Origin of the sequence: Pseudomonas nicosulfuronedens, assembly GCF_005877905.1 — a bacterium.
GTDB classification, from domain to species: domain Bacteria; phylum Pseudomonadota; class Gammaproteobacteria; order Pseudomonadales; family Pseudomonadaceae; genus Pseudomonas; species Pseudomonas nicosulfuronedens.
The window spans coordinates 55,705-112,656 of record NZ_SWDV01000029.1 but is presented as its reverse complement, the minus strand read 5'-3'; the positions used below and the strand labels follow the sequence as shown (position 1 = coordinate 112,656).

Below are 56,952 nucleotides of genomic sequence, written 5' to 3'. Positions count from 1 at the left end.
GCTGGAGTCGAACTGCGGCGCCGGCTTGGCGACGGTCTCGGCCTTGGGCGTCTGCTGTTTGGTCTGCACCTTGTCCGGGCGCGGGGTGCGGGTGGCGACGGCGGCCTTGGGCGCTTCCGGGCTCTTGGCCTGGCGCGGGGTGGCCGGCGGCGAGACTTTCTTGACCTCGGTGTCCTGGAATGGCGCCTGCTCGGTGGTCTTGGGGATCGCCTTGTGTTCCAGGGTGCCGCTGCCCTGCTGGTTCATCTGGGCGAGGTAGTCGGCCTTTTCCGGCGCCTTGTCGCTCTTGAAGCTGGCCAGGGTAATTTCCAGGGTTTTGCTCAACTGGCTGGGGCTGGGCATGGTGAAGCCCACCCCCAGCAGCACGGCCACGTGCAGGATGGCCGCAACGAACAGGGTGAAACCCAGACGGTCCGCCGGACGTACGCCGGAGGACACGGGGAAGTCTTGGTGGGTTGCAGCGTTCATTGCGGGTCGCGTAGGCCAGGGTGGGGCGGAAGTCTGCCGACGAGGCTTATAAAAGTCTATGACGCACTGCGCGCCTTGAGCTTTTCGTCGATGACTGCCATCAGTCTCTCACCGATGCGCGTGTCGTAGGCTGCATCGATCTCGCGGATGCAGGTCGGGCTGGTGACGTTGATCTCGGTGAGGTTCTCGCCGATCACGTCCAGGCCGACGAACAGCAGGCCGCGCTTGCGCAGTTCCGGGCCGACCTGGGCGGCGATCCAGCGGTCGCGCTCGGTCAGCGGCTGGGCCACGCCACGACCGCCGGCGGCCAGGTTGCCGCGGGTCTCGCCCTGGGCGGGAATGCGCGCCAGGCAGTATTCCACCGGCTCACCGTCGATCATCAGGATGCGCTTGTCGCCGTCCTTGATGGCCGGCAGGTAGCGCTGCGCCATGACCTGTTCCTGGCCGTGGCGGGTCAGGGTCTCGAGGATCACCGAGAGGTTCGGGTCGCCTTCGCGGTGGCGGAAGATCATCGATCCGCCCATGCCATCCAGGGGTTTGAGAATGATGTCACGATGCTCCGCGGCGAATTCGCGGAGAATGTCGGACCGGCGGCTCACCACCGTCGGTGGCGCGCACTGCGGGAACAGCGTGGCGAAGTACTTCTCGTTGCAGTCACGCAGGCTCTGCGGCTTGTTGACGATGAGGGTGCCGGCGGTTTCAGCCTGTTCCAGCAGGTAGGTGGAGTAGACGAACTCGTTGTCGAAGGGCGGGTCCTTGCGCATCAGGATCACGTCCAGGTCCGACAGCGGTTGGTCGACTTCCTCTTCCAGTTCGAACCAGTGGGCCGGATCGTAGAACACCTTGAGCGGGCGCATGCGGCCACGGGCGACGTTCTCTTTCTGGTAAAGGTCCTGCTGTTCCATATAGAAGAGCTGCCAACCACGGGCCTGGGCGGCCAGCAACATGGCCAGCGAGCTGTCCTTCTTGAAACTGATCTGCGCGATGGGGTCCATCACGATCCCGAGGCGTACGCTCATGGGATGTCCTCCTAGGGGAAATTCGTCGGCTTGGGGCTGCGACTCGGGGTCGCGCCGCAAAGGCTGAAAATGGACGCTCAGGGTGGCGCTGGATGTGCGCTCGGTCAAGGAAAAAGCCTGCGCGTTCGGGGTCTTATGGCCTGAATTTGCTGGGCGTGGTAAAGATTCTGACGATTGTGGTAAAAGGTTCCCACGATTGGGTCGCAGCCCGACGGTGGCAGGGCGCTTGCGCACTGAAATAAAAAGCGGAAAAACGACTCACCGAGATGGTAAGGGCGAACATGGAACAGCATTCCGACGGTTTGAAAGTAATGGTGATCGACGATTCCAAGACGATTCGTCGCACGGCTGAAACCCTGCTGAAGAAAGTCGGCTGCGATGTCATTACAGCCATCGACGGCTTCGACGCGCTGGCCAAGATCGCCGATACCCATCCCAGCATCATCTTCGTTGACATCATGATGCCGCGCCTGGATGGCTATCAGACCTGCGCCCTGATCAAGAACAACAGTGCATTCAAATCCACGCCGGTGATCATGCTGTCCTCCAAGGACGGCCTGTTCGACAAGGCCAAGGGTCGCATCGTCGGTTCCGATCAGTACCTCACCAAGCCCTTCAGCAAGGAAGAACTGCTCGGCGCGATCAAGACCCATGTGCCCGACTTCACCCCGGTGGAGCACGCTTCCTGAAGTCCGGCGCGAGCGCCGGTGACGCCTATTCCGTATGGGGACCACAATGGCTCGAATTCTGATTGTTGATGACTCGCCGACCGAGATGTACAAGCTGACCGCGATGCTGGAAAAGCACTCGCACCAGGTACTCAAGGCCGAAAATGGCGCCGATGGCGTGGCCCTTGCTCGCCAGGAAAAGCCCGACGTCGTCCTGATGGACATCGTCATGCCCGGCCTGAACGGCTTCCAGGCGACCCGTCAGCTGTCCAAGGACCCGGAAACCAGCGCGATTCCGGTGATCATCGTCACCACCAAGGACCAGGAGACCGACAAGGTCTGGGGCAAGCGCCAGGGCGCTCGCGACTACCTGACCAAGCCGGTGGACGAAGAGACACTGCTCAAGACCATCAATTCGGTGCTGGCCGGCTGATACAGCCGTACCTGCACGACCAGAACATAATTATTAGAGAAGGCCAGGGCCGGCATGGCGGAAGTCCAGAGTCCTTTCGAGGTTCTCGTCCAGATCGATCAGCGCTGTCGTCAGCTGGCCGCGGGTCTGCCCGCGCAGCGCGAGGTGGTGCAGAGCTGGAACGGTATCGGCTTTCGCATGGCTGGGCGCCTGTTCGTGGCGCCCATGGGGGAGGTCGGCGAGGTTCTTCACGAACCGCGCTACACTTTGCTGCCCGGTGTCCGTGACTGGGTGAAGGGGGTCGCCAACGTGCGCGGCCGCCTGTTGCCGATCATGGACCTGTGCGGTTTCCTCGGCGCGGAGCTTTCGCCTCTGCGCAAACAGCGGCGCGTGCTCGTCGTGGAACACCAGGAAGTCTTCGCCGGCCTCATCGTCGATGAGGTGTTCGGCATGCAGCACTTCCCGGTGGACACCTTCTCCGAGCAGCTGCCGCCCCTCGAAGCGGTCCTGCAACCCTTTATTCATGGCGTCTTCCACCGGGAGCAACCCTGGCTCGTGTTCAGTCCGCATGCGCTGGCTCAACACCCGGGGTTCCTGGATGTCGCCAGCTAGCGTTTGACCGGTTGGGCCGGCGTTGCCGGCCCTTGTTGTGACATGGAATTCGTAATCGTGGTGGGTCCAGGCGGGGGCCGAATATGAAAAATATAAAGGCAGGCAGTCTTTTTTCGGGTGCGCGTAGCAGCTCGCTGATCCTCGGACTCTTCGTGGTCCTGATCGTGGCGATCGTCTTGCTGTTCGCCAACTTCGCTTACCTCAACACCCAGGCGAACCACGACAAGCAGTACATCGGCCATGCCGGCGAACTGCGCGTGCTGTCCCAGCGTATCGCCAAGAACGCCACGGAAGCCGCGGCGGGCAAGGCGGAGGCGTTCAAGCTGCTGAAAGAAGCGCGCAACGACTTCGAGAAGCGCTGGAACATCCTCTCCAAGGGTGACGAGAGCACCGGCCTGCCGCCGAGCCCGGATTCGGTACAACCGCAGATGGCGGATGTGCAGAAGGACTGGGACACCCTGCGCAAGAACGCCGACTCCATCCTCGCCAGCGAACAGACCGTACTGTCCCTGCACCAGGTAGCCGCGACCCTCGCCGAAACCATCCCGCAGCTGCAGGTGGAGTACGAAGAGGTCGTCGACATCCTGCTGGAAAACGGCGCCCCGGCCGACCAGGTCGCGGTAGCCCAGCGCCAGTCGCTGCTGGCCGAACGTATCCTCGGCTCGGTGAACAAGGTGCTGGCCGGTGACGAGAACTCGGTGCAGGCCGCCGACAGCTTCGGCCGTGACGCCAGCCTCTTCGGCCGCGTACTCAAGGGCATGAAGGAAGGCAACGCGGCGATGAGCATCTCCAAGGTGACCAACGCCGAAGCGGTGGATCGCCTCAACGAGATCGCCGAACTCTTCGAATTCGTGTCCGGCTCGGTGGATGAGATCCTCGAGACCTCCCCGGAACTGTTCCAGGTCCGTGAAGCCGCCAACACCATCTTCGGTGGCTCGCAGACTCTGCTGGACAAGGCTTCCAGCCTCGCCGCCGGCTTCGAGAACCTGGCCGAAGGCCGTGTGTTCAACCAGGTCGCCAGCGCCGCGCTGGGTATCATCGCCCTGGGCGCAATCATCCTCATCGGCCTGGTGATGGTGCGTGAGACCAACCGCCGACTGGCCGAGACCGCCGAGAAGAACGAGCGTAACCAGGCGGCGATTCTGCGACTGCTCGACGAAATCGCCGACCTCGCCGACGGTGACCTGACGGTGGCCGCGACGGTAACCGAGGACTTCACCGGTGCGATCGCGGACTCCATCAACTACTCCATCGACCAGCTCCGAGAGCTGGTGGAAACCATCAACCTGACCGCCGTGCAGGTGGCCGCCGCCGCCCAGGAAACCCAGGCCACCGCCATGCACCTGGCCGAGGCTTCCGAGCACCAGGCACAGGAAATCGCCGGCGCCTCCGCCGCGATCAACGAAATGGCCGTGTCCATTGACCAGGTATCGGCGAACGCCTCCGAGTCCTCGGCGGTAGCGGAACGTTCCGTAGCCATCGCCAACAAGGGCAACGAAGTGGTGCACAACACCATCACCGGCATGGACAACATCCGTGAGCAGATCCAGGACACCTCGAAGCGGATCAAGCGCCTCGGTGAATCGTCCCAGGAGATCGGTGACATCGTAAGCCTGATCAACGACATCGCCGACCAGACCAACATCCTCGCCCTGAACGCCGCGATCCAGGCGTCCATGGCGGGCGACGCGGGCCGCGGCTTCGCCGTGGTAGCGGACGAAGTACAGCGTCTGGCGGAACGTTCTTCCGCAGCGACCAAGCAGATCGAAGCGCTGGTTAAGACCATTCAGACCGACACCAACGAAGCGGTGATCTCGATGGAACAGACCACCTCCGAGGTGGTCCGCGGTGCCCGCCTGGCGCAGGACGCCGGTGTGTCCCTGGAAGAGATCGAGAAGGTATCCAAGACCCTGGCAGCGTTGATCCAGAACATTTCCAACGCCGCCCGTCAGCAGGCCTCCTCCGCCGGCCACATTTCCAACACCATGAACGTGATCCAGGAGATCACCTCGCAGACCTCTGCCGGTACCACCGCTACTGCGCGCAGCATTGGTAACCTGGCCAAGATGGCCGGCGAGATGCGCCACTCCGTATCCGGCTTCAAACTGCCGGACACCGCCGAACAGGCCTGAGCAGAGGAGGTGCGCTGCTCTTTGCCGGGTAGCGCACGACAATCTTGAGCGAGGGGCGCGACATGCAGGCAAGTGGCGTCTGGTCGTTGCAGCCGTTGGCCGACATGTCGGCCGCGGACTTCCGCGACTGGCAGGCACTGTTGGAAGACCGGACCGGCGTCGTGGTCAACGAGCAGCGCCGTGCCTTCCTGCAGACCAGCCTGGGCGCGCGGATGCGCGAACTGGGTATCGCCGACTATGGCACCTATTACCGCCAGGTCACTGACGGCCCACGCGGCGCCGTCGAGTGGTCGAACCTGCTGGACCGCCTCACCGTTCAGGAAACCCGTTTCTTTCGCCACAAGGCATCCTTCGACGTGCTGGAGAGCTTCCTGCTCCGGCGCCTCGCAGAGGTCGGCCCGAGCCGGCCACTGGCCTTGTGGAGCGTCGGCTGTTCCAGTGGCGAGGAGCCTTACTCCCTCGCCATGGTGGCCGCCAAGGTACTGGAAGATGCAGGTCTGGCGCCGCTGTTCGGCGTGACCGGCACCGACATCAGCCTCAATGCCCTGAACCGGGCGCGCGAGGCGAGCTACGCGGCACGCAAGCTGGAGGATATCGACCCGGAACTGGCCACGCGCTACTTCAGCGCGCAGGATGACGGTCGATACCGTGTGATACCCGATCTCGCCGGGCGCGTCTGTTGCGCGCGGCTGAATGTGCTGGAACTGGCCAAGGCGCCAATGTCCGGCATGGACGTGATTTTTTGCCAGAACCTGCTGATCTATTTCCGCCGCTGGCGGCGGCGGGAAATCCTCAATCGCCTGGCCGAGCGGCTGGCGCCTGGGGGGCTGCTGGTGATCGGAGTGGGCGAGGTCGCCGATTGGCACCACCCGCTGCTCGAACCGGTCGCCGATGAGCGCGTTCTGGCCTTTACCCGGAAGGGATGACACAGACACATGAGTGGAGTGGCTATGGGTGATCGGCACGATTATGTCGCCCTGGAATGGGTAAAAGGCGAGATTGCCGAAACGCTCAAGCAGGCGCGGCAAGCCCTCGAATCCTACGTCGAGAACCCTCAGGACCCGACGCGGATGGGCTTTTGCCTGGCCTATATCCACCAGGTGCGCGGCACGCTGCAGATGGTGGAGTTCTACGGCGCGGCCCTGCTCGCCGAGGAAATGGAGTACCTGACCCAGGCGCTGATCGACGGCAAGACGTCCAGCCAGAGCGAAGCGCTGGAAGTGCTGATGCAGGCCATTCTGCAGCTGCCTGCCTACCTGGAGCGCATCCAGAGCGCCCGCCGCGACCTGCCGCTGGTGGTGCTGCCGCTGCTCAACGACCTGCGCACCGCCCGCGGCGAGAAGCTGCTGTCGGAAACCAGCCTGTTCTCCCCCGACCTGTCCCGCGAATCCCCGGTGCTGCCGGTGGACGCCCTGGCGCGCCTGCGCACCGCTGAACTGCCGGCGCTGCTGCGCAAGCTGCGGCAGATGCTGCAGGTCGCCCTGGTCGGCGTCATCCGCAACCAGGACCTGCCGACCAACCTGGGCTACCTGGCGCGCGTCTTCGCCCGCCTCGAGTCCCTGTGCAAGGACGCCCCGCTGGGCCGCCTGTGGGTGATCGCTTCGGCGATGATCGAAGGCCTGGCCAACGGCAGCATCGCCAACGGCACCTCGGTGCGTAACCTGCTGCGCCAGGTCGACCGCGAGTTCAAGCGCCTGGTCGACCAGGGCGCCGACGCCATGAACCAGCCGGCGCCGGAAGAGCTGATCAAGAACCTGCTGTTCTATGTGGCCAAGGCCTCCGACCACTCGCCGCGCGTGCGGGCGGTGAAGGACGAGTACCGCCTGGACGACGCCCTGCCGGGTGCAGCCCTGGTGGACGAGGAACGTGCCCGTCTCGCCGGCCCCGACCGCGACGCCATGCGCTCGGTCGTTGGCGCGCTGTGCGAGGAGCTGGTGCGGGTCAAGGACAGCCTCGACCTCTTCGTGCGCAGCGATCGCAGCGGCGTGAACGAGCTGGGCAGCCTGCTGGCACCGCTCAAGCAGATTGCCGACACCCTCGCCGTGCTGGGCTTCGGCCAGCCGCGCAAGGTTATCCTCGACCAGATCGACGTGGTCAGCGCGCTCGCCCACGGCCAGCGCCAGCCCAACGACGCCACCCTGATGGATGTCGCCGGTGCGCTGCTCTATGTCGAGGCCACGCTGGCCGGCATGGTCGGCCCGAGCGAAGAGCCGGGCAGCGAAGAGAACGTCCTGCCGACCACCGACGTCGAGCAGATCCACCAGGTGGTGATCAAGGAAGCGCGCAACGGCCTGGAACTGGCCAAGGACGCGATCATCGAGTTCATCGCCTCGCAGTGGAACCACGAGCACCTGGCCCGCGTGCCGGAACTGCTCACGCAGGTTCGTGGTGGCCTGGCGATGATCTCCCAGGAACGTGCGGCGAAACTGCTGGAAAACTGCAATCGCTACATCCAGGAACAGCTGCTGGTGCGCCAGGCCGTGCCGGACTGGCACAGCCTGGACACCCTGGCCGACGCCATCACCAGTGTCGAGTACTACCTCGAGCGCCTGTCGGAAGACCACAACACCCAGGGCGACATGATCCTCGACGTGGCCGAGGAGAGCCTGGACAGCCTGGGCTACTCGCTCAAGCCGCGTCCGTCGATCCTCGATGCCGAGCCGAGCGCCTTCGCGCCCGCTCCGCTGGACAATCCGCTGGACGAGATCGACGTGCTGGCCGCCCAGCCGCTGGCCGAACCGACCGAAGCCGTGCCGGTGGAAGCGGTGCCGGAACTGGCCGCGCCGGTGGAAATCGCCGACAGCTTTGAACCGTCCAGCTTCGAGGCAGCTCCGCTTGAGGAGCCGTCGTACGAACAGCCAGCCCAGCTGGCTCCGCTCGAAGAGCTGGCTCCGGCCGAAGAACCGATCCTGGACCTGGCCGACATTGACGCGCCGCAACCCGCCGTCGAGAGCGCAGAGAGCTTCTCCTTCGCGCCGGTCGCCGAGCCTGCTGCCGTGGAAGAGCCTTCGCTGCTGGCCGATTTCGACCTCCCTGTGGAGCCCGAAGAGCAGCCTGCCGGCGAAGTCGAATCCAGCTTTACCTTCGAACCCCTGGAGCTGGACTCCGGCCTGCCTCCCGCCGAGCCCACCGCCGAACCGGGTGCCTGGACCCTCGACGACGTCGAGCCGCTGGCCGCTTCTGCCGTCCCGGACGAATCGAGCGCGCCGACCGCCACCCTGGAGCCGGAAAGCCTCAGCTGGGACATCGAGCTGGAGCCGGCTGCACCAATTACCGACACCACCCTGGCAGACCAAGGCTGGTCGCTGGACGACAGCCACAAGGCCGACAGCATCGAGTTCAGCCTCGAAACGCTGGAAGAAGCCCCTGCGCAACCGCAGACCGATGAGCTGAGCTGGAGCCTCGACGACGCCGTTCCACTGGCCGAGGCACCGCGCATCGACGAACCGGTACAGGCGGAGTCCCCGGTTACCGAACAGACCTGGGAAGCCCTGGATCTGTCCATGGCACCGAGCGAAACCCCGGCAGCCCCGGAACTGCTCGAAGACTTTGCCAGCCTGCCGTCGCTGGAGGCCACTCCGGCCCCGGTGGACGAGCTGAGCTGGGACATGGAGTCGCTCACCCCAACCGGCGAGAAGCCCGCCGAGGAAGACTGGTTCAGCATCGACCTGAGCCAGCCGGCTGCCGAATCGCCCGCGCCTTCCCTGGAGCTTGACGAAAGCTTCGCCAGCCTGGAAGCGCACGAACCCGCCCCGCTGGCGACCCTGGAGTCCCTGGACGACCTGAGCTTCGATGCCCAGCCCGTCACCGATGCGCCGTCCACAGCCGAAGCTTCGCTGGTCAGCGATGACAACTGGACGCTGGGCGAGCTGAGCGAACCGACCGCGCTGGACGCCGGCGTCGATCTCAGTCTCGACGCGCCGCTGCAACTGGAGCCGCTGGAGCCGCTGGCCGAAGCCGAAACGCCGTCGTTCCAGGCCCAAGCCTGGAGCGACGAGAACATCGCCGACCTGGACCTGCCGGAAGTCGAGCTGCCCAGCCCGCCGGCGGAGCTCGAGCCGGCCGCCGAGGCACCGGCCAAGCCGTTGTCCCTGGCCGAAGTCATGGCTGCTCCGGTGCAGGCGATCAACCCGCCTGCCCAGGATGTGCCCCCCAGCCTGCTGCCACCGCCCGCCGACGAAGAACCGATCGACGAAGAGCTGCGCGAAGTCTTCATCGAAGAGGCCGGTGAAGTGCTGGAGACCATCGGTGAACACCTGCCGACCTGGCTGGCCAATACCGATGACCGCGACTCGCTGACCGAAATCCGCCGTGCCTTCCATACCCTCAAGGGCAGTGGCCGGATGGTCCGTGCGCTGGTGATCGGCGAGCTGGCCTGGTCCATCGAAAACCTGCTCAACCGTGTGCTGGACCGTAGCATCGTCGCCTCGCCGGCTGTGTTGCAGGTCATCCAGGATGTGGTCGCGCTGCTGCCCGAACTGGTCGACGAGTATGCCGCCAGCGCCCAGCGTCAGCGCGACGATGTCGACCGCCTGGCCGCCACCGCCCACGCCCTGGCCAAAGGGCAGCCGGTACCGCCGCCCGGCGGCGGGTTGCCGGAGTCGGCGCCGCAGGTCGAGGACATCACCCCCGAGCTGGCTGAAGTCGAGGAAATTGCGGCGCAAGCAGCCAACGAAGGTCTCGACGAAAGCCTCGATCCGCAGTTGCTCGAGATCTTCCGCAACGAAGCGGAAGCCCATCTGGAAACCCTGGTCGGCTTCCTTGCCGATTGCGCGCAGCAGCTGCCGCAGCCGGTGACCGACGACCTGCAGCGCGCCCTGCACACGCTCAAGGGCAGCGCTCACATGGCCGGCATCCTGCCGATCGCCGAAATCGCCACGCCGCTGGAGCGGCTGGTGAAGGAGTTCAAGACCAACCTGTTGCAGGTCGACCTGCGCGAGGCCGAGCTGCTGCACGCCGCCGAAGGCCTGTTCCGCGTCGGTCTCGACCAGCTCGTCGAAGGCCGTCCGCTGGCACCCATCGAGGGCAGCCCGGAGCTGCTGGCGCGCATCGCGCAGATCCACCAGGAACGCCTGGAGGCCGCCGAGGCCAAGCGTCGCGGTGAAAGTGGCGAAGGCAGCGGCAACGACCCGCAGATGATCGGCATGTTCCTCGCCGAGGGCATGGACATCCTGCTCGACGCCGAGGATCTGCTGCGCCGTTGGCGCGAGCACCCGCAGGAGCGCCACGAACTGGGCGCCCTCTACGACGAACTGGAAACCCTCAGCCGTGGCGCACAGATGGCCGAGCTGCCGCAGATGGCAGAACTCGCCGACGCGCTGCTGGCTGTCTACGGCGCCGTGCGCCAGGGTCGCCTGGAAACCGGCGATGCGTTCTTCTCCGCCGCTGAAGCCGCCCACGAGGCGCTGATCGGCATGATGGACCAGGTGGCCGCCGCCCTGCAGGTCAGCGCTCGCCCGGAACAGGTCGAAGCGCTGCACCGCCTGCTGGACGCTCCGGTCACTGCTCCCGAGGAGATTGCGAACGAGCTGCAGGACGCCTCGGACATCGAGTTCGTCGACCTGGAAAGCCTGACCGCCGACGACTTCCCGGCCGAGGACGAAGAATTCCTTCTCGACAGCCGCCAAGTGGACGACGACAACCTGCCTGACGGCCTGAGCTGGTCGGCGCGGGGTGACAACGACGGCGCCCCGCGCGGTGCTGCCGACGATGACGACGATGACGTCATCACCGCCGAGACGCCACATGCCCATCCGGCCCCGCAGCAACCGCCGCGCGCGCTGGACGAGGAAATGGTGGCGATCTTCCTCGAAGAGGCGGTCGACATCCTGGATAACGCCGGCCAGGCGCTGGACCAATGGTTGGCCTCGCCCGAAGGGCTCGCCGCACTTTCGACCCTGCAACGCGACCTGCACACCCTCAAGGGTGGTGCGCGCATGGCGGAAATCCGCGAAATCGGCGACCTGTCCCACGAACTCGAATCGCTCTACGAAGGCCTGCTGGACCATCGCTTCCAGCACAGCCCACCGCTGGGCGAGCTGCTGCGCACCTGCCACGATCGCCTGGCGACCCAGCTCGACCAGCTGCAGGCTGGCCAGGCGCTGACCGATCCGGCCGACCTGGTGCAGACCATCCGCACCTTCCGCCAGAATCCGGCTGCCGGCCTGAATCTGCCGCAGGCTCTGGCGGCGCAGCAGGAAGCCGTGGCTGAGCAGGAAGAAACCCTCGAGCTGCCGCCAGTCATCGAAACCGAGATCGAGCTGGAGCTGCCCACCGAGGCGGCGCCGGAAGCTGAAGCTGTCGAAACCGTCGAAGCTTTTACCCCAGAAGACCGCGAACCCGACAGCATCGACCTGGAGAGCAGCGTTCCCGATGCCGCGGTCGAGCCGCAGCAGCAATCCGCCTCGGAAGACCTCGACCTGCAGGCCTTCCTCGACCAGGCCGAAGCTGAAATCGCCGAGTCGTCGCAGGCTGAGCCGGAGGTCATCGAGCCCGCTGCACCGGTCGCTAGCGCGGAAGTCGCGGGCGTGCAGGACAGCGAGTACGAGCTGGCTGAAGACCGCGACCTGGAACTGGTGGAAATCTTCCTCGAGGAAGGTTTCGACATCCTCGAAAGCTCCTCCGGTGCCCTGCACCGCTGGATGGAAAGCCCCGACAACAGCGTCGAACTGGAAGCGCTGCAACGCGACCTGCACACCCTCAAGGGCGGCGCGCGGATGGCCGAGATCCGCCCCATTGGCGACCTCTCCCATGAGCTGGAATTCCTCTACGAAGGCCTCTGCGGTGGCCGCCTGCGTGCCAGTCCGACACTCTTCGAGCTGCTGCAGCGCTGCCACGACCGTCTCGCCGAGATGCTCGAAGCGGTCCAGCAGCATCGCCGGATTCCGGGAGGTGAATCGCTGATCGATGCGATCCACCGATTTCGTGCCAACCCCGAAGAACAACTGAGCATTCCCAGCAGCGTCAGCCTGCACGCGATCAGCTCCACCCCTGCCGCGCCGGAAGGCCCGGAAGCCGACATCCTGGATATCTTCCTGGAAGAGGCGGACGACCTGCTTGAAGGCATGGAACAGGCCCTGGGCCGCTGGGACGCCGAGCGTGAGAACGGTGCGCTCGACGAGCTGCTGCGCATTCTCCATACCCTCAAGGGCGGTGCGCGCCTGGCTGGCCAGACCAGCCTGGGCGACCTGGCCCATGACCTCGAACAGCACCTGAGCGAAGCCCAGCAACAGGGCGCGCCCTGGCCGGAAAGCCTGCTGATGGACGCGCAGTCCGGCTTCGAAGGCCTGCAGGCCGAAGTCGACCAGCTGCGCCTGCACCTGGGTGAAGTCGAGACTGCCGATAGCCAGCACGAAGACCTCGCCGAGGAGCCGATCGCCGAACAGCCGGCCCCGGTGAGCCTGCCGGCATTGCCCGAAGCCATCATGGCCGCGGCCGTGCCGCAGCGCGTCGACGCGCCGGTGGTGCTGCCCTTCGTTCGCCGTGCCCAGGAAGCCGCCCAGGAAGCCGCTGCGCGCCGCGCGCCGCAGGAGCTGGTGAAGGTGCCCGCGCAACTGCTCGAAGGCCTGGTCAACCTTGCCGGTGAGACCTCGATCTTCCGTGGTCGCGTCGAGCAGCAGGTGAGCGACGTCGGTTCGACCCTGGGCGAGATGGACGCCACCATCGAGCGGGTTCGCGATCAGCTGCGCCGCCTCGATACCGAAACCCAGGCGCAGATCCTCTCGCGCCACCAGGCCGACGCCGAGCGCGCCGGCTATGAAGAGTTCGACCCGCTGGAAATGGACCGCTACTCGCAGCTGCAGCAGCTTTCGCGCGCACTGTTCGAGTCCGCTTCCGACCTCTTCGACCTCAAGGAAACCCTGGCTGCCAAGAACCGCGACGCCGAGACCCTGCTGCTGCAACAGGCGCGGGTCAACACCGAGCTGCAGGAAGGCTTGATGCGCACCCGCATGGTGCCCTTCGACCGCCTGGTGCCGCGCCTGCGCCGGATCGTCCGTCAGGTGGCTAGCGAGCTGGGCAAGCAGGTCGAGTTCGTGGTCAGCAACGCCGAAGGCGAGATGGACCGTACCGTGCTCGAACGCATCGTCGCGCCGCTGGAGCACATGCTGCGCAACGCGGTCGACCACGGCATCGAGTCCGGCGAGGCGCGGCGCATCGCCGGCAAGCCGGAGCAGGGCACCATTCGCCTGACCCTGGGCCGCGAGGGTGGCGACATCCTCCTGACCCTGGCCGACGATGGCGCTGGCGTTCGCCTGGAAGCCGTGCGCCGCAAGGCCATCGAACGCGGCCTGATGACCGACGACAGCGAGCTGAACGACCACGAGGTGCTGCAGTTCATCCTCGAGGCCGGTTTCAGTACCGCCGAGAAAGTCACGCAGATTTCCGGCCGTGGTGTGGGCATGGACGTGGTGAACTCCGAGGTGAAACAGCTCGGCGGTTCCATGAGCATCCATTCCAGCGTCGGCGAAGGCACGAAGTTCGACATCCGCCTGCCGTTCACCGTGTCGGTGAACCGCGCGCTGATGGTGCTCTCCGGCGAGGACCTGTATGCCCTGCCGCTGAACACCATCGAAGGTATCGTGCGAGTCTCCCCTTACGAGCTGGAAGCCCTCTACGAGCAGGCTGCCGCCGACGAGACCGGCGCCGCGCCGAGCTTCGAGTACGCGGGCCAGAGCTATGAACTGAAATACCTGGGCGACCTGCTCAACAACGGCCAGCATCCCAAGCTGGTCGGGCAGTCGCTGCCCTTGCCGGTGATCCTCGTGCGCTCGGCAGACCATGCGGTCGCGGTGCAGGTGGATGCCCTGGCGGGCTCGCGCGAAATCGTGGTGAAGAGCCTCGGTGCGCAGTTCGCCGGCGTCAGCGGCATCTCCGGCGCGACTATCCTCGGTGACGGTCGCGTGGTGGTGATTCTCGACCTGCTGGCGACCATCCGCGTGCTCCATGCGCAGCTGGTCCAGCATGCCCCGCGCCGCCAGCTGGCCGGCCCGACCGCTGCGGACATCGAGCACCAGCGCCCGACTCTGGTCATGGTGGTGGACGACTCGGTCACCGTGCGCAAGGTCACCAGCCGCCTGCTGGAGCGCAACGGCATGAACGTGCTCACCGCCAAGGACGGGGTGGACGCCATCGCCCAGCTGCAGGAACACAAGCCCGACATCATGCTGCTGGACATCGAGATGCCGCGCATGGACGGCTTCGAAGTGGCCACCCTGGTGCGCCACGATGAACAGCTGAAGGACCTGCCGATCATCATGATTACCTCCCGTACCGGCGAGAAGCACCGCGACCGTGCCCTGGCCATCGGCGTCAACCAGTACCTGGGCAAGCCGTACCAGGAATCCGAGCTGCTGGAGAACATCCACAAGCTGGTGAAGGCCCATGTCTGAGCAGAGCACGCCGCGGATCGCGGTGATTGCCGATACCTCGCTGCAACGCCACGTGCTGGCGCAGGCCCTGGCCGGCCATGGCTACCAGGTGGTGCTCAATGCCGACCCGGCGCGCCTTGAAAGTGACCAGTTGGACGCCTGCGAGACCGACCTGTGGCTCGTCGACCTGGCGCAGCAGGAAGACTCGCCGCTGGTGGACAACCTGCTGGAACAGTCGCGGGTGCCCGTGCTGTTCGGCGAAGGCCATGCGCCGGAGCGGCATTCCGAACATTACCCACGCTGGGAACGCCGCCTGGTGTCCAAGCTGCGCAAGCTGGTAGGCGACCCCAGCGCTGGCGTCGGCCGCAGCCTGGCGGCTTTGCTCGACGAGGCGCAGCGCCCGAGCCGTGTGGCGCTGCCCGACGACCTCGCCGCCTCGCCGCTGAAAGCCGGCGAGCCTGCTGCGCAGGTCTGGTTGCTGGCCGCCTCGCTCGGCGGCCCGGCGGCGGTGAAGACTTTTCTCGATGCGCTGCCCGGCGGCCTGCCGGTGGGTTTCCTGTATGCCCAGCACATCGACGCTTCCTTCGAGGCGAACCTGCCGCAAGCGGTCGGTCGCCACAGTCAGTGGCACGTCAATACCGTGCGCGACGGCGATCCGGTGCGCTGCGGCGAAGTCGTGGTCGTGCCGATCTCCCGCGAGCTGGGCTTCGACGCCTCGGCGCGCATGCGCGTGGAAGAGCGCAGCTGGCCGGAGCCCTACAGCCCGTCCATCGACCAGATGATGCTCAACCTCGCCCAGCAATACGGCGAGCGTTGCGGTGTGATCGTGTTCAGCGGCATGTGCAGCGATGGCAGCGCCGCCGCGGCCTACGTCCGCCGGCAGGGTGCACCGATCTGGACCCAGCGCGCCGACAGCTGCGCCTGTTCCAGCATGCCCGACAGCCTGCGCGAAGGCGGCTACAGCACCCTTTCTGGCGACCCGCGCGAACTCGCGGCGGCGCTGGTCAATCATCTCGCCGAACAATGCGTCGGCGCAGTTACGCAGTGAGATAAGGCCCGATGAGTGATCTTCCCGTCGCCAATACCGCCGTTGCCAATGCTGCTGTGGCCAACGCCGCCCCCAGCAGCCTGACCGGCCTGCTGGTGCCGCTGGCCGACCGCAACCTGCTGCTGCCCAACGTGGCGGTGGCTGAGCTGATCACCTACCGTGCCCCGCACCCGGTGGACGGCCTGCCATCCTGGTACCTGGGCCAGGTGGCCTGGCGCGACCTGCGCCTGCCGCTGCTGTCCTTCGAGGCGGCCTCCGACGGCCAGGCCGAAGTCAGCCCCGGTGCGCGGGTGATCGTGATCAACGCCCTGGGCGGGCGGCCCAATGTGAAATTCTTCGCGCTCCTGGTGCAGGGTATCCCGCGGTCGCTGAAGGTCGGCTCCGATCTCAAGCGCCTGGACGTGCCGCTGGCGCCGCTGGAGCTGGACGCGGTGGACCTGGGCGACGCCCACGCGCGCATCCCCGACCTGGTCGCGCTGGAGCAGAAACTGGCCGACTCCGGCCTGATCTGAGCCCGCCATGAGTGGCAGCCTGCGCCTTGCCCAGCTGGGAGACCAACCCGGCTTCGAGGTTGCTGGCGCCACACTCGGCGGCCACCGTTTCGAGCGCCATAGCCACGACGAATTCGTCATCAGCGCCAATCTGCGCGGCGAGGAAAGTGTCTGGCTGGACGGCCGAACCTTCGATGCCGGCCCTGGCTGTTTCACCTGCTACAACCCCGGACAGATTCAGGGTGGCGGCGTCTCCGAAGGCCAGCCCTGGCAGTTCGTCAGCCTCTACGTCGCTTCCGACCAACTGGCGGCGATGCTCGGCCTGCAACGCCTGGAGTTTGAACGGTCTACCGACCGCCTGCCCGTCCTCACTGCCGCCACGGCCGACGCCGTCGAGCGAGCGTTGGGCGACGACGCCTTTGTTCGCCAGCGCGGCGAGGAGCGACTGACGCTGTTGCTGGCTGAAATCGCCCGCGCCATGGGGGTGCGGCTGCCGCAGGAGCGTTTGGAGAGCGGTGGGCGGATCGCCGATCTGCAGGACTGGCTGGCCGCCGACCTCGCGCGTCAACCCAGCCTCGACGAGATGGCGGCCTACCTCGGCCTGTCGCGTTTCCACCTGCTGCGCAGCTTTCAGAAGCAGGTGGGCCTCAGCCCCCGACAATGGGCCATGCAGCTGCGTACCCGCCGCGCCCAGGCGCTGCTGCGCGCCGGCCTGCCGGCCACCGAGGTGGCGCATGAGCTGGGTTTCGCCGACCAGAGCCACCTCAACCGGCACTTCCGCGCCGCCTATGGCGTATCGCCGGGCAGCTTCCAGCGCGCCGTACGCTGAGGGGCGCAATCTGGTTCAAGTCGCCGGCGAAACACTCAGGCAGACTGGCTCCATCGCCATCCCGTCTGAGAGTCGATTCCATGCTGACCCTGTTTTTCGCTGCGCTGCTGTTCGGCGCCGTCTTCTGCCTGTCCCCCGGCGCCGTGCTCGCCGAAACCCTGCGGCGTGGCCTGAAGGGCGGCTTCCGCCCGGCGCTGCTGGTGCAATTCGGCTCGCTGATTGGTGATGCGGTCTGGGCACTGATCGGCCTGACCGGCCTGGCGCTGTTGTTCGGCCATGAAACCTTGCGCCTGCCGCTGACCCTGGCCAGCGCCGCCTACCTGGCCTGGCTGGGCGTGCAGAGCCTGCGCGATGCGCGCGAGGTCGGCGCAGTGAAGGAGGGCGAGCCTGGCGATCACCACGCCGGGGCGTTTGCTTCCGGGGCCATGCTGTCGCTGTCGAACCCGAAGAACATCGTCTACTGGGGCGCGCTGGGCGGTGCCATGGCCGGGCTGGTGAATGGCGTGCCGACACTGGCGGATTCGCTGGTGTTCTTCGCCGGCTTCATGACCGCCTCGGTGCTCTGCTGCTTCCTCTGCGCGGCACTGGTGGACTGGCTGCGGCGCAACGCTTCGCCGCGCTGGCACCGGGTGAGCCATGTGTTGTGTGGACTGGTTTTGCTGGTGCTGGCGGGGTTGGCGTTGCGGGGCGTCTGATCTGGTTGGATGTACGAGCGCTGAGCGGTTCGCGAGCAAGCTCGCTCCTACAGGCAGCCAGCTAGCTCGGGGTGCTTTTCGTAGGAGCGAGCTTGCTCGCGAACCCGCCCAGCGTCGAAGCGCTCAGAAATCCCCCCACAACTGCTGCGCGACACTCAGCGCGACCACTGGCGCGGTCTCGGTGCGCAGCACGCGCGGTCCCAGTCGCGCGGCATGGAATCCAGCCGACTTGGCCTGCTCCACTTCCGCGTCGCTCAAGCCGCCTTCCGGGCCGATCAGGAAGGCCAGGCTCGCCGGCTTGTCATGGCTGGTCAGCGGCTCGGCCACCGGGTGCAGCACCAGCTTGAGCTGCGCTTCGCAGCTTTCCAGCCATTCGGCGAGGGTAATGGGCGCGTTGAGCACCGGCAGGACCGAGCGGCCGCATTGTTCGCAGGCGCTGATCGCCACCTGGCGCCAGTGGGCCATGCGCTTGTCGGCACGTTCGTCCTTGAGGCGCACTTCGCAGCGTTCGCTGACGATCGGGGTGATTTCGCTGGCGCCCAGCTCGGTGGCCTTCTGGATCGCCCAGTCCATGCGCTCGCCACGGGACAGGCCCTGGCCCAGGTGCACGCGCAGCGGTGATTCGGCCTGGCCGTCGAAGGTTTCGCGCAGGTCCACGCGGACGTTCTTCTTGCCCACCTCGATCAGTTCGCCCAGGAATTCGCGGCCCGAACCGTCGAACAACTGCACCGCGTCACCCGTGCTGTGGCGCAGTACGCGGCCGATGTAGTGGGCCTGGGCTTCGGGCAGCTCGTGCTGGCCGAGGGAGAGCGGGGCGTCGATGAAGAAGCGGGAGAGGCGCATGGCGATGTCGAACTGATGGGGGAAAGCGGCAAGCTTAAAGCTTTCGGCCTGCCGCTTGTAGCCGATCAGCCCGGATCGCGATGCTCGGGGAAGCGTTTGCTGACCGCTACGCTCACGCTGTCGCGGGTGGCGATGTCGATGCCTTCGCTGGCAACTTCGGCGAGGAAGTCGATCTGCTCGGGGGTGATGATGTACGGCGGCAGGAAGTACACCACGCTGCCCAGCGGGCGCAGCAGCGCACCGCGTTCCAGACCGTGCTGGAAGACCTTCAGGCCGCGGCGTTCCTGCCAGGGGTAGGCGGTTTTGCTGGCCTTGTCCTGAACCATCTCGATGGCGAGGATCATGCCGGTCTGGCGGATTTCCGAGACGTGCGGGTGGTCGGCCAGGTGCGCGGTGGCGCTGGCCATCTTCGCCGCCAGGGCCTTGTTGGCCTCGATCACGTTGTCCTGCTCGAAGATGTCCAGGGTCGCCAGGGCGGCGGCGCAGGCCAGCGGGTTGCCGGTGTAGGTGTGCGAGTGGAGGAAGGCGCGCAGGGTGGCGTAGTCGTCGTAGAAGGCCTGATAGACCTTGTCGGTGGTGAGCACCGCGCTCATCGCCAGGTAGCCGCCGGTCAGGGCCTTGGACAGCACGAGGAAGTCCGGGGTGATGCCGGCCTGTTCGCAGGCGAACATCGTGCCGGTGCGGCCGAAGCCGACGGCGATCTCATCGTGGATCAGGTGCACGCCATAGCGGTCACAGGCCTCGCGTAGCAGCTTGAGGTAGACCGGGTGGTACATGCGCATGCCGCCGGCGCCTTGCACCAGCGGTTCGACGATCACCGCCGCGACCTCTTGATGGTGCTGCTCCAGCGCCTGCTCCATGGCGGCGAACATCGTCCGCGAGTGCTCCTCCCAGCTCACGCCTTCGGGGCGCAGGTAGCAGTCGGGGGTCGGCACCTTGATGGTGTCCATCAGCAGCGACTTGTAGGTCTCGGTGAACAGCGCCACGTCACCCACTGACATCGCGGCGACGGTCTCGCCGTGATAGCTGTTGGTCAGGGTGATGAAGCGCTTCTTCTCCGGCTGGCCGAGGTTGTGCCAGTAGTGGTAGCTCATCTTCAGCGCCACTTCGATACCGGCCGAGCCACTGTCGGCGTAGAACACCCGGGAGAAACCGGCTGGCGCCAGGCGCAGCAGGCGTTCGGACAGCTCGATCACCGGCTGGTGGCTGAAGCCGGCGAGGATCACGTGCTCCAGCTGGTCCACCTGGTCCTTGATGCGCTGGTTGATACGCGGGTTGGCGTGGCCGAAGACGTTGACCCACCAGGAGCTGACTGCGTCCAGGTAGCGCTTGCCTTCGAAGTCCTCCAGCCAGATGCCTTCGCCGCGGCGGATCGGGATCACCGGCAGGCGTTCGTGGTCTTTCATCTGGGTGCAGGGGTGCCACAGCACCTCGAGATCGCGCTGCATCCACTCGGCGTTCAGGCCCATGGGCTGCTCCTTACTGATGGCGGCATGTCCGTGTCGACTTGCCCGGATCGCGCAAGCCTATTCAATGCACCTGAGATGAACAAGGACACGTCCTACGACACATGCCGTAGGTTGCCGACCAAGACGGCTATTCGGCCATCTGGCGCTGACGTATGCTTCGCGCCTTTGCACTTTTCTGGGGATCGGCTCGATGAAGATGGGATGGCTGCGCGCTGCTGCGCTGGTCGCTCTGGGGGCGTTCAGCGCGGTGGCGCTGGGCAAGGACAAACAACCGACGGCCATCGTGATCGGTGGCGGTCTCGCCGGCCTTTCCTCGGCCTATGAGCTGCAGCAGGCCGGCTGGCAGGTCACCCTGCTGGAAGCCAAGCCGCAGGTGGGTGGTCGTTCCGGCCTGGCCACCAGCGAGTGGATCGGCAACAAGAAGGTTCAGCCGACCCTCAATGGCTACCTGGACACCTTGAAGGTCAATTCGGTGCCGGCGCCGGACTTTGTCCGTACCCCGAGCTATCTGATCGATGGCGTCTACTACACCAGTACCGACCTGAAGGCCAAGATGCCCGCCGTCGCCGCTGACCTGGAGCGCTTCGAGAAGTCCCTGGACGACCTGTCGGCCTCCATCGATGACCCGCTCAACCCGCTGGCAACCAAGACCACCCAGGCCCTGGACGCGCTGACCGTCGCCCGCTGGCTGGACAAGCTGAACCTCTCGCCGGTGGCACGCCTGCTGGTCAACCAGCGCATCCGCTCCCACTATGAAGAGCCTTCGCGCCTGTCGCTGCTGTACTTCGCCCAGCAGGGGCGCGTGTACCGCAACGTCGATGACCGTGACATGCGCGCCTCGCGCCTGCCCGGTGGCAGCCAGGTGCTGGCCCAGGCCTTCGCCAAGCAGATCAAGACCATCAAGACCAATGCCAAGGTCACCGGTATCACTCAGGACAAGGACGGCGTGACCGTCAAGGTCGGTGCCACCGGCTACAGCGCCGACTACGTGGTACTGAGCGTGCCGCTGGCGGCCGTCGGCAAGATCCCGATGACCCCGGGCCTGACCGCGCCGCAGCAGTCTTCGATCACCAACATGCCCTATGCCTGGCGCGACCAGATCCTGATGAAGTTCAAGCGCCCGGTGTGGGACGACAAGTCGCGCCTGTCCGGCGAGATCTTCAGCGACCAGGGCCTGGGTATGATCTGGGTCGAGCCTGCGGTGAAGGGCGGCGCCAACGTGCTGATCAACCTGTCCGGCGACAACGCCCGTGTCATGCAGGCCTTCGGTGATCGCCAGGTACTGGAGCAGGTGCTGATCCGCATGAACAAGTACTACCCGAAGATGCGCGGTGCGTACGACGGCTACGAGATGCGTCGCTACAGCGCTGACGCCGGCACCGGCGGTTCCTACGTGACCTACGGCCCAGGCGACGTCACTAACTTCTGGCGTGTCTGGGAGCGTCCGGTGGGCCGCGTGGTGTTCGCCGGCGAGCACACCGATGCGCTGTATCCGGGCACCATCGAAGGCGCCCTGCGCAGCGGCAAGCGCGCGGCCAGCCAGGTGCGCGACCTGCAGTCGGGCAAGGCCCCGGTGCTGGAAACCAAGGCTCCGGCTCCGGCCGCCAGCGACAAGCCGGGAGAGGCCAAGGGCGAGAAGAAGGGCATCATGTCCTGGCTGCCGTTCTGATCTGATCGGTTGCACCCAGACAATGCCGGCGAAAGCCGGCATTGTCGTATCTGGCTCTGGGACGGGCGTTTCAAGCGTGACCTATCTTGTCAGTCGATGTTTCAAAGCAGGATTTTCTGCTTTTATTCGATGGATTAGCCGCTAGTCTTGAATTCCCGTTTCAAGGATGTCGATCGATGCAATGGCGTAATTCCCCCGCTCGTTACGGACTGGTCAGCCTGTTCCTGCACTGGGGCAGTGCGCTGGTGGTGTTCGGCCTGTTCGGCCTTGGCCTGTGGATGCGCGAGCTGGACTACTACGACACCTGGTACCACCGCGCTCCGGAAATCCATAAAAGCATCGGCATCCTGCTGGCGATCGCCCTGATCGTGCGCGTGCTCTGGCGCTTCATCAGCCCGGCGCCGCCGGCTCCAGCCAATCATGGCCAGATGACCCGCGTGGCGACCAAGCTCGGCCACCTGGCGCTCTACGCGCTGCTGTTCGCCGTGATCATCGCCGGTTACCTGATCTCCACCGCCGAGGGTAAGCCCATCAGCGTTTTCGGCTGGTTCGATGTGCCCGCGACCCTGAGCGGCATCACCGACCAGGCCGACATCGCCGGCGCGATCCACCTCTACCTGGCCTGGGGCCTGGTGGTGCTGGCCGTGCTGCACGCCCTGGCGGCGTTCAAACATCATTTCTTCGACCGCGATGCGACCCTGGTACGCATGCTCGGTCGTGCCGCGAAATAACACCTCACCCCAAAGGGAGATTGCTTCAATGCTGAAGAAGACGTTCGCCGCTCTGGCGCTGGGTACCGCCCTGTTCTCCGCTGGCCAGGCCATGGCCGCGGACTACAAGATCGACAAGGAAGGCCAGCACGCCTTCATCGAATTCCGCATCAAGCACCTGGGTTACAGCTGGCTGTACGGCCGCTTCGACGATTTCGACGGTGCCTTCACCTTCGACGAGAAGAACCCGTCTGCCGACAAGGTCAAGGTGACCATCAACACCAACAGCGTGAACTCCAATCACGCCGAGCGTGACAAGCACTTGCGCAGCCCGGACTTCCTGAACGTCTCGAAGAACCCGACCGCGACCTTCGAATCCACCGCCGTGAAGGCCGATGGCAAGAACGCCGAGATCACCGGCAACCTGACCCTGAACGGCGTAACCAAGCCGGTCACCATCAAGGCTGAACTGATCGGCCAGGGCGATGACCCGTGGGGCGGCTACCGTGCCGGCTTCCTCGGCACCACCACCCTTAAGCTGAAGGACTTCAATATCCAGCGCGATCTCGGCCCGGCTTCCCAGGAAGTCGAGCTGACCCTGTCGGTAGAAGGGGTGCGTCAGTAAGACGCAAGGAAGTGAAAACGCCGGCGAATGCCGGCGTTTTCGTTTGTGCGGTCAGTCGGCGTGCCCCTGCAGGCACTGCCGCAGGAGCTGGGTGAGGGTGCGTTGCTCCTCGTCGTCCAGCGGCGCGAACAGACTGTCATGGGTACGTGCGAGGATGGCCTGGGTGCGCTCTTCGATACGGCTTCCGGACTCGGTAAGGAACAGCTGGAAGCTGCGCTGGTCGTCCGGGTTGCGCTCGCGGCGAACCAGGCCCAGGGTCTCCATCTCGCGGATCTTGCGGGTCACCAGTGCCTTGTCGCGGCACATCTTGCGGCCGAGGCTCTGCAGGCTCTGGCCGGCGTCGGCACCGATGAGTTCGAGCAGGCGGATGTCCGGTGGCGTGAGGTCGATGCCCTCGGCACACAGTTCGTCCTGGAGGCTCTCGCGCAAGTGGTCGAGGACCTTCATCAGGGTCTGTGGCAGGTCGGGATTCACGCTATGGGTCATTGGCTCGGTCACGGTAAGTCTTGTGTAAATCAGGTTGATTGGCTCAACCATTTTTTCGTATTTTAGTTGATGTTATCAACTTTGTTCGTCGCCGCGACTGCCTTGCGGGAAACCTACTGCGATATCGGCCTATGGCTAAATCGTTTCAGTAGTTTTCCCTCAGGGCTTTCGGACGTTTACAAACACGGCTGAATGTAAGTATTTTTGCCAGCTTTTCCGGACCGGCAAGCCCACAGCCAAACCGGATGCTTTGCTCACGAGGACAACGATATGCAACGAAAGCCAGCCATGCGCGCCCTGGTCCCGGCCCTGCTCGTCGCCATGGCCACTCTTGCCGGCTGCGACAAAGCCCAGGCCCCGCAGGAGAAGCAGATCCCCGAGGTCGGTGTGGTGACCCTGCAGCCGCAGGAAGTCACCCTGAGCACCGAACTGCCGGGCCGTACTACCGCGTATCGCATTGCCGAAGTTCGCCCACAGGTGAACGGCATCATCCTCAAGCGCCTGTTCAAGGAAGGCAGTGACGTCAAGGAAGGCCAGCAGCTGTACCAGATCGACCCGGCCACCTATCAGGCGACGCTGCAGAGCGCCCAGGCCAACCTGGTTTCCACCCAGCAGCAGGCCGAGCGCTACAAGGAACTGGTCAAGGACGAGGCGGTGAGCAAGCAGCAATACGCTGACGCCCAGGCCGCCTACCTGCAGGCCAAGGCCACCGTCGACAGCGCCCAGATCAACGTGCGCTACACCAAGGTCTATTCGCCGATCTCCGGTCGCATTGGCCGCTCCAGCGTGACCGAAGGCGCCCTGGTGCAGAACGGCCAGGCCACTGCACTGGCCACCGTGCAGCAACTGGACCCGATCTACGTCGACGTCACCCAGTCCTCCACTTCGCTGATCCGCCTGCGCCGCGAACTGGCGGCCGGGCAGCTGGAGAAGGCTGGCGAAAACGCCGCCAAGGTCAAGCTGTTCCTGGAAGACGGCTCCGAGTACCCCGTCGAGGGCAAGCTGGAGTTCTCCGAAGTGTCGGTCGACCAGGGCACCGGTTCGGTGACCGTGCGCGCCATCTTCCCCAACCCGAACAAGGAGCTGCTGCCGGGCATGTTCGTCCATGCGCAGCTGGAAGAAGGCATCAAGAAGCAGGCCATCCTGGCGCCGCAACAGGGCGTGACCCGTGACTTCCGTGGCATGGCGACCGCGCTGGTGCTCAACGCCGAGGACAAGGTCGAACTGCGCACCATCAAGGCCGATCGCACCGTCGGTGCCTATTGGCTGGTCAGCGATGGCCTGAAGCCGGGCGATCGCCTGATCACCGAAGGCCTGCAGTACGTCCAGCCGGGCGCCCAGGCCAAGGCCGTACCCGCGAAGAACGTGGCGCCCACCGCTGGTGCCGCCGACAAGCCCGCCGCCGCCGAACCGGCCAAGCAGGGTTAATCAAGGGGATTCGTAATGTCGAAGTTTTTCATTGACCGGCCCATCTTCGCCTGGGTGATCGCCCTGGTGATCATGCTGGCGGGCGGTCTGTCGATCCTCAAGTTGCCGGTGAACCAGTACCCGGCCATTGCCCCGCCGGCCATCGCCATCCAGGTGAGCTACCCGGGCGCCTCTGCCGAAACGGTGCAGGACACCGTGGTGCAGGTCATCGAGCAGCAGATGAACGGTCTCGACCATCTGCGCTACATCTCCTCGGAGTCCAACTCCGATGGCAGCATGACCATCACCGTGACCTTCGACCAGGGCACCAGCCCTGACATCGCCCAGGTCCAGGTGCAGAACAAGCTGCAGCTGGCCACGCCGCTCCTGCCGCAGGAAGTGCAGCAACAGGGCATCCGCGTGACCAAGGCGGTGAAGAACTTCCTGATGGTGGTCGGCGTCGTCTCCGAAGACGGCAGCATGACCAAGGAAGACCTGTCGAACTACATCGTCTCCAACATCCAGGACCCGCTGTCGCGGACCGCTGGCGTGGGCGACTTCCAGGTGTTCGGTTCGCAGTACGCCATGCGTATCTGGCTGGACCCGGCGAAGCTCAACAGCTTCCAGATGACCCCGGGCGACGTGAAGACGGCGATCCAGGCGCAGAACGTGCAGATTTCCTCCGGGCAACTGGGTGGCCTGCCTGCGGTGAAGGGGCAGCAGCTCAACGCCACCATCATCGGCAAGACCCGCCTGCAGAGTGCCGAGCAGTTCAAGGAAATCCTGCTCAAGGTCAACGCCGACGGCTCCCAGGTTCGCCTGAAAGACGTCGCCGACGTTGCCCTGGGTGGCCAGGACTACAGCATCAACGCCCAGTTCAACGGCAAACCGGCCTCGGGTATCGCGATCAAGCTGGCTACCGGCGCCAACGCGCTGGATACCGCCAAATCGATCCGTGCCACCCTGGCCACGCTGGAGCCGTTCTTCCCGCAGGGCATGAAGATCGTCTACCCGTACGACACCACCCCGGTAGTCTCCGCCTCCATCCATGAGGTGGTGAAGACCCTGGGCGAAGCGATCCTGCTGGTGTTCCTGGTGATGTACCTGTTCCTGCAGAACTTCCGCGCCACGCTGATCCCGACGATCGCCGTGCCGGTGGTACTGCTGGGCACCTTCGGTGTACTCGCCGCCTTCGGCTTCTCGATCAACACCCTGACCATGTTCGGCATGGTGCTGGCGATCGGCCTGTTGGTGGACGACGCCATCGTGGTGGTGGAAAACGTCGAGCGGGTGATGGCCGAGGAAGGCCTGTCGCCCCGTGAGGCGGCGCGCAAGTCCATGGGCCAGATCCAGGGTGCGCTGGTGGGTATCGCCATGGTGCTCTCGGCAGTATTCCTGCCAATGGCCTTCTTCGGCGGCTCCACCGGGGTGATCTACCGCCAGTTCTCCATCACCATCGTCTCGGCCATGGCCCTGTCGGTGATCGTGGCGCTGATCCTGACCCCGGCGCTCTGCGCCACCATGCTCAAACCCATCGAGAAGGGTGACCACGGCGAGCACAAACGCGGCTTCTTCGGTTGGTTCAACCGCAAGTTCCTCGCCACCACCCACGGCTACGAGCGTGGCGTCACCTCGATCCTCAAGCACCGCATGCCGTACCTGCTGATGTACGTGCTGATCCTCGGCGGCATGATCTACCTGTTCACCCGCATCCCCACCGCGTTCCTCCCCGACGAGGACCAGGGCGTGCTGTTCGCCCAGGTGCAGACCCCGGCCGGTTCGTCCGCCGAGCGCACCCAGGTGGTGGTGGACTCGATGCGTGAGTACCTGCTGGAGAAGGAAAGCAGCTCGGTCGCCTCGGTGTTCACCGTGACCGGCTTCAACTTCGCCGGCCGCGGCCAGAGTTCGGGCATGGCGTTCATCATGCTCAAGCCCTGGGAAGAGCGTCCGGGCGCGGAGAACAGCGTGTTCGCGCTGGCCCAGCGTGCGCAGATGCACTTCTTCAGCTTCAAGGACGCGATGGTGTTCGCCTTCGCCCCGCCGGCGGTACTCGAACTGGGTAACGCAGTGGGCTTCGACATCTTCCTCCAGGACCAGGCCGGCGTCGGCCACGAAGTGCTGATGCAGGCGCGCAACCAGTTCCTCGGTATGGCCTCGCAGAACCCGGCCCTGCAACGCGTGCGCCCCAACGGTCTGAACGACGAACCGCAGTACCAGCTGCTGATCGACGACGAGAAAGCCAGCGCGCTGGGCGTGTCCCTGTCGGACATCAACACCACCGTGTCCATCGCCTGGGGTTCGAACTACGTCAACGACTTCATCGACCGTGGTCGGGTGAAGAAGGTCTACCTGCAAGGTCGCCCGAATGCGCGGATGAGCCCGGAAGACCTGGACAAGTGGTACGTGCGCAACAGTGCCGGCGAGATGGTGCCGTTCAGTGCCTTCGCCACCGGCGAGTGGAGCTACGGTTCGCCGAAGCTGGCGCGCTATAACGGCGTGCCGGCCATGGAAGTCCTCGGTGAACCGGCCCCGGGCCGATCCACTGGCGAGGCCATGGCGGCGGTCGAGGAGATTGTCAAGCAGTTGCCCAAGGGCGTTGGCTACTCCTGGACCGGCCTGTCCTACGAGGAACGGCTGTCCGGGTCGCAAGCGCCGGCGCTCTATGCCCTGTCGCTGATCGTGGTGTTCCTCTGCCTGGCGGCGCTGTACGAGAGTTGGTCGATTCCGTTCTCGGTGATGCTGGTGGTGCCCCTGGGCGTCATCGGTGCCTTGCTGGCGACTTCCATGCGCGGGCTGTCCAACGACGTGTTCTTCCAGGTGGGCCTGTTGACGACCATCGGTCTGTCGGCGAAGAACGCCATCCTCATCGTGGAATTCGCCAAGGAACTCCACGAACGAGAGGGCAAGCCCATCGTCGAGGCCGCCATCGAGGCGTGCCGGATGCGTCTGCGGCCGATCGTCATGACCTCCCTGGCCTTCGTCCTCGGCGTGCTGCCGCTGGCGATCTCCACCGGCGCCGGTTCCGGCAGCCAGCACGCAATCGGTACCGGCGTGATCGGCGGCATGATCACTGCCACCATCCTCGCGATCTTCTGGGTACCGCTGTTCTACGTGGTGGTCAGTACCCTGTTCAAGGACCAGCTGTCCAAGGAACAGGAAGCCACCGAGAAGGGGCATTGATATGAGAAAGTCCTTTTTGTCCCTGGCGGTCGCGGCAGTCGTGCTGTCCGGCTGCTCGCTGATCCCCGACTACGAGCGCCCCGAGGCGTCCGTGGCCGCGGCCTATCCGCAGGGCGATGCCTACGATGCGGCGCAGCCGGCCAATGCCGGCGCCGATATCGGCTGGCGCGAGTTCTTCAAGGACCCGCAACTGCAGCGCCTGGTCGAAGTGTCGCTGGAAAACAACCGTGACCTGCGCGTCGCTGCACTGAACATCGAAGCCTACCGGGCGCAGTACCGCATCCAGCGGGCTGACCTGTTCCCGGCGGTGGACGCCAGCTTCGACGGCTCGCGCCAGCGCCTGCCGGCGGACCTGTCGCAGACCGGCAGCTCGATGATCAGCAGCCAGTACGGCGCGACCCTGGGGATCACCTCCTGGGAAGTCGACCTGTTCGGCCGCCTGCGCGCCCTGCGTGACCAGGCGCTGGAGCAGTACTTCGCCACCGAAGAAGCCCGTCGCAGCACCCAGACCAGCCTGGTGGCCAACGTCGCCAACGCCTACCTGACGCTGCGCGCCGACCAGGCCCAGCTGGAGCTGACCCGCAACACCCTGGGCACGTACCAGAAGAGCTATGACCTGACCAAGCGCAGCTACGAGGTCGGGGTCGCCTCGGCCCTGGACCTGCGCCAGTCGCAGACCCAGGTGGAAAGCGCGCGGGCTACCCTGGCGCAGTACACCCGTCTCGTTGCACAGGATCAGAACGCGCTGGTCCTGCTGCTTGGCTCCGGTCTGCCGGGCGACCTGCCCCAGGGCCGCCAGCTGTCCGACGAGCTGCTGGCCACCGTGCCGGCGGGTCTGCCCTCCGACCTGCTGCAGCGCCGCCCGGACATCCTCGAGGCGGAGCACCAGCTCAAGGCGGCCAACGCCAACATCGGCGCGGCGCGGGCGGCGTTCTTCCCGAACATCAGCCTGACCGCCAACGCCGGTACCCTGAGCCCAGACCTCGGTGGCCTGTTCGACGGCGGTTCCGGTACCTGGCTGTTCAAGCCCTCGATCAGCCTGCCGATCTTCAACGCCGGCAGCCTGCGCGCGAGCCTGGACCTGGCCAAGGTGCAGAAGGACATCAACGTCGCGCAGTACGAGAAAGCCATCCAGACGGCCTTCTCCGAAGTCGCCGATGGCCTTGCCGCCCGTGGCACCTTCAACGAGCAGCTGCAGGCGCAGCGCGCGCTGGTGGACGCCAGCAGCGAGTACTACCGCCTGGCCGACAAGCGCTACCGCACCGGTGTGGATAACTACCTCACCGTGCTCGACGCGCAGCGTTCGCTGTTCAGTGCCCAGCAGCAGCTGATCAGCGACCGCCTCAACCAGCTGACCAGCGAGGTGAACCTGTACAAGGCCCTCGGCGGCGGATGGCAGGCCACGGCCGCTCAAGCCAAGCCGATCTCCAGCGAGGCGCCGGAAGGCCGATTGTTCTGATCGGAAACAGCAACGCCGCCCTTCGGGGCGGCGTTTTTGTACGGGGACAGGCGATAGCAACACGTAAGGCGGATCACCCGGAGTGGGTTATCCGCCGCTGCCGCTCTCGTAGGATGGTGTGGAGCGCAGCGATACCCATCGATTGGCGCGCAGGGCGAATGCCCAGAGACCCCAATGGCGTATAACGCCACAGGCGTTATACGCCCTGCGATGGAGTTCGGCGCGGGAGGGTGCCGCTACCAGATCGCGCTGCGCGTGGCCGGTTGGATCTGGTTGTCTGCCAGCCAATCCAGCGCACACTCGCGCAGCCGCTCGCCCTGGTAGACGTACCAGGCTTGCAACAGCTCCGGATAACCCATCAGCACATGACGGAAGGCCTTGAACGGCTTGCGCCCCTCGATGGCGTTGGCCAGCGCGGAGTAGGCATGGGGTTCGGGTACTTCGCGGAGGAAGTCGCGCATCAGCTCCAGCGACTGGCCGCTGCTCAGCGGCTCGATGGGCAGCAGGCGCTCCGGTTCGCGGTGCAGCAGCTCGGCCAGCTCCGGATCGGGGTCTTCTTCGGGAATCAGCAGCACCTGGCCACTGAACAGATCGAGGTAGTGATCGATACCCTGGGTGTCGAGCGCGAAGGCCAGTTCGTCGAGGTCGATGGTCAGCGGGCGCATGGTCACTCTCCCAATATGGCGAGTGACCGATCCTACGCCATGCGCATGACAGCTGTCCTGCCGTTGTCGGTCGGCGCGGGCGCACCGACCGACTGGTGCTTCACAGGCGGAAGCGGCCTACCTGCAACTGCAGCTCATTGCCCAGGCGCGCCAGCTCGGTGCTGGAGCTGGCGGTCTGCTCGCTGGCGGCGGCGGACTGGTCGGCAATCTCGCGCACCTGCACCACGCTGCGGTTGATCTCCTCGGCGACGCTGCTCTGTTCCTCGGCGGCGGAGGCGATCTGCAGGTTCATGCCCTGGATGTCGGCCACAGTGCGGGCAATCACGCCCAGCGCCTCGCCAGCGCGACGGGTCAGCTCCACCGAGCTGCCGGTCAGGCGTCGGCTGTCGTCCATGCGCGTTACCGCTTCCTGGGCGCCGCGTTGCAGGCCGGCGATCAGACCCTCGATCTCGGCGGTGGAGGACTGCGTACGCTGGGCCAGGCCGCGCACCTCGTCGGCGACCACGGCGAAACCGCGCCCGGCCTCGCCGGCTCGGGCGGCCTCGATGGCGGCGTTGAGTGCCAGCAGGTTGGTCTGTTCGGCCACTGACTTGATCACGTCCAGCACGCTGCCGATTTTCTCGCTTTCCTTGCGCAGCAGTTCCATGGCCTCGGCGGAGCGATCCACCTCGATGGCCAGGCGGTCGATCTGGTTCACTGCGTCCTGCACCACCTGGTCGCCCTGGCGGGCCTGCTGGTCGGCCTGCTGGGCAGCGGCGGACGCCTGCTCGGCGTTGCGCGCGACCTCCTGCACGGTCGCGGCCATTTCATGGATGGCGCTGGCGACCTGCTCGGTTTCCACGCGCTGGCTGTTCACCCCGGCGCGGGTCTGCTCGGTGACGGCGGAGAGTTCGTCGGCAGCGGTGGCCAGCTGGCTGACGCTGCCGCCGATGTGGCCGAGCAGCTGCGACAGGCTCTCGCGCATGCGCAGCATCACCCGCTGCAACTGGCCCAGCTCGTCGCTGCGCTGCACGTTGAGGTCGCGCGACAGGCCCTGGGAGAGGTCACCCTGGGCGATGCGCTCGGCCAGCTCCAGGGCCTCATGCAGCGGGCGGACGATCTGCCGGTTGATGGCCCAGCCGGAGAGGAAGCCAAAGGCCAGGGCGAGCACGGCAATGAGAATCTGCCGGGTCTTGGCGGCAGCCGTTTCCGCCTCATTGCGCTTCAGGGTGTCGTCGTACAGACGGTCGCTGGCCGACAGCAGCGCTTCGCTGGCGCCGTTCAGGCCCTGGCGCGCCTGGACGGTAGCGTTCACGCCATCGCGGAAGTGCTCGATGCCGCTGCGGTAGTTCTGCAGGTCCTTGAGCGCAGCGCCCAGGCCGTCGGCGGCGATGGCCGGCAACTGGCTCTGCAAGGCGGTACCGGTGTCGCGCAACTGGTCGAAGGCAGCGAAGGCGGCCTGCTCGGCGCTGGCGGATTGTTCGAAGACATAGCCGCGTACCTGGTAGCGCACCAGCAGCAATTGCTGATGCAGCTGGCCAACGGCCTGGGCGCTGTGCAGCAGCTGGGGATCGCCGGGTTGTTCGGCGAGCAGGTCGAAGAGTTGCTTGTCCAGTGTCTCGAAGGCCTGCAGGGCGCTCTGCGCGCTGCCGACCAGAGTGCTGCGGGCCTGAGTGCGTTGGTCCACCGCGCGGGTGAGGGCGCTGAAAGCCTCGCGGTATTGACTGACTGCCTGGCGCGCGGCTTCCAGCTGGCGAGCGTCGATGTCGCTTCCCTTCAGGCGCTGTTCGATCAGCTCCAGCATTTTCGTGCTGTGCTGTTCGACGCGCTCGGCCTGGCTGCGATCACCGCCCAGCTCGAATTGCAGGCGCGCGAGATTGGCCTGCTGGCTGAGGTCGTTGAGTTCGGTGATGGTCGCCATCTGCTCGCCGCGTCCGGCCTGGTTGTCCAGGCTGTGCAGGCCGCTGAGCAGCACCAGCAGGGTGAGGAAGAGGAGGATGCCGAAGCCCACCACCAGCTTCAGGCTGACGTTCAGGCGTCCCAGCTGTACTACTAGCCAATCGTACATGTCGAATACTCCAGGCAGGCGTCGCCACGGGATCGACGGCCCGTGGCTGGCAAGAACAAGTGTGCAGAGGCGAGGTGGAATTGTCGGGACGCATCTTCGTGCGTCAGAGGCTATCGGCGGGCGATTGAGAAACTGAAGGCGGGAATTCGTCGCGGCATGTCCGACGCGTTGGCGCCCCGGCGAGCTTTCGTAGGATGGCGTGGAGCGCAGCGATACCCATCGCAGACCACGCCAATGGGATGATGGGTATCGCAAGCTCCACCCATCCTACGGTCAGGTCCTGCACAAGGGTCTGGCAGGCGCAGCTGTATCGACTGTCCATGAAAAGGCCCGCATTGCGCGGGCCTTTTTCGTTGCGGGACGAATCAGACGCGGAAGCGGCTGACCAGCACCTGCAATTCGTTGCCCAGTCGCGCCAGCTCGACGCTGGAGGCGGCGGTTTCCTCGCTGGCGGCAGCAGTCTGCTCGGAGATGTCGCGCACGTTCATCACGCTGCGGTTGATCTCCTCGGCCACGGCGCTCTGTTGTTCGGAAGCGGCGGCGATCTGCTGGTTCATCGACTGGATGGTCGACACGGTGCGAGTAATGGCACCCAGGCGCTCGCCGGCGCGGCGGGTCAGGTCGACGGTGCTGACGGTCAGGTCGCGGCTGGTTTCCATCATCTGCACGGCCTGCTGGGTGCCGCTCTGCAGGCCGGCGATCAGCTCCTCGATCTCTTCGGTGGAGGACTGGGTGCGCTGCGCCAGGCCGCGTACTTCGTCGGCCACCACGGCGAAGCCACGGCCGGCGTCACCCGCGCGGGCGGCTTCGATGGCGGCGTTGAGGGCCAGCAGATTGGTCTGCTCGGCGACCGCCTTGATCACATCCAGCACGCTGCCGATCTTCTCGCTTTCACGCTTGAGCTTGAGCACCGATTCGTTGGTGCGGCCGACTTCGCCGGCCAGACGGTCCATCTGGGTCACGGCTTCGTTCACCGCGCCTTCGCCATCGCGAGCCTGACGGTCGGCAGCGGAGGCGGCCTCGGAGGCCTCTTCGGCGTTGCGCGCGACTTCCTGCACGGTGGCCGCCATCTCGTTCATGGCGGTGGCGACCTGGTCGGTCTCGGTCTTCTGGTTGTTCACCCCGGCGCTGGTCTGCTCGGTCACCGCGGACAGCTCCTCGGCGGCACTGGCGATCTGGGTCACGCCGTCGTGGATGCGGCCGATCAGCTCGCGCAGGGACAGGTTCATGCGCTGCATGCTCTTCTGCAGCTGGCCCAGCTCGTCGTGGCGGTTAGTGGGGATGTCACGGCTGAGGTCGCCGACGGCGATGCGCTCGGCATGGCCCAGCACGTCGCGCAGCGGGTTGACGATCTGCCCGGTGATGATCCAGGCGGCGATGCTGCCCATTACCAGGGCGATCAGGGCGGCGAGGCCCAACAGGGTCTTGGCCTGGGCGACGCCGGCGTCGCGCTTGGCGGTCTGGGTGGTGGTCAGCTCGTTGCTGAGTTTTTCGATCTGCTGGCCGCTGTCGCGCATGCGGTCGCGGGCAGCCTGGCTGTCGTTGACCTCGTTGCGGTAGTTGGTCAGCGCGTTGCGGTAGGTTTCCAGCGCATCGAGGGTGGCGCGGAATTCGCCATTCAGCTCGGCCGGCGAGGTGCTCATGTCGCTCTTCACGCCGTCGATCAGCTGCTGCAAGGCGGCGAAAGCGGGTTGCTCCAGGTTCTGCGCGTCGGTGCTGGTGTAGGCCATGACCTGCAGGCGCGCCTGCATGACGGAGCGGCCAATGCCGGCGAGGTCTTGCAGGTGCTGCAGGCTCTCGGCGCTGCCACCGGTGACCAGCTTCTGCTCGGCCTTCTGCAGCCCCTCGCTGACTGCGCCAGCAGACTTGATCAGGACCTGCTTGGCGGCGTCTCGCTCTTCGAAGGACTTCAGCAGCTGAGCATACAGCTTGCGGTACTCGACGCTCAGCTCATGCTGCTGATCGATGACGCGGCGGTCCTCCGCTTCGGTGAACCGTTCGTTCAGTGCGCGGTGACGCTGGTCCAGCTTGTCCAGGGTGTCGAGTACTAGCTTGGCGTCTTCCGGTGCGCGTGTGGACTGGAATTTCAGGCGGGCGATGCGCAGGTCCTTGGCAATGGCGACCAGCTCGGAAATCTCGCCGAGCTTGTCGCCCCGGCTGATCACGTTGCCCAGGTTGATCCAGCCGGTGAGGGCGATCAGCAGGGTGAGCAGCAGCACCAGGCCGAAGCCCGAGGCGAGTTTGAGTTTGACAGTCAGGTTGTTGAACCAACGAAACATGAAGGCGGCGCTCCAGCGATGAACAGGGCCGGTACGCATGGCTGAGCAGGAAATGCGCAGAGTGGGGACGACCGGTACCGCTGATATCGGCTTCGCTGCGTGGAACTGAAGTGTTCTACGGTAATTTTCTGACTGGTGGTTCACGCTGGAGGCCGCGTGGTTACTGGCCTCTAGCCATTTCCAGTTAGAACAGTCGTGCCAAAAGTGCGGTCACGGCAGTCTCGACGCGCAGGATGCGCTCGCCCAGCTGAACAGGGTTCAGGCCGGCCTCGCGCAGCTTGTCGACTTCGTAGGGAATCCAGCCGCCTTCAGGGCCGATGGCCAGGGTCACCGGCTCGCTCAGCGCCCGTGGGCACTCGGGCCAGGGGCCGGGATGGCCGATCAGGCCGAGGCTGCCGGCGGCCAGCGCGGGCAGGCGGTCTTCGACGAAGGGCTTGAAGCGCTTCTCGATGATCACTTCGGGCAGCACGGTATCGCGGGCCTGTTCCAGGCCCAGGATCAGTTGCTCGCGCACAGCCTCGGGTTCGAGGAAGGGCGTCTGCCAGAAGCTCTTTTCCACCCGGTAGCTGTTGAGCAGCACCAGACGCGGCACGCCCATGGCGGCGACGGTCTGCAGCACGCGGCGGAGCATCTTCGGACGGGGCAGGGCAAGCAGCAGGGTCAGCGGCAGTTTCGCCGGCGGGGCCTGGTCGAAGCTGACCTGCAACTCGGCCTCGTTGGCTTCCAGGCGCAGCAGGCGACCTTCGCCCATCTGTCCGCCAAGGCGACCGACGCGCAGGCGGTCGCCACTTTCGGCGCGGTGGACTTCCAGCAGGTGGGTCAGGCGGCGGTCGCGCAGGATCACGCGATCCGCCGCCACGAAGTCGGCGTCGTCGAGCAGCAGCAGGTTCACGGGCGGGTGGCCGGCGGCTGGTCGCCCTTGGACTCTTCTTCCTCTTCCGGGCCGCGCTTGCGGATCAGATGGCTGAACAGCACGCCTGCTTCGAACAGCAGCCACATCGGCACGGCGAGCAGGGTCTGCGACAGCGGGTCCGGCGGGGTAAGGATCATGCCGACCACGAAGCAGCCGATGATCACGTAGGGGCGGATCTTCTTCAGGTAGGCCACGTTGACTACCCCGATCCACACCAGCAGCACGGTGGCGACGGGAATCTCGAAGGCCACGCCGAAGGCGAACAGCAGGGTGAGGAAGTCCAGGTAGCTGTTGATGTCGGTCATCGGTGTCACCCCTTCCGGGGCCTGGCCGAGGAAGAAGTGGAACATCAACGGGAATACCAGGAAGTAGGCGAAGGCCATGCCCGCGTAGAACAGCACGATGCTGGAAGCCAGCAGCGGCAGGGCGACGCGCTTCTCGTGCTTGTACAGGCCCGGTGCGATGAAGCCCCAGACCTGGCCGAGGATCACCGGCATGGCGAAGAGCACGGCGACGATCATGGTCAGCTTCAGCGGCGCGAGGAAGGCCGACGCCGGGTCGATGGCGATCATGGTCGCGCCTTCGGGCAGGAAGCGGCGCAGCGGCTCGGAGGCCAGTGCGTAGATCTTCTGCGAGAAGTACAGCAGGCCGATGAAGATCACGAAGATCGCGACCACGCAGCGCAGCAGGCGCGTGCGCAGCTCGGTCAGGTGCGAGACCAGGGGCATTTCCTGGTCGTGTTCGGGCTGGTCGGGTTTTTCAGCGCTCATGGGGTACGCGGCGTCTCGGACGAAGCGGGCGGCTGGCTCGCGGCGGTCGGTTGGCTCGGCTGGCCGGCTTCCGGTGCCTGCACTGCAGCGGCAGGAGTCTCAGGGGTGGCAGACGCAAGGCCGGCGCCCGGCAGGCTGTTCAGACGGCTATTGGGCGCGATGCTCGGCGCCGCGGGCGGCTCGACTGGCGTGCCCTGGCCTTCGGGTTGAGCTGGCTGATGCGGATTGAAGGCCTCACGAGCCTGGTCTTGCAGGTCGGTCAGCGGTGCCATCAGCTTCTTGGCTTCCTGTTCCATCTGCAGGATGTGCTCGTTGTGCAGCTGGCGGCGGATTTCATCCGCGCCCAGCTCGCGCTCCACTTCCGTCTTGATGGCGTTGAAGCTGCGCTTGAGCCGGCCGATCCACAGGCCTGCCGTGCGCGCGGCACCCGGCAGGCGGTCGGGGCCGAGCACCAGCAGGGCGACGAGGCCCACCAGCAGCAGTTCGCTGAAGCTGATACCGAACATGAATCAGTCCTTGCGCGCCGGCTCTTCGACCTTGTGCGCCTGGGCGTCGATGGTGTGCGGCTGGTTCAGCGGCGGGGTGCCGGCAGCGGCGTTCGGGTCCTTCTTCTCGTCTTCCTCGGTGTTCATCGCCTTCTTGAAGCCCTTGATGGCTTCACCGACGTCCGAACCGAGGTTCTTCAGGCGCTTGGTGCCGAAGACCAGGACCACGACGATCAGGATGACGACCCAGTGTTTCCAGTCAAAGATGCCCATCTTGTTTTCCTCGCAAAGTTGTCGGGTTCAGGCAGACGGTTGGCGCGCGGCTTTCTCGTCGTGCCCGGAAAGGCCGAAGCGGCGGTCCAGCTCGTCCAGTACCGCCTGTGGGTGCTGGCCGAGGGCGGCGAGCATCACCAGGGAGTGGAACCAGAGGTCGGCCGTTTCGTAGATCAGGTCCGTGCAGTCACCGCTGGTGGCGGCGTCCTTGGCGGCGAGAATGGTTTCCACCGACTCCTCGCCAACCTTCTCCAGGATCTTGTTCAGGCCCTTGTGATACAGGCTGGCCACGTAGGAGCTGTCCGGTGCGGCATTCTTGCGCGCTTCGAGGACTTCCGCCAGACGGGCGAGGGTATCAGTGCTCATGGGGTTTTCCTGTACCTACGTGGGAGTAGATGGCATCCGGGTCCTTGAGGACCGGGTCGACGGTCTGCCAGGCGCCGTTCTCGAATACCCGGTAGAAGCAGCTCTCACGGCCAGTGTGGCAGGCGATGCCGCCCAGTTGCTCGACCATCAGGATTACCACGTCGGCGTCGCAGTCCAGGCGCAGCTCGTGCAGCTTCTGCACATGGCCGGAGTCCTCGCCCTTGCGCCAGAGCTTGCCACGCGAGCGCGACCAGTAGATGGCGCGGTTCTCGGCGGCGGTGAGGGTCAGGGCCTCGCGGTTCATCCAGGCCATCATCAGCACGCGGCCGGTGCGATGGTCCTGGGCGATCGCTGGCACCAGTCCATCGGCATTCCACTTGATTTCGTCCAGCCAGTCTTTCATCTCGGGTTCCGTACAGCGAGCACGCGTGGTGCCCAGAGCCACTTTGTATAGCGGTTAAGTGTGCCAGCCACCGGAGCGACTGGCTATCGGCGCAGAATCAGATACAGACCACCGGCCAGCATCGCCCAGGCCGGCCAGGCGGCGAGGGAATGAGTGGCCAGCCCCGTCTCGGCGGCGCCAGCGACCAGCACCGCGCCAATCAGCCGCGCCGGCCAAGCGTTGGCCATTCCGGGTTGAGTGACGGTCAGGCGTGCCTCGGGTTGCGGCTCGCGGGACAGGCGCTCAAGCGTGTCGCGGGTCATCTGCGCCAGGTGCGGCAGCTGCTCGATGTGTTGCTGGGCGTTGCGCAGCAGGGTGCCGGGGCTGACGCGCTCACGCATCCAGCGCTCCAGGAAGGGCTGCGCGGTGGTCCACAGGTCCAGCTCCGGGTAGAGCTGGCGGCCCAGACCTTCGATGTTCAGCAGGGTCTTCTGCAGCAGTACCAGTTGCGGCTGCACTTCCATGTTGAAGCGCCGCGCGGTCTGGAACAGGCGCAGCAGCACCTGGCCGAAGGAGATATCCTTGAGCGGCTTCTCGAAGATCGGTTCGCACACGGTGCGGATGGCCGCCTCGAAATCGTTGACCTTGGTTTCCGCGGGCACCCAGCCCGAGTCGATGTGCAGCTGGGCGACCTTGCGGTAATCGCGCTTGAAGAAGGCGATGAGGTTGCGCGCCAGGTAGTCCTGGTCCTCGTCGGTGAGGCTGCCGACGATGCCGCAGTCCACTGCGATGTATTGCGGGCTCCAGGGCGTGCGGGTACTGACGAAGATGTTGCCGGGGTGCATGTCGGCGTGGAAGAAGCTGTCGCGGAACACCTGGGTGAAGAAGATCTCGACGCCGCGTTCGGCCAGTGCCTTGAAGTCGGTGCGCTGGTCACGCAGGGTGTCCAGGTCGGTCACCGGGATGCCGTAGATGCGCTCCATCACCAGCACCTTGGGGCGGCACCAGTCCCAGTAGACCTGGGGCACGTAGAGCAACGGCGAGCCTTCGAAGTTGCGTCGGAGCTGCGAGGAGTTGGCCGCTTCACGGAGCAGGTCGAGCTCGTCGTAGATGGTCTTTTCGTAATCGCTGACCACTTCGGCCGGATGCAGGCGGCGGGCGTCGGCGGAGATGCGCTCGGCGGTGCGGGCGAGGATGTGCAGCCAGGCGATGTCGGAGCGGATCACCGGCTCCAGGTTCGGGCGGATGACCTTCACCACCACCTCTTCGCCGCTCTTGAGCTGCGCGGTGTGGACCTGTGCCACCGAGGCGGAGGCCAGCGGCTCGCGCTCGAAGCGCGAGAACACCTGCTCGATCTTCGCGCCGAGCTGCTGCTCGATGAGCGCCACGGCCTGTTCCGGCGGGAAGGGCGGCACCTTGTCCTGCAGGAAGGCCAGCTCCAGGGCGATGTCGTCGGGGAGCAGGTCGCGGCGGGTGGAGAGTATCTGGCCGAACTTGATGAAGATCGGTCCGAGGTCCTCCAGCGCCAGGCGGATGCGTGCGCCACGGCTGAGGTCCAGCGGCTTGCGCGGCAACCAGCGCCAGGGCAGCAGCCCGCCGACCAGACGCAGCCACCAGGGCAGGAAGGGCAGTTCGAGGACCATGTCGTCCAGGCGGTAGCGGATGGCTACGCGCTGGATGCGCAGCAGGCGGCGGAAGGCGAGCAGCTTCATGCGTCAGGCTTGATCTTCTGGGTCAGGCGGGTGATCCGCGCGTCGAGGCGGTCGAGGGACATCTTCAACTGGTCCAGCTCGGCGAAGCGTGCTTCGGCTTCGTGCTGGCCGACCAGGCTGCGGCTCTCCTCGGCGAGGTAGTCGGCGAGGCTCAGGCGCAGGCTTTCCAGGCTGTCGCCGGCCCAGGCCATGCCGCCGCGCAGGCGCGCGCCGAGCAGGTGCGCGGGCACCGGGCCGAGCCAGCGGGAGACTTCGTACTCCCAGTCCAGCTCCAGGCTCTGGAGGATATCGGCCAGCTCCAGCAGCATCGCGCTGTCGCCGCCCATGGTGACTTCCGGGCTGTGCAGGACACGGGTCTTGTCCTTGGCCAGCGCCAGTTGCAGCAGGCTGCCGGCTGGCGCGACGAGGGTGCAGTCGGCCGCCGCCTCGTGGTGCGCGGCCAGGTGCAGGCCGTCGGCGTCGGGCAGGATGAACAGCCGCAGTGCAGGCGCCTGGCAGTCCACTTCCAGTACCTTGCCGGCAAGCCGGCCGAGGCGGCGCAGGGCCACGCCGTCGAGCCGCAGCACGCGGTTGACGGTGGCTTCGGCGCTGGCCAGGGCGGCCTGCAGGAGCAGGGTCATCAGGGCTTGATGCCGCGGTGCAGGGCGACCACGCCACCGGTCATGTTGTGGTAGGTGACGCGGTCGAAGCCGGCCTCCACCATCATCGACTTCAGCGTTTCCTGGTCGGGGTGCATGCGGATCGACTCGGCGAGGTAGCGGTAGCTCTCGGAGTCGTTGGTCACCAGCTTGCCCATCAGCGGCAGCAGGGTGAAGGAGTAGGCGTCATAGGCCTTGGACAGCAGGCTGCTGGTGGGCTTGGAGAATTCCAGCACGAGCAGGCGGCCGCCGGGCTTGAGCACCCGCAGCATGGAGCGGATGGCTTCATCCTTGTGGGTGACGTTGCGCAGACCGAAAGCGATGGTCACCGCGTCGAAGTAGTTGTCGGGGAACGGCAGCTTCTCGGCGTCCGCCTGGACGAAGTTGACGTTGCCGGCGACGCCGCTGTCGAGCAGCTTGTCGCGGCCGACCTTGAGCATCGAGGCGTTGATGTCGGCCAGTACCACTTCGCCGGTCGGGCCGACCAGGCGGGAGAACTGGCGGGTCAGGTCGCCGGTGCCGCCGGCGATGTCCAGTACCCGATTGCCGGCGCGCACGCCGGACAGCTCGATGGTGAAGCGCTTCCACAGACGGTGGATGCCGCCGGACATCAGGTCGTTCATCAGGTCGTACTTGGCGGCGACCGAGTGGAATACCTCGGCGACCTTCTCGGCCTTCTCGCTCTCGCGCACGGTCTTGTAGCCGAAGTGCGTGGTGGGATCGGCGCCGTCCTGGCCGGCTTGGGGCTTGCGCGGTTCGCTCATGGCATTTCTACCCTGGAAGTCAGTGGCGGGCATTCTAACAGGAAGCACGGAAAACGCCGCCCCGCTGAGCGTGGCCGCGGGGTGCGGCGATACGGCGCGGCGCGTATGATCGGCAGGGTCAGTCAATCGCGGAGTTCCAGCATGTCCCGTATCCACGTCGAACGTTCCCACTCCCTCGGCCTCGAGGCCGCCCGCGCCAAGGCAGAGAAGCTCGCCGACAAGCTCACCCGCGAGCACGGCGTGAGCAGCGAGTGGCAGGGCGACACCCTGCTGTTCAAGCGCAGCGGCGTGGACGGGCGCATCGAAGTGGGTGCGGACAAGGTCGCGGTGGACGTCAAGCTGGGCCTGATGCTCTCGGCCATGGGGGGCCTGCTCAAGGGCGAGATCGAGCGTGCGCTGGACAAGGCGCTGGCCTGATTCCTTCCGGCCCCGTTTCCGGCGGGGCCATGTCGTTTTCGGGCGGTGCCGGTCTTCCTACAAAGGCTGGTATGTGTTTTCTAATTTTCCCCGATACCTTGGCTCACAGTCCCGCCTGATGCGGGCAGCTTTCGACATCATCGAATCTGAATCCTGTGAGGTGCCACCATGGCCAAGGCTGTCAGCAAGAAGAAAGTCGCAGAACTCGAATCCTCCCTGTACTCCGATGCCAAGCACTACGCCCGGCAGATCTGGCTCGCGGGCCTGGGCACCTACGCACGCGTGGGCGCCGAAGGCAGCGAGTACTTCAAGGAACTGGTCAAGTCCGGCGAGTCCGTCGAGAAGAAAGGCCGTGACCTGGTGAGCACCCAGATCGACGCCGCCAATGACAGCGTCAAGGGCCGCCTGCACAGCGTCAAGGCCAAGCTGAACTTCGACAAGATCGAAGAGGCGTTCGACGCGCGCGTTGCTTCCGCCCTCAATCGCATCGGGATTCCCTCCAGGCGTGATGTGGAGGCGCTCTCTGCTAAGCTGGATGAGCTGAGCGCAGTGCTCGAGCGTGTCGCGAGAACCCAATAAGGAGAGCAGGATGGCTGGCAAAAAAACTACCGATAAAAAAGAGTCCAGTTGGATCGGCGAGATCGAGAAATACTCGCGGCAGATCTGGCTGGCTGGCTTGGGGGCCTACTCGAAGGTCAGCAAGGACGGCAGCAAGGTGTTCGAGACCCTGGTCAAGGACGGCGAGAAGGCTGAGAAACTGGCCAAGACCGAAGTCGAGGGTGCGGTGAAAACCTCCACCCGTTCCGCGAAGGCGCGCGTCGATGCCGTCAAGGGCGCCGCGATCGGCAAGTGGGGCGAGCTGGAAGAGGCCTTCGACAAGCGCCTGAACAGCGCGATCTCGCGCTTGGGCGTTCCGAGCAGCCGTGAAGTGAAAGACCTGCACAGCAAGGTCGACAGCCTCACCAAGCAGATCGAGAAGCTCACCGGCGTCAGTGTCGCCAAACCGGCCGCCAAGGCCGCCGCTAAACCCGCAGCGAAAGCCGCCGCCAAACCGGCTGCGAAACCTGCTGTGAAGACTGCGGCTTCCAAGCCGGCTGCCAAGGCTGCTGCGAAGCCGGCCGCCAAGCCCGCCGCTAAAGCCGCCGCCAAACCGACCGCCAAGGCTGCGGCGAAACCCGCTGCCAAGCCTGCTGCGAAGCCGGTTGCCAAGGCTGCGGCCAAGCCTGCCGCGAAACCGGCTGCCAAGCCCGCTGCTGCGAAAGCCGCTGCGAAGCCTGCCGCCAAGCCCGCTGCAAAACCGGCTGCTGCCGCCAAGCCTGCTGCTGCGAAACCTGCAGCCAAGCCGGCCGCGGCGAAGAAGCCTGCCGTGAAGAAGCCCGCTGCACCCAAGGCTGCCGCCAAGCCGGCCGCTGCGAAACCGGCAGCCGCTCCGGCCGCCACCCCGGCACCGTCGGCTCCCGCCGCCGCGCCGGCCGTGACGCCGTCCGCCGCTGCTCCTGCAACGCCGCCGTCCCAGGCCTGATCGGTCTGCTGCAACACCCACGCCCGGCCTCGCGCCGGGCGTTTTCATTTTCTCAAGGGAAAAGCATGCGCGGAGCGGATCAGGGCGTGAGGTAGCGCCTGGCGAGGCGTTCGGCGACCAGCTGCGAGTCCGGGCGCAGGTGCGGCGCCACCAGCATCATCACTTGGAACACTACCTGGCGGACGTCGCCCTCGTGGCCGAGGATGCGCTGGTAGTCGAGGGAGAACAGCAGCGTCAGGGTGATCTGCTCCACCAGTTGGCCGAGGGCTTCGGTGTCGCTGACCAGCTCGTCCTGCGCCTTGAGCTGCGCCAGCAGGGTGGCCAGTGTGCGCTTGAGCTGGTTGAGCCAGGCGCGCACCCCGCGGGCCAGCTTCGGCAGCTTGCCAGCGAGGTTGGAGAGGTCCTGGAAGAGGAAGCGGTAGTGCGCCAGTCGCTCGACGATCAGGTGCAGGAACAGCCAGTAGTCCTCGGCGCCCAGTCGCACGTCTTCCGGCGGGTCGAGCAGCGGCGCCAGTTCGTCCTGGAAGCGCTCGAACAGCGCCAGCACCAGCGGTTCCTTGCCGTGGAAGTGGTAGTAGAGATTGCCGGGGCTGATGCCCAGTTCGGTGGCGATCTCCAAGGTTGAAACGTTGGGCTCGCCCTGTTCGTTGAACAGCTGCAGGGCGCATTCGAGAATCCGGTCGCGCGTTTTCATCCGTGTTCTTGTTCCAGCCGCAGTGGGCCGACGATAGCCGCGGGGAAGGGTGGATGCCAATGGCCTCGCGGCAAACTTCTGCATGGAGCGCTCTTTGCGCTCCGCTCCAACGGACGCCGGGAGAACTTTTCGTAGGATGGCGTGGAGCGCAGCGATACCCATCAGTTCGACGCGCCGATGGCATGGGTATCGCTGCGCTCCACCCATCCTACAACAGCGTTTGCGGCGCCAGCTGTGGAGGTGGGCGGGCAAATTCGTACCGGGTTGTCGCGCTCAACGTACGTGCACGTAGGTTCCCGGCGCCGCTTCCTTGGCCGGGTATTCGGCGTTGCCCAGCTCGAAATTCACCGCGCGGCGTTCGCCCGAGCGTTCCTGGATCCACGCCAGCCACAGCGGCCACCAACTGCCTTCCTGGCGCTTGGTGTCGTAGTACCAGGCACGCGGATCGGAACTGATTTTGCCGTTCTCGAAGTAGCAGGCCTTGGGGTTGCCCGGTGGGTTGAGGATGCTCTGGATGTGCCCGCTGTTGGACAGCACGAAGCGCGTCTCGCCGCCCAGCAGTTGGGCCGAGCGGTACACCGCGTCCCACGGAGTGATGTGGTCGGTGATGCCGGCAACGTGGAAGTTGTCGACCGCGACCTTCTTCAGGTCGATGGCGGTGCCGTTGACCTCCATGGCGCCAGGGCGGGCCAGCGGGTTGTGCTTGAAGAAGTCGAGGAAGTCGCCGTGCAGCGCGGCGGGCAGCCGCGTGTTGTCGTTGTTCCAGTAGAGGATGTCGAAGGCCGGCGGCTGCTTGCCCAGCAGGTAGTTGTTGACCCAGTAGTTCCAGATCAGGTCGTTGGGCCGCATCCAGGCAAATACCTTCGCCATGTCGCGGCCGTCCAGGACGCCGTGCTGGTAGGAGCGGCGCTTGCTGGTCTCCAGGGTCTGTTCGTCGGCAAACAGCGCGGCCGGGGTTTCCACCTGGCTGTCCAGCAGGCTCACCAGGTAGGTGGCGCTGGCGACCTTGCGCAGTTGCCGGCGCGCCTGCAGGTGGCCCTGGAGCGCGGCGATGGTCAGGCCGCCGGAGCAGGCTCCCATCAGGTTGACGCTGCGACTGCCGCTGATGGAGCGGCACACGTCGATGGCCTCGTCCAGTGCGGTGACATAGGTCGACAGGCCCCATTCGCGGTGGCGCGCGTCGGGGTTGCGCCAGCTGACCATGAACAGCTGCAGATTGTTCTTCAGGGCGTACTGGACGAAGCTCTTCTCGGTCGTCAGGTCGAAGATGTAGTACTTGTTGATCTGCGGCGGCACGATCAGCAGCGGCTTGGCGTGCAGGTGCTCGCCCATGGGCTTGTACTGGATCAGCTCCAGCACTTCGTTGCGGAACACCACCGCGCCGGGCGTGGTGGCCAGGTTCTGGCCGATCTCGAAGGCGCTGCGGTTGACCTGGCTGGGCATGCCGCCGTTATGCATCAGGTCGTCGAGCAGGTGCTGCGCGCCCTTGAGCAGACTCTGTCCGCCGGTGTTGAACAGCTCTTTCACCGCCAGCGGGTTGAGCAGGGTGTTCGATGGCGAGGCGGCGTCGGAGAGGATCGACAGCAGAAAACGCGCGCGAGCGCGGTCGTCGCTATTCAGGTCGCTCTCGTCGACCCAGGCCAGCAGCTGCTTCTGCCAGGCCAGGTAAGCCTGCACGGTGCGCCGGTAGAAGGGGTTCAGGCGCCAGGACGGGTCCTGGAAGCGCGCGTCCTGCGGGTTGGGCTGCAGCGGCGAGTCGCCGATCAGCACCTTGCCCACCTGTTTGCCGAAGGCCGCCAGATGCTTCGCCGAATGGACCGGCTGGCGCACGCCCTGCAGCGCCAGCATACGCAGGGTGGACAGCATGTCCTTGCCGCGCAGGCCGACCATTGCACTCTGCGCATTCATGTACTCGGTGGGGACGGGGACGCTACCAGGCTCAGCTTTCTCTCGCATGAACAGCACTCCGTAAAGGGTCCGACCTGCTAATGGCAAAGCAAGGGCTGTACCGGAGTCGCAAGGACCCCGTTCCAGACGCCTGCCGCCGGTTCGAGGGGTGTGCACGGGTATCGACGCGAGAGGGCAACTGCCCGAAAACAGGGCAGCGGATCAGCAGCCGGGTTGCCCTGCGGTCACCTTCGGAGGTGGCCGCAGCGCTGGTCCCGAATCAGGCGCTACGTGTCGATACCCGTGAACACGCCTGTTTGTTGTTCGGCTCTTTAAAAAAAGTGCCTGCAGAGCGATCGGTCAAGGCAGGATGCCCACCGACTGTGACGAAGCTGTGATGCTTCAGCTGGCTTTGGGCGCGAAAGGACGCGGGTGAATGATCGCGCGCTGCCGTTCTTCCTGGAGGAATTTCATGATGATCGGTGCGACGGTTTCCGCGCGGGTCACCAGGAACAGGTGGCCGTCGTCGATCACATGCAGCTCGGAGTTCGGGATGCGCCAGGCGATCATGCGCATGTTGATCAGCGGGATGATCGGGTCGTCGTCGCCGGCCAGGATCAGCGTGGGCTGACGGATCTTGTGCAGCCAGTGGATGCTGGTCCAGCCAAGGCCGGCGAACAGCTGCCAGTAGTAGCCCATCTTGCCGGACGAGCGAACCTTGCTGGCAAAGGCCATGGCCAGCTTCGGGTCGCGGCGGAAGGCTCCGCCATAGATGTCCGGGGCGATGTGCACGCCATAGGATGGTTGGATGTAGCGGCGCGGGCTGGCCATGCGCCAGAGCACTGCCGGCTTGCCCGGCACCATCACCGCCCCAGCGGCGGTGGCGGCCAGGATCAGCTTCTTGCAGCGCTCGGGGTAGTCATGGGCGAACTGTTGCGCCAGGGCGCCGCCCCAGGACACGCCGATGGCCGTCACCTGGCCGTAGTCCAGGTAGTCGAGCATCCGCGCGGCCAGCTTGGCCAGGCCAGGGAAGCGGTAGGGCGTGCTGGGCGTGGATGAGCCGCCGACGCCGGGAACGTCGAAGGCGATCACTTCCAGGTCCGGGTCCAGCGCGGCGACGAAGGGGAAGACCAGTTCCAGGTTGGCGCCGATGCCGTTGAAGATCAGCAGCGGCGTCATGTGCGGCTTGCCCGGACGCACGGCGGTGCGGATGGTCTGCCCGTCGAGCTCGATGGTGCGGAACTCGAAGGGCTGCGCCGCCGGCGCCTTGCTCGGCAGGATCTCCTCGTCGCTGCGTTTGCTGCGCGCACGCCGGCTCGTCGGCGCGGCCACTTCCACGACCGTCGACGATTCTGGGATGTTGGCGTCGTCCACGGCGCCGGCTTGCGGGAGGAGTTCTGTTTTCATCGTTCGTGTACGTAGGTTCCGGGAGAGGCTTCGCCGGCTGGGTAGGCTTTGTTGCCCAGGACAGCGGGTGCCTTTTTCAGCTTGCCTGCGCGTTCGGCCAGCCATTGTTGCCAGTGCAGCCACCAGGAGTCGGCGTGCTTGCTGGAGTTTTCCTGCCAGGTCTTGGAGTCGACGGAGAGATCCGGACCGGTCATGAAGCGCGCCTTGGGGTTGCCCGGCGGGTTGAGGATGCTCTGGATATGTCCGCTGTTGGAGAGGATGAATTCACACTTGCCGCCCAGCAGACGAGCGGAGCGGTAGCAGGCTTCCCAGGGAGTGATGTGGTCGGACAGGCCGGCCACGCAATAGAAATCGCAGGTGACCTGCTTGAGGTCGATTGGCGTGCCGGAGACTTCCAGCGCGCCCGGACGGGTCAGCGGGTTGGTCTTGAACATCTCCACCAGTTCGCCGTGCAGCGCAGCCGGCAGGCGCGTGGTGTCGTTGTTCCAGAACAGGATGTCGAAGGCCGGCGGCTCGTTGCCCAGCAGGTAGTTGTTGACCCAGTAGTTCCAGATCAGATCGTTCGGCCGCATCCAGGCGAACACTTTGGCCATGTCCTTGCCTTCGAGCACGCCGGACTGGTACGAGCGGCGCTTGGCGGCCTCGAGGGTCTTCTCGTCGGCGAACAGGGCGACCTGGGTGTCCAGTTCGAAGTCGAGCACGCTGACCATCTGCGTGAAAGCATTCACCTTGTTCTCGCCCAGAGCGGCGTAGTGGCCGAGCAGGGTGACGGTGGTGATGCCGCCCGAGCAGGCGCCGAGCATGTTCAGGTCCTTGCTGCCGGTGATCTTCAGGACCACGTCGATGGCTTCTTTCAGCGCCTCGATGTAGGTGGTCAGGCCCCACTCGCGCTGTGCCTTGGTCGGGTTGCGCCAGCTGACGATGAAGGTCTGGATCTGGTTGCGCAGGCTGAAGCGCGCCAGGCTCTTCTCCGGCGACAGGTCGAAGACGTAGAACTTGTTGATCTGCGGCGGCACCACCAGCAGCGGGCGTTCGTGCACGCTTTCGGTGATCGGCTTGTACTGGATCAGCTCCAGCACGTCGTTGCGGAACACCACCGCGCCTTCGGTCAGGGCCAGGTTCTTGCCGACTTCGAAGGCATCCATGTTGACCTGGCTGGGCATGCCGCCGTTGTTCACCAGGTCCTTGGCCAGATGGGTGAGGCCGTCGAGCAGGCTCTTGCCGCCGGTCTCGAAGAAGCGTTTGACCGCTGCCGGGTTGGACAGCGTGTTGGTCGGCGCCATGGCTTCGGTCATCAGGTTGATGACGAACTGGCCGCGGCTGATGTCCTGGGGCGACAGGTCGCTCTCGCCCATCCAGGTGTGCAGCTCCTTGCGCCAGGCCAGGTAGGTCTGCAGGTAGCGGCGATAAAGCGGGTTCTGGCTCCAGGCCGGGTCGTTGAAGCGGCGGTCGTCGTCGGCCGGCCTCAGTTCGGATTTGCCGAGCAGCACGTTCTTCAGTTCGAGGCCGAAGTGGGTCACATGCTTGGCACTGTGGAAGGGCTGCTTGATCGCTTGCAGCAGCACCATCCGGGCAGAGGTGAGCAGGTCCTTGCCGCGAATCCCGATCACCGGGTTCAGGGCGAGGGTATTTTCCGCGGCTTGCTGGGGTAGATCGCTATTGTTCTTCTGGGTCATCGGCGACGCTCCATTGTCCTGAGACACATACTGGCGGGGCTCACCTGGGTGACGTAGGGCCAAGTACTTCTCGGGGTTGCGGAACGTGGAGAGGGCTCCACGCGATTCATCTACTTGGCGGTATCACTGGAAGATCAGGAAACCACGCTCTGTGCACTGTAGCTCCATACATTGCACTGCCTTGGTTACCCGAGTTTCCTTCGCCGCGCAAGCTGGTGCAGCGTGGGCCAACTCCTAGGAGTATGTCGGGAAAAGTTAGAAAACGCGCCCTAGAGCGGGGGCATCTCGCCAGTCCCCTGACGGCGGCCACGCGAGCAGCAGTCTGCAGGACGAATGTTGCAAATGGCGTGCCTCGGAGCGAATGCCCGACGAAGGTTGGTGCGGAGAGGGGATGGGCCCGAGTGACAGGCCACTACGTAGGATGGCGCGGAGCGAAGCGATACCCATCGATTTAGGCGCTGATTGTGTTGATGGGTATCGCAAGCTCCACCCATCCTGCGTCCAGCCATGTGCGTCAGCCGAAGCCTTACAGCATCAGCTTGACCACGGACTCCGACGGGTCGCGCGACTTGCCGGCCTTCTCCAGCTGCGCCAGGTAGTCGGCCCACATCTCGTCGTGGCGCACGCACAGCTCGTAAAGGTAGTCCCAGGTGAACAGTCCGCTGTCGTGGCCGTCGTCGAAAGTCAGCTTGAGCGCGTACTGACCGGCCGGCTCCAGGTTGCTCAGGCCGACATTCAGCTTGCCCACCTGCAGCACCGGATTGCCGTGGCCCTGGACTTCCGCCGATGGCGAATGCACGCGCAGGAACTCGGCGGGCAGGTCGTAGGACTGGTCGCCATAGGTCAGCGAAAGCTTCTTCGAGGCCTTGTGCAGCTTGATGGCGGAAGGAATGCGCATGGACGGCTCCTGAACGGCGATCCCGGCATTGTAGCGCCGGCAGAAAATAAACGGGGCGCCCTGAGGCGCCCCGTCGCTGTGGCGTCGATCCGCTTACAGGATGTAGCGCGACAGGTCCTCGTCCTGGGCCAGCTCACCCAGGTGGCCGTTGACGTAGGCCGCGTCGATCACGATGGCCTTGTCGCTGTGCTCACTGGCCAGGTCAGCGGCGTCGAAGGACACCTCTTCGAGCAGACGCTCGAGCAAGGTATGCAGGCGACGGGCACCGATGTTCTCGGTCTTCTCGTTGACCTGGAAGGCGATCTCCGCGAGGCGCTTGATGCCGTCGGCGGCGAACTCGATGTCCAGGCCCTCGGTCTTCAGCAGCGCGGTGTACTGCTCGGTCAGCGACGCGTGCGGCTCGCTGAGGATGCGCTCGAAATCGCTCGGGCTCAGGGCTTTGAGCTCGACGCGGATCGGCAGGCGACCCTGCAGCTCCGGCACCAGGTCGCTGGGCTTGGACAGGTGGAACGCGCCCGAGGCGATGAACAGGATGTGGTCGGTCTTCACCATGCCCAGCTTGGTGTTCACCGTGCAGCCCTCGATCAGCGGCAGCAGGTCACGCTGCACGCCCTCGCGGGAGACGTCGGCGCCGCCCACGTTGCCGCGCTTGGCGATCTTGTCGATCTCGTCGATGAAGACGATGCCGTTCTGCTCCACGGCTTCCAGGGCGCGGGCCTTGAGGTCTTCTTCGTTGACCAGGCGTTGCGCTTCCTCGTCGCGGATCAGCTTCATGGCCTCGGCGACCTTCAGCTTGCGGCTCTTGCGCTTGCCCTTGCCCATGTTGGAGAACAGGTTCTGCAACTGGTTGGTCATCTCTTCCATGCCGGGCGGGGCCATGATCTCCACGCCGGAAGGAATGTCGGCGACCTCGATGTCGATTTCCTTGTCGTCCAGCTGGCCTTCGCGCAGGCGCTTGCGGAACAGCTGGCGGGTGTTGGAATCCTCGCGCGCCGGCTCATCGCCGAAGCCGGTGGTGCGCGCCGGCGGCAGCAGGGCGTCGAGGATGCGCTCTTCGGCGGCGTCTTCGGCGCGGTACTTCACCTTCTGCACTTCCTGCTCGCGGAGCATCTTGATCGCAGCATCGGCGAGGTCGCGGATGATCGACTCGACGTCACGGCCGACGTAGCCGACTTCGGTGAACTTGGTGGCTTCCACCTTGATGAACGGCGCGTTGGCCAGCTTGGCCAGGCGACGGGCGATCTCGGTCTTGCCGACGCCGGTCGGGCCGATCATCAGGATGTTCTTCGGCGTCACCTCGGCGCGCAGTTCAGCCGGCAGCTGCATGCGCCGCCAGCGGTTGCGCAGGGCGATGGCGACGGCGCGCTTGGCGTCGTCCTGGCCGATGATGTGGCGGTTGAGTTCGTGGACGATCTCGCGGGGAGTCATGGACATTGGACGGGCTACTCCGGAACGACAGCGCTTAAACGGCGCTGTCGAGCTCCTCAAGGGTCAGGTTCTGGTTGGTGAACACGCAGATGGAGCCGGCGATGTTCAGCGCGGTCTCGGCGATCTCGCGGGCGCTCATGTCGTCGCTGCCTTTCTGCAGCAGGGCCAGGGCCGCTGCCTGGGCGAAGCCGCCGCCCGAGCCCATGGCGATCAGGCCGTGCTCGGGTTCGACCACGTCACCGTTGCCGGTGATGATCAGCGAGGCGTCCTTGTTGGCCACGGCCAGCATGGCTTCCAGGCGGCTCAGGGAGCGGTCGGTACGCCAGTCCTTGGCCAGCTCGACAGCGGCGCGTACCAGGTGGCCCTGGTGTTTCTCCAGCTGCTGCTCGAAGCGTTCGAAGAGGGTGAAGGCATCGGCGGTGGCGCCGGCGAAACCGGCCAGTACTTCACCGTGGTACAGGCGACGGACTTTCTTCGCGTTGCCTTTCATCACGGTGTTGCCCAGGGAAACCTGGCCGTCGCCGCCCATGACGACTTTGCCGTTACGGCGGACAGATACGATGGTGGTCAAGGGTCTTACTCCACACTAGCGGGGCGATGTGCCCGAATGCAGAGTCAGATGGGGACTAGGAAGGCGGGGTTCAAGTCCTGCGCCGGACGAGTAGCGCGCATTTCGCGCGCCGCCCGTCGGCGCAAGCCCTGGCGTAGCTGGGGTTCAGCGGGTCTGGCGCTGCTGTAACAGCAGGTTGCTGAAACCGTTGCCGGCGAGCTGTTTCTGCGCGGCGGAGGCCTTGGCACGGTCGCCGTAGGGGCCGACCATGACGCGGTACCAGGTTTCGTCGCGGACGGTGCCGGACTCCACGCGGGCGTTCTGGCCCATCATGATGATCTGCGCGCGCAGGTGGTCGGCGTCGGTCTGTTTGCGGAACGAGCCGGCCTGCAGGTAGTACTGGGTCGCAGCCACGGCCGGTGGCGGTGTCGGCTTGGCCGGTGCGGTGTCGCTGGCCGGAGCCTGCGGCAGCGCCTGCTTCTGCGCGCTGGCGACCTGGGTCGCAGGCGGCGTGGCGGGCGTCGCCGGCTTGACCACCGCGGGCGGCGGTGGATTCTGCCCGCTCAGCGCTGCCAGGGCGCGCTGGGTGTCGATCTTCTCGGCTTCTTCCTTGGTCGCGACCACGGTCGCCGGCTGCTGCGGCTTGGCCGGCGGCGGCACGGCTTCCGGCGGCACGGCGACTTCCGAGCCCGGCAGCAGGGTGTAGAAGTCGTACTTGGGCTTCACCCCGGTCGGCGCGGCCGGTTGTTGCGGCTGCACGGTACCGGAGGGCTTGTTGGAGCCGACCACGGTCTTGGGCGCGTCCGGCTTCTCGCGTTTGACGTCGTTGCGACCCGGCTCCAGCTTCATCAGGAACATGATGAAGCCGCCGATGGCCAGGCCGGCGACCAGCCAGACCCAGCCGGGGACCGATGTCTTCTTGGCCGGGGCCTGGTAGCGGCTGGCGCCGCGCTTGGGAGCGGGTTTCTTCTTCGCCATGGGTGCTTACATGCGCTCCAGGGTTTCCAGGCCCAGCAGCTCCAGGCCCTGCTTGAGGGTACGGCCGGTCAGCGCGGCGAGGCGCAGGCGGCTTTCCTGTTGCGCCGGGTCTTCGGCGGTGAGGATCGGGCAGTGCTCGTAGAAGCTGGAGAACAGGCCGGCCAGCTCGTACAGGTAGGCGCAGAGGATGTGCGGGACTCCCTTCACGGCGACGTTGTTGAGCACATCGGCGAACTGCGCCAGCTGCGCGGCCAGGGCGATTTCCTGGGGCTGCTGCAGGACGATCTTGCCGCCAACCTCGTCGTAACCCTTGCCCAGCTTGCGGAATACGCCGGCCACACGGGTGTAGGCATAGAGCAGGTAGGGGGCAGTGTTGCCCTCGAAGCTCAGCATCAGCTCGAAGTTGAAGCTGTAGTCACTGGTGCGGTGCTTGGACAGGTCGGCGTACTTGACCGAGTCGATGCCCACCACGTGGCCAATGCGGCGCAGTTCTTCCTCGTCGAAGGGCGTTTCGCCTTTCTCGATGCGCTTCTCGTTAAGGCCTTTGACCAGGGCGTAGGCGCGCTCCTCGGCTTCGATCAGCAGGTCGATCAGCTTCACGGTGCCGCCGTCGCGGGTCTTGAACGGCTTGCCGTCGGCGCCGTTCATGGTGCCGAAGCCCATATGCTCCAGGTCCATGCTGGCCGGCACGAAACCGGCGCGGCGGGCGACTTCGAACACTTGCTGGAAGTGCAGGGCCTGACGCTGGTCGACGAAGTACAGCACGCGGTCGGCGTGCAGCACCTTGTGGCGGTAGCGCATGGCGGCCAGGTCGGTGGTGGCGTAGAGGTAGCCGCCGCCGGCCTTCTGCACGATCACCGGCAGCGGCTCGCCTTCGGCGTTCTTGAATTCGTCGAGGAACACGCACAGGGCGCCGTCGCTCTCGACCAGCAGGCCCTTGGCGGTCAGGTCGGCCACCACCTGCGCGAGGTCGTCGTTGTAGGCGCTCTCGCCCTTCACGTCGGCCATGGTCAGCTTCACGCCCAGCAGGTCATAGACCTTCTGGCAGTGCGACAGGGAGATGTCGTTGAAGCGGGTCCACAGGGCGATGCACTTGGGGTCGTTGGCCTGCAGCTTGACCACCAGCTCGCGGGCGCGGTCGGCGAACTCGGGGGATTCGTCGAAGCGCTTCTTGGCGGCGCGGTAGAAGACTTCCAGGTCGTGCAGCTCGGCCTGGGCGTCCACCGGTTGTTCTTCCAGGTAGGCCAGCAGCATGCCGAACTGGGTGCCCCAGTCGCCCACGTGGTTCTGGCGAATCACCGTGTCGCCGAGGAATTCCAGGACGCGGCTGACGCCGTCGCCGATGATGGTCGAGCGCAGGTGGCCGACGTGCATCTCTTTCGCCAGGTTCGGCGAGGACAGGTCCACCACCACGCGCTGCGCGGGGCCGGCCTTGCGCACGCCGATGTGCGCGTCAGCCAGGGCCTTGTCGAGGCTGGCGGCGAGCCAGGTCTGGTCCTGGAAGAAGTTCAGGAAGCCGGGACCGGCGATCTCGACCTTGGCCACTTCCGGGCTCTGCGGCAGCGCCGCGACCAGCTTGGCCGCCAGGTCGCGCGGCTTCATCCCGGCCGGCTTGGCCAGCATCATGGCGATGTTGCTGGCGAAGTCACCGTGGGTTCGGTCCTTGGTGTTCTCCACCTGGATGTCGGGCGTCAGGCCGGCCGGCAGGGTGCCGTCTTCGGTGAGGCTGACAAGGGCTTGCTGGATCAGGTGGCGAATCGTGTCTTTCATGGTTTTCTCCGTGCTCGCGTGCATCCGGCGCGCGCGACCGGTTATCGGGCTCAGAACCGCGCATTATCCGTGGCCGGGCATGGCTTGCCAACCGCGGAGCGCTCCAAGTTCAGTCTCGCCGCTGTGCCATCCGTCGCGGCTGATGGAAGTCAATGTAGGACGGTTCCGGCTCGGCAGCCGGGTTCCCAGGCGTAAAAGAGCGCTGTCAGAACAGATCGATGGGGTCCACGTCCAGTGACCAGCGTACCTGGCGCCCACTGGGCATACCTTCGAGGGTCTGCAGCCAGGGTGTGAGTAGGCGGTGCAGCGGTGCGCGGGCGGTGCTCATCAGCAGCAGCTGCGCGCGGTAGCGGCCGGCGCGGCGCTCCATGGGGGCCGGCACCGGGCCGAGGAGCTCCACTTCGTGGCCGAGCGTGGCTTGCAAGCGCTCGGCCTCGGCGCAGGCTTCGTCGAGGAAGCCCTCGGCCTGCCCTGGCTTGTGCGCCTCGGCGCGCAGCAGGGCAAGGTGCGAGAAGGGCGGAAGGCCGGCGGAGCGGCGCTCGGTGAGGGCCTGGTCTGCGAAGGCAAAGTAGCCCTGTTCGGTGAGCTGCACCAGCAACGGGTGGTCGGCCAGGTGGGTCTGGATCAGCACGCGGCCCGGTTCTTCGGCGCGCCCGGCGCGGCCGGCGACCTGGACGATCTGCTGGGCCATGCGTTCGCTGGCGCGGAAGTCGGCGGAGAACAGCCCGCCGTCGGCATCGAGGATCGCCACCAGGGTGACCCGCGGGAAGTGGTGTCCCTTGGCGAGCATCTGGGTGCCGACGAGGATGCACGGCTCGCCTTTATTGATGGTGGCGAACAGGTCGCGCATGGCGTGCTTGCGCGAGGTGCTGTCGCGGTCGATGCGCAGCACCGGGTAGTCGGGGAAGAGGATGCGCAGGCGCTCCTCGGCGCGCTCGGTACCGGCGCCGACCGGGCGCAGGTCCACCGTGCCGCATTTCGGGCAGTTGCGCGGTGGCCGCTCGCGGTGGTCGCAGTGGTGGCAGCGCAGCTCGCCGCTGCCCTGGTGCACCGTCATCCGCGCGTCGCAGCGCGGGCATTGGCTGATCCAGCCGCAGTCGTGGCACAACAGGGTCGGCGCGAAGCCGCGGCGGTTCAGGTAGACCAGTACCTGCTGGCCGGCGGCCAGGGTTTCCTTGATCGAGCGCTGCAGCGGCATGGAAATACCCGAATCCAGCGGCAGGCTCTTCACGTCCAGGCGGTGGAACTTCGGCTGGTGCGCGCCGCCGGCTCGCTGGGTCAGGCGCAGCAGGCCGTAGCGGCCGCTCTGGGCATTGTGCAGGCTTTCCAGCGCGGGGGTGGCCGATCCCAGCAGGATCGGCACGTTTTCCAGGCGCGCGCGCACCATGGCCAGGTCGCGGGCGTGGTAGCGCAGGCCTTCCTGCTGTTTATAGGAAGCGTCGTGTTCCTCGTCGATGATGATCAGCCCGGGATTCTTCAGTGGGGTGAACAGCGCCGAGCGGGTGCCGATGATGATGTCCGCGTCGCCGTCGCGAGCCGCCAGCCAGGCGTCGAGGCGCTCGCGGTCGGTCAGCGCGGAGTGCAGCAGGGCGATGCGCGCATTGAAGCGGCGCTCGAAGCGGCTCAGGGTCTGCGGGCCGAGGTTGATCTCGGGGATCAGCACCAGTGCCTGCTTGCCGGCTTCCAGCGTCTCGCGGATCAGTTGCAGGTAGACCTCGGTCTTGCCGCTGCCGGTGACGCCAGCGAGGAGGAAACTGTGGAAGCTGCCGAAGCCGGCGCGCACGGCCTCGAAAGCGGCGCGTTGTTCGGCGTTCAGCGGCAGTTCCGCCTGCGCCAGCCACGGGCCATGGTGCGGCGGCACACGGTGTTCGCGCACCTCCAGGGTGACCAGCCCCTTCTCCTGCAGCAGGTCGAGGCTGTCCTTGTTGATCTGCAGCTGGCTCAGCAGGTCGTGGGCGACGCCGTGGGGATGCTGCTTGAGGATCTTCAGGGTCTCGCGCTGGCGTGGCGCGCGCGCCAGACGTGGGTCTTCCTCGCGGGCGCCAGGTTCGGCGTGCCAGAAGCGCTGCTGGCGCGCCTCGGCCGGGTCGCCCTGGCGCAGCAGGTTGGGCAGTGCCCAGGAAAAGGTGTCGCCCAGGCTGTGCTGGTAGTACTGCGCCGTCCAGCGGCACAGCTCCAGCAGGTGCGCCGGCATCGGCGGTTCGCGGTCGAGCACCGCCAGGGCTGGGCGCAGCTTGTCCGCCGGCACGTCGGAGGCTTCCACTTTGTCCACCAGCACGCCGACCATCTCGCGGCGGCCGAACGGCACGCGCAGGCGTACGCCGGGCTGCAGGCGTGCCACGTCGACCCCGCGCGGTGGCAGGTAATCGAACAGGCGGCGCAGCGGCGAGGGCAGGGCGAGACGCAGGATGGAGGGTGTGGGCACGCGACGGATTCCGGGGCGGCTGGGAGCGCTGGATGGTAGCATGGGCAATACGACGGTCGGTCATGCCTGATCTTGCGTTGAAAGCGATCTCTGGTATGATCCACGCCCTTAATTTGCGTGCGGTGCCCGGTAAAAGATCCCGCCCGCGGTCCTTGATGGCCGTGGCTCGGCTTCTGCCAGAGACTGGGTGGCGGCACACCACCGAGAGGAAGAGACCATGAAACCGGAAATCCATCCCGCGTACGAAGACATCGAAGCTACCTGCAGCTGTGGCAACGTGATCAAGACCCGTTCCACCCTGTGCAAGGGCATTCACCTGGACGTCTGCTCCGAGTGCCACCCCTTCTACACCGGTAAGCAGAAAGTTCTGGACACCGGCGGCCGTATCGACCGCTTCAACCAGCGCTTCGCCATGT

General features: G+C 65.7%; 47 protein-coding genes and 2 pseudogenes (2 of these 49 cut by a window edge). 20 read left to right on the top strand and 29 right to left on the bottom strand.

Going from position 1 to position 56,952, the window contains the following annotated elements; genetic code table 11:
* Positions 1–468: the 5' portion of an energy transducer TonB gene (locus FAS41_RS21205; RefSeq protein ID WP_138525397.1), read on the bottom strand. 426 nt of this gene lie to the left of the window's left edge; the window shows 468 of its 894 coding nt (coding positions 1–468); the start codon lies at positions 466–468; the stop codon falls past the left edge of the window.
* Between the two features lie 56 nt (positions 469–524).
* Positions 525–1,487 carry a glutathione synthase gene (gshB, locus tag FAS41_RS21200; protein ID WP_017520129.1) on the bottom strand — a complete coding sequence of 321 codons (963 nt, stop codon included), beginning with the start codon at positions 1,485–1,487 and terminating at the stop codon, positions 525–527.
* Between the two features lie 281 nt (positions 1,488–1,768).
* On the opposite strand from gshB, the gene pilG reads away from it, so the two are divergent.
* From pilG to FAS41_RS21150, 10 genes are all read left to right on the top strand, one after another.
* A complete protein-coding gene (gene pilG, locus FAS41_RS21195) occupies positions 1,769–2,176 on the top strand; it encodes a twitching motility response regulator PilG (protein WP_015475142.1) in 408 nt (135 codons plus the stop codon).
* A gap of 46 nt (positions 2,177–2,222) precedes the next feature.
* Positions 2,223–2,588 carry a twitching motility response regulator PilH gene (gene pilH, locus FAS41_RS21190; RefSeq protein WP_024766237.1) on the top strand — a complete coding sequence of 122 codons (366 nt, stop codon included), beginning with the start codon at positions 2,223–2,225 and terminating at the stop codon, positions 2,586–2,588.
* Positions 2,589–2,642: 54 nt separating this feature from the next.
* The gene (locus FAS41_RS21185) at positions 2,643–3,179 is read left to right on the top strand and encodes a chemotaxis protein CheW (RefSeq protein WP_017520132.1); all 537 of its coding nucleotides are present in this window, start codon (positions 2,643–2,645) and stop codon (positions 3,177–3,179) included.
* An 83-nt stretch (positions 3,180–3,262) separates the two neighbouring features.
* Entirely contained in the window at positions 3,263–5,311 is a 2,049-nt protein-coding gene (locus FAS41_RS21180; RefSeq protein WP_045212954.1) for a methyl-accepting chemotaxis protein, read from the top strand.
* A 62-nt stretch (positions 5,312–5,373) separates the two neighbouring features.
* Positions 5,374–6,237 (top strand): protein-glutamate O-methyltransferase, encoded by an 864-nt coding sequence (locus tag FAS41_RS21175; RefSeq protein ID WP_138525396.1) that lies wholly within the window; start codon positions 5,374–5,376, stop codon positions 6,235–6,237.
* Between the two features lie 24 nt (positions 6,238–6,261).
* Complete coding sequence (locus tag FAS41_RS21170) at positions 6,262–14,700, top strand: Hpt domain-containing protein (RefSeq protein WP_138525395.1); 8,439 nt, start codon at positions 6,262–6,264, stop codon at positions 14,698–14,700.
* Positions 14,693–15,727: a chemotaxis protein CheB gene (locus FAS41_RS21165; RefSeq protein ID WP_138525394.1), complete on the top strand. Its 1,035-nt coding sequence runs from the start codon at positions 14,693–14,695 to the stop codon at positions 15,725–15,727. Before FAS41_RS21170 ends, FAS41_RS21165 begins: the two co-directional genes overlap by 8 nt.
* A gap of 11 nt (positions 15,728–15,738) precedes the next feature.
* Positions 15,739–16,239: a chemotaxis protein CheW gene (locus FAS41_RS21160; RefSeq protein WP_138525393.1), complete on the top strand. Its 501-nt coding sequence runs from the start codon at positions 15,739–15,741 to the stop codon at positions 16,237–16,239.
* Between the two features lie 7 nt (positions 16,240–16,246).
* Positions 16,247–17,047: an AraC family transcriptional regulator gene (locus tag FAS41_RS21155; RefSeq protein WP_138525392.1), complete on the top strand. Its 801-nt coding sequence runs from the start codon at positions 16,247–16,249 to the stop codon at positions 17,045–17,047.
* An 80-nt stretch (positions 17,048–17,127) separates the two neighbouring features.
* Positions 17,128–17,742 (top strand): LysE family translocator, encoded by a 615-nt coding sequence (locus tag FAS41_RS21150; protein ID WP_138525391.1) that lies wholly within the window; start codon positions 17,128–17,130, stop codon positions 17,740–17,742.
* 123 nt (positions 17,743–17,865) lie between these two features.
* Here FAS41_RS21150 and FAS41_RS21145 read toward each other — a convergent pair whose 3' ends face one another.
* Both FAS41_RS21145 and FAS41_RS21140 read right to left on the bottom strand, forming a co-directional pair.
* Complete coding sequence (locus tag FAS41_RS21145) at positions 17,866–18,585, bottom strand: 16S rRNA (uracil(1498)-N(3))-methyltransferase (protein WP_138525390.1); 720 nt, start codon at positions 18,583–18,585, stop codon at positions 17,866–17,868.
* A gap of 65 nt (positions 18,586–18,650) precedes the next feature.
* Complete coding sequence (locus FAS41_RS21140; protein ID WP_138525389.1) at positions 18,651–20,054, bottom strand: adenosylmethionine--8-amino-7-oxononanoate transaminase; 1,404 nt, start codon at positions 20,052–20,054, stop codon at positions 18,651–18,653.
* A 190-nt stretch (positions 20,055–20,244) separates the two neighbouring features.
* On the opposite strand from FAS41_RS21140, the gene FAS41_RS21135 reads away from it, so the two are divergent.
* The 3 genes from FAS41_RS21135 to FAS41_RS21125 all read left to right on the top strand — a co-directional run bounded on the left by FAS41_RS21135 (position 20,245) and on the right by FAS41_RS21125 (position 23,058).
* Positions 20,245–21,723, top strand: coding sequence for a flavin monoamine oxidase family protein (locus FAS41_RS21135; RefSeq protein ID WP_138525388.1), 1,479 nt, complete (start codon positions 20,245–20,247; stop codon positions 21,721–21,723).
* 176 nt (positions 21,724–21,899) lie between these two features.
* Positions 21,900–22,454 (top strand): cytochrome b, encoded by a 555-nt coding sequence (locus tag FAS41_RS21130; protein WP_138525387.1) that lies wholly within the window; start codon positions 21,900–21,902, stop codon positions 22,452–22,454.
* Positions 22,455–22,482: 28 nt separating this feature from the next.
* Positions 22,483–23,058, top strand: a complete 576-nt coding sequence (locus tag FAS41_RS21125) for a YceI family protein (protein WP_017520144.1) — start codon at positions 22,483–22,485, stop codon at positions 23,056–23,058.
* Positions 23,059–23,109: 51 nt separating this feature from the next.
* On the opposite strand, the gene FAS41_RS21120 is transcribed toward FAS41_RS21125, so the two are convergent.
* Positions 23,110–23,544 (bottom strand): MarR family winged helix-turn-helix transcriptional regulator, encoded by a 435-nt coding sequence (locus tag FAS41_RS21120; RefSeq protein ID WP_138525406.1) that lies wholly within the window; start codon positions 23,542–23,544, stop codon positions 23,110–23,112.
* Between the two features lie 270 nt (positions 23,545–23,814).
* On the opposite strand from FAS41_RS21120, the gene mexA reads away from it, so the two are divergent.
* From mexA to FAS41_RS21105, 3 genes are read left to right on the top strand one after another with little or no spacing between them, the layout of a single operon-like run.
* The gene (mexA, locus tag FAS41_RS21115; protein WP_138525386.1) at positions 23,815–24,972 is read left to right on the top strand and encodes a multidrug efflux RND transporter periplasmic adaptor subunit MexA; all 1,158 of its coding nucleotides are present in this window, start codon (positions 23,815–23,817) and stop codon (positions 24,970–24,972) included.
* Between the two features lie 15 nt (positions 24,973–24,987).
* Positions 24,988–28,131, top strand: a complete 3,144-nt coding sequence (locus FAS41_RS21110) for an efflux RND transporter permease subunit (protein ID WP_138525385.1) — start codon at positions 24,988–24,990, stop codon at positions 28,129–28,131.
* A 1-nt stretch (position 28,132) separates the two neighbouring features.
* On the top strand, positions 28,133–29,590 hold the full coding sequence (locus FAS41_RS21105) for an AdeC/AdeK/OprM family multidrug efflux complex outer membrane factor (protein ID WP_138525384.1): 1,458 nt from the start codon (positions 28,133–28,135) through the stop codon (positions 29,588–29,590).
* A 236-nt stretch (positions 29,591–29,826) separates the two neighbouring features.
* Here the strand turns inward: FAS41_RS21105 and FAS41_RS21100 are convergent, their stop codons facing one another.
* From FAS41_RS21100 to ubiE, 14 genes and pseudogenes are all read right to left on the bottom strand, one after another.
* Positions 29,827–30,255, bottom strand: a complete 429-nt coding sequence (locus tag FAS41_RS21100; RefSeq protein ID WP_138525383.1) for a UPF0158 family protein — start codon at positions 30,253–30,255, stop codon at positions 29,827–29,829.
* A gap of 100 nt (positions 30,256–30,355) precedes the next feature.
* A complete protein-coding gene (locus FAS41_RS31510; protein ID WP_420826036.1) occupies positions 30,356–31,060 on the bottom strand; it encodes a methyl-accepting chemotaxis protein in 705 nt (234 codons plus the stop codon).
* A gap of 153 nt (positions 31,061–31,213) precedes the next feature.
* Positions 31,214–32,302 (bottom strand): annotated as a pseudogene (locus FAS41_RS31505) (methyl-accepting chemotaxis protein); the annotation flags it as partial.
* 365 nt (positions 32,303–32,667) lie between these two features.
* Positions 32,668–33,381, bottom strand: a complete 714-nt coding sequence (locus FAS41_RS31500; protein ID WP_410478039.1) for a methyl-accepting chemotaxis protein — start codon at positions 33,379–33,381, stop codon at positions 32,668–32,670.
* 159 nt (positions 33,382–33,540) lie between these two features.
* Positions 33,541–34,581, bottom strand: a pseudogene (locus FAS41_RS31495) (methyl-accepting chemotaxis protein); the annotation flags it as partial.
* A gap of 184 nt (positions 34,582–34,765) precedes the next feature.
* Positions 34,766–35,473, bottom strand: coding sequence for a 16S rRNA (uracil(1498)-N(3))-methyltransferase (locus FAS41_RS21085; RefSeq protein WP_138525380.1), 708 nt, complete (start codon positions 35,471–35,473; stop codon positions 34,766–34,768).
* Positions 35,470–36,264 carry a twin-arginine translocase subunit TatC gene (gene tatC / locus FAS41_RS21080; RefSeq protein ID WP_138525379.1) on the bottom strand — a complete coding sequence of 265 codons (795 nt, stop codon included), beginning with the start codon at positions 36,262–36,264 and terminating at the stop codon, positions 35,470–35,472. The genes FAS41_RS21085 and tatC overlap by 4 nt, the downstream gene beginning before the upstream one ends.
* The gene (gene tatB / locus FAS41_RS21075; protein WP_138525378.1) at positions 36,261–36,770 is read right to left on the bottom strand and encodes a Sec-independent protein translocase protein TatB; all 510 of its coding nucleotides are present in this window, start codon (positions 36,768–36,770) and stop codon (positions 36,261–36,263) included. Before tatB ends, tatC begins: the two co-directional genes overlap by 4 nt.
* Before the next feature lie 3 nt (positions 36,771–36,773).
* Entirely contained in the window at positions 36,774–37,022 is a 249-nt protein-coding gene (locus FAS41_RS21070) for a twin-arginine translocase TatA/TatE family subunit (RefSeq protein ID WP_024766217.1), read from the bottom strand.
* 27 nt (positions 37,023–37,049) lie between these two features.
* Positions 37,050–37,388, bottom strand: coding sequence for a phosphoribosyl-ATP diphosphatase (locus tag FAS41_RS21065; RefSeq protein ID WP_065086256.1), 339 nt, complete (start codon positions 37,386–37,388; stop codon positions 37,050–37,052).
* Positions 37,378–37,791: a phosphoribosyl-AMP cyclohydrolase gene (hisI, locus tag FAS41_RS21060; RefSeq protein ID WP_045212898.1), complete on the bottom strand. Its 414-nt coding sequence runs from the start codon at positions 37,789–37,791 to the stop codon at positions 37,378–37,380. The genes FAS41_RS21065 and hisI overlap by 11 nt, the downstream gene beginning before the upstream one ends.
* An 83-nt stretch (positions 37,792–37,874) precedes the next feature.
* Positions 37,875–39,482: a ubiquinone biosynthesis regulatory protein kinase UbiB gene (gene ubiB / locus FAS41_RS21055; protein ID WP_138525377.1), complete on the bottom strand. Its 1,608-nt coding sequence runs from the start codon at positions 39,480–39,482 to the stop codon at positions 37,875–37,877.
* Positions 39,479–40,105 carry a ubiquinone biosynthesis accessory factor UbiJ gene (locus FAS41_RS21050; RefSeq protein WP_246084912.1) on the bottom strand — a complete coding sequence of 209 codons (627 nt, stop codon included), beginning with the start codon at positions 40,103–40,105 and terminating at the stop codon, positions 39,479–39,481. The genes ubiB and FAS41_RS21050 overlap by 4 nt, the downstream gene beginning before the upstream one ends.
* The gene (gene ubiE, locus FAS41_RS21045) at positions 40,102–40,884 is read right to left on the bottom strand and encodes a bifunctional demethylmenaquinone methyltransferase/2-methoxy-6-polyprenyl-1,4-benzoquinol methylase UbiE (RefSeq protein ID WP_045212891.1); all 783 of its coding nucleotides are present in this window, start codon (positions 40,882–40,884) and stop codon (positions 40,102–40,104) included. The genes FAS41_RS21050 and ubiE overlap by 4 nt, the downstream gene beginning before the upstream one ends.
* A 141-nt stretch (positions 40,885–41,025) precedes the next feature.
* Here ubiE and FAS41_RS21040 point away from each other — a divergent pair, with 141 nt between their 5' ends.
* The 3 genes from FAS41_RS21040 (at position 41,026) to FAS41_RS21030 (ending at position 42,823) form a co-directional block, all read left to right on the top strand.
* Positions 41,026–41,301, top strand: coding sequence for a polyhydroxyalkanoic acid system family protein (locus FAS41_RS21040; RefSeq protein ID WP_138213081.1), 276 nt, complete (start codon positions 41,026–41,028; stop codon positions 41,299–41,301).
* A 168-nt stretch (positions 41,302–41,469) separates the two neighbouring features.
* On the top strand, positions 41,470–41,880 hold the full coding sequence (locus tag FAS41_RS21035; protein ID WP_138525375.1) for a phasin family protein: 411 nt from the start codon (positions 41,470–41,472) through the stop codon (positions 41,878–41,880).
* A 10-nt stretch (positions 41,881–41,890) separates the two neighbouring features.
* A complete protein-coding gene (locus tag FAS41_RS21030) occupies positions 41,891–42,823 on the top strand; it encodes a phasin family protein (protein ID WP_138525374.1) in 933 nt (310 codons plus the stop codon).
* 79 nt (positions 42,824–42,902) lie between these two features.
* On the opposite strand, the gene FAS41_RS21025 is transcribed toward FAS41_RS21030, so the two are convergent.
* From FAS41_RS21025 to FAS41_RS20980, 10 genes are all read right to left on the bottom strand, one after another.
* Positions 42,903–43,517, bottom strand: coding sequence for a TetR/AcrR family transcriptional regulator (locus tag FAS41_RS21025; protein ID WP_138525373.1), 615 nt, complete (start codon positions 43,515–43,517; stop codon positions 42,903–42,905).
* A gap of 273 nt (positions 43,518–43,790) precedes the next feature.
* A complete protein-coding gene (gene phaC / locus FAS41_RS21020) occupies positions 43,791–45,473 on the bottom strand; it encodes a class II poly(R)-hydroxyalkanoic acid synthase (protein ID WP_138525372.1) in 1,683 nt (560 codons plus the stop codon).
* A gap of 333 nt (positions 45,474–45,806) precedes the next feature.
* The gene (gene phaZ / locus FAS41_RS21015) at positions 45,807–46,811 is read right to left on the bottom strand and encodes a poly(3-hydroxyalkanoate) depolymerase (RefSeq protein ID WP_246084911.1); all 1,005 of its coding nucleotides are present in this window, start codon (positions 46,809–46,811) and stop codon (positions 45,807–45,809) included.
* A complete protein-coding gene (phaC, locus tag FAS41_RS21010) occupies positions 46,808–48,487 on the bottom strand; it encodes a class II poly(R)-hydroxyalkanoic acid synthase (RefSeq protein ID WP_138525371.1) in 1,680 nt (559 codons plus the stop codon). Before phaC (FAS41_RS21010) ends, phaZ begins: the two co-directional genes overlap by 4 nt.
* 526 nt (positions 48,488–49,013) lie before the next feature.
* A complete protein-coding gene (locus FAS41_RS21005) occupies positions 49,014–49,385 on the bottom strand; it encodes a gamma-butyrobetaine hydroxylase family protein (protein WP_024766503.1) in 372 nt (123 codons plus the stop codon).
* 93 nt (positions 49,386–49,478) lie between these two features.
* Positions 49,479–50,819, bottom strand: a complete 1,341-nt coding sequence (gene hslU, locus FAS41_RS21000; protein WP_138525370.1) for an ATP-dependent protease ATPase subunit HslU — start codon at positions 50,817–50,819, stop codon at positions 49,479–49,481.
* A gap of 28 nt (positions 50,820–50,847) precedes the next feature.
* Positions 50,848–51,384, bottom strand: coding sequence for an ATP-dependent protease subunit HslV (gene hslV / locus FAS41_RS20995; protein ID WP_017520170.1), 537 nt, complete (start codon positions 51,382–51,384; stop codon positions 50,848–50,850).
* Positions 51,385–51,528: 144 nt separating this feature from the next.
* A complete protein-coding gene (locus tag FAS41_RS20990) occupies positions 51,529–52,341 on the bottom strand; it encodes an SPOR domain-containing protein (protein ID WP_138525369.1) in 813 nt (270 codons plus the stop codon).
* A gap of 6 nt (positions 52,342–52,347) precedes the next feature.
* Entirely contained in the window at positions 52,348–54,111 is a 1,764-nt protein-coding gene (gene argS, locus FAS41_RS20985) for an arginine--tRNA ligase (RefSeq protein ID WP_138525368.1), read from the bottom strand.
* Between the two features lie 205 nt (positions 54,112–54,316).
* A complete protein-coding gene (locus tag FAS41_RS20980) occupies positions 54,317–56,578 on the bottom strand; it encodes a primosomal protein N' (RefSeq protein ID WP_138525367.1) in 2,262 nt (753 codons plus the stop codon).
* Between the two features lie 175 nt (positions 56,579–56,753).
* Here FAS41_RS20980 and rpmE point away from each other — a divergent pair, with 175 nt between their 5' ends.
* On the top strand, positions 56,754–56,952 hold the 5' portion of the coding sequence (gene rpmE / locus FAS41_RS20975) for a 50S ribosomal protein L31 (protein ID WP_024766509.1). Its footprint extends 17 nt past the window's final position; 199 of the gene's 216 nt are visible here — the first part of the coding sequence; its start codon is at positions 56,754–56,756; its stop codon lies off the right edge, out of view.

Bases quoted from the DNA above. Each gene is read 5' to 3' on its own strand.
- gshB (WP_017520129.1), bottom strand. From the start codon at position 1,487: ATGAGCGTACGCCTCGGGATCGTGATGGACCCCATCGCGCAGATCAGT.
- FAS41_RS21040 (WP_138213081.1), top strand. From the start codon at position 41,026: ATGTCCCGTATCCACGTCGAACGTTCCCACTCCCTCGGCCTCGAGGCC.
- FAS41_RS21035 (WP_138525375.1), top strand. From the start codon at position 41,470: ATGGCCAAGGCTGTCAGCAAGAAGAAAGTCGCAGAACTCGAATCCTCC.
- pilH (WP_024766237.1), top strand. From the start codon at position 2,223: ATGGCTCGAATTCTGATTGTTGATGACTCGCCGACCGAGATGTACAAG.
- FAS41_RS21005 (WP_024766503.1), bottom strand. From the start codon at position 49,385: ATGCGCATTCCTTCCGCCATCAAGCTGCACAAGGCCTCGAAGAAGCTT.
- FAS41_RS21140 (WP_138525389.1), bottom strand. From the start codon at position 20,054: ATGGGCCTGAACGCCGAGTGGATGCAGCGCGATCTCGAGGTGCTGTGG.
- argS (WP_138525368.1), bottom strand. From the start codon at position 54,111: ATGAAAGACACGATTCGCCACCTGATCCAGCAAGCCCTTGTCAGCCTC.
- FAS41_RS21180 (WP_045212954.1), top strand. From the start codon at position 3,263: ATGAAAAATATAAAGGCAGGCAGTCTTTTTTCGGGTGCGCGTAGCAGC.
- FAS41_RS31500 (WP_410478039.1), bottom strand. From the start codon at position 33,381: ATGAACGAGATGGCGGCCACCGTGCAGGAAGTCGCGCGCAACGCCGAA.
- FAS41_RS21155 (WP_138525392.1), top strand. From the start codon at position 16,247: ATGAGTGGCAGCCTGCGCCTTGCCCAGCTGGGAGACCAACCCGGCTTC.
- FAS41_RS21120 (WP_138525406.1), bottom strand. From the start codon at position 23,544: ATGACCCATAGCGTGAATCCCGACCTGCCACAGACCCTGATGAAGGTC.
- ubiB (WP_138525377.1), bottom strand. From the start codon at position 39,482: ATGAAGCTGCTCGCCTTCCGCCGCCTGCTGCGCATCCAGCGCGTAGCC.
- mexA (WP_138525386.1), top strand. From the start codon at position 23,815: ATGCAACGAAAGCCAGCCATGCGCGCCCTGGTCCCGGCCCTGCTCGTC.
- hisI (WP_045212898.1), bottom strand. From the start codon at position 37,791: ATGAAAGACTGGCTGGACGAAATCAAGTGGAATGCCGATGGACTGGTG.
- hslU (WP_138525370.1), bottom strand. From the start codon at position 50,819: ATGTCCATGACTCCCCGCGAGATCGTCCACGAACTCAACCGCCACATC.
- pilG (WP_015475142.1), top strand. From the start codon at position 1,769: ATGGAACAGCATTCCGACGGTTTGAAAGTAATGGTGATCGACGATTCC.
- FAS41_RS21070 (WP_024766217.1), bottom strand. From the start codon at position 37,022: ATGGGCATCTTTGACTGGAAACACTGGGTCGTCATCCTGATCGTCGTG.
- FAS41_RS21100 (WP_138525383.1), bottom strand. From the start codon at position 30,255: ATGCGCCCGCTGACCATCGACCTCGACGAACTGGCCTTCGCGCTCGAC.
- tatB (WP_138525378.1), bottom strand. From the start codon at position 36,770: ATGTTCGGTATCAGCTTCAGCGAACTGCTGCTGGTGGGCCTCGTCGCC.
- FAS41_RS20990 (WP_138525369.1), bottom strand. From the start codon at position 52,341: ATGGCGAAGAAGAAACCCGCTCCCAAGCGCGGCGCCAGCCGCTACCAG.
- FAS41_RS21110 (WP_138525385.1), top strand. From the start codon at position 24,988: ATGTCGAAGTTTTTCATTGACCGGCCCATCTTCGCCTGGGTGATCGCC.
- FAS41_RS21065 (WP_065086256.1), bottom strand. From the start codon at position 37,388: ATGAGCACTGATACCCTCGCCCGTCTGGCGGAAGTCCTCGAAGCGCGC.
- FAS41_RS21125 (WP_017520144.1), top strand. From the start codon at position 22,483: ATGCTGAAGAAGACGTTCGCCGCTCTGGCGCTGGGTACCGCCCTGTTC.
- ubiE (WP_045212891.1), bottom strand. From the start codon at position 40,884: ATGAGCGAACCGCGCAAGCCCCAAGCCGGCCAGGACGGCGCCGATCCC.
- FAS41_RS21150 (WP_138525391.1), top strand. From the start codon at position 17,128: ATGCTGACCCTGTTTTTCGCTGCGCTGCTGTTCGGCGCCGTCTTCTGC.
- phaZ (WP_246084911.1), bottom strand. From the start codon at position 46,811: ATGAAAACAGAACTCCTCCCGCAAGCCGGCGCCGTGGACGACGCCAAC.
- FAS41_RS21160 (WP_138525393.1), top strand. From the start codon at position 15,739: ATGAGTGATCTTCCCGTCGCCAATACCGCCGTTGCCAATGCTGCTGTG.
- FAS41_RS21145 (WP_138525390.1), bottom strand. From the start codon at position 18,585: ATGCGCCTCTCCCGCTTCTTCATCGACGCCCCGCTCTCCCTCGGCCAG.
- FAS41_RS21185 (WP_017520132.1), top strand. From the start codon at position 2,643: ATGGCGGAAGTCCAGAGTCCTTTCGAGGTTCTCGTCCAGATCGATCAG.
- FAS41_RS20980 (WP_138525367.1), bottom strand. From the start codon at position 56,578: ATGCTACCATCCAGCGCTCCCAGCCGCCCCGGAATCCGTCGCGTGCCC.
- FAS41_RS21170 (WP_138525395.1), top strand. From the start codon at position 6,262: ATGGGTGATCGGCACGATTATGTCGCCCTGGAATGGGTAAAAGGCGAG.
- FAS41_RS21025 (WP_138525373.1), bottom strand. From the start codon at position 43,517: ATGAAAACGCGCGACCGGATTCTCGAATGCGCCCTGCAGCTGTTCAAC.
- FAS41_RS31510 (WP_420826036.1), bottom strand. From the start codon at position 31,060: ATGGCCGCGACCGTGCAGGAGGTCGCGCGCAACGCCGAGCAGGCGTCC.
- phaC (WP_138525372.1), bottom strand. From the start codon at position 45,473: ATGCGAGAGAAAGCTGAGCCTGGTAGCGTCCCCGTCCCCACCGAGTAC.
- phaC (WP_138525371.1), bottom strand. From the start codon at position 48,487: ATGACCCAGAAGAACAATAGCGATCTACCCCAGCAAGCCGCGGAAAAT.
- FAS41_RS21130 (WP_138525387.1), top strand. From the start codon at position 21,900: ATGCAATGGCGTAATTCCCCCGCTCGTTACGGACTGGTCAGCCTGTTC.
- FAS41_RS21030 (WP_138525374.1), top strand. From the start codon at position 41,891: ATGGCTGGCAAAAAAACTACCGATAAAAAAGAGTCCAGTTGGATCGGC.
- FAS41_RS21105 (WP_138525384.1), top strand. From the start codon at position 28,133: ATGAGAAAGTCCTTTTTGTCCCTGGCGGTCGCGGCAGTCGTGCTGTCC.
- tatC (WP_138525379.1), bottom strand. From the start codon at position 36,264: ATGAGCGCTGAAAAACCCGACCAGCCCGAACACGACCAGGAAATGCCC.
- FAS41_RS21165 (WP_138525394.1), top strand. From the start codon at position 14,693: ATGTCTGAGCAGAGCACGCCGCGGATCGCGGTGATTGCCGATACCTCG.
- FAS41_RS21135 (WP_138525388.1), top strand. From the start codon at position 20,245: ATGAAGATGGGATGGCTGCGCGCTGCTGCGCTGGTCGCTCTGGGGGCG.
- FAS41_RS21175 (WP_138525396.1), top strand. From the start codon at position 5,374: ATGCAGGCAAGTGGCGTCTGGTCGTTGCAGCCGTTGGCCGACATGTCG.